We start from the raw sequence: 57,671 nt of genomic DNA, 5'->3' as shown, positions 1-57,671 counted from the left end.
AGGCGGCGGTGAACCCGGCCAAGAAGTTCACGGCGGGCAAACCGGACTGCTGATTTCGCATTTGGGGGCGCTTTGCGCCCCTTTCGCGGCGCAAGGCCGCTCCTACAGGTATTCGCGTTTCCCTGTAGGAGCGGCCTTGTGCCGCGAAAGGGCCCGTAAAGGCAACAAGGATTGCGTGACCATCGCGGTTTGCCTCAAAGTCCAGCCTTTGCCCCAGCAAGGCCGGACGCCATGCCTCACATCCTCATCGTCGAAGACGAATCCGCCATCGCCGACACCCTGGTCTACGCCCTGCAGGCCGACGGCTACAGCACCGAGTGGGTGACCCTCGGCAGCGCCGCCGTCGAGCAGCAGCGCCTGCGCCCGGCCGACCTGGTGATCCTCGATATCGGCCTGCCCGACATCAGCGGCTTCGAGACCTGCCGCCAGCTGCGCCGCTTCAGCGAGGTGCCGGTGATGTTCCTCAGCGCCCGCGACGCCGAGATCGACCGGGTGCTGGGCCTGGAGATCGGCGCCGACGACTATGTGGTCAAGCCCTTCAGCCCCCGTGAGGTGGCCGCGCGGGTGCGGGCGATCCTCAAACGCATGGCGCCCAGGGTGGAGGTGGCCAGCGAAACCGCGCCGTTCCAGCTCGACACCCTGGCCATGCGCATCAGCTACCGGGGCCAGGCGCTGACGCTGACCCGCCACGAGTTCCGCCTGCTGCAGAGCCTGCTTGCGCAACCTCGCCGGGTATTCAGCCGCGAACAGCTGCTCGACGGCCTTGGCGTGGCCTCGGACGTCGGCTACGAACGCACCATCGACAGTCATATCAAGAGCCTGCGGGCCAAGCTGCGCCAGGTCGCGCCCGACGCCGAGGCGATCCAGACCCACCGCGGCCTGGGCTACAGCTACAGCCCGGAACACGCCTGATGCGCTTGGGGATCCGGATCTTCCTGGTGTACTTCCTGTTCGTCGGCCTGGCGGGCTACTTCCTGCTCAACACGGTGCGCGAGCAGATCCGTCCGGTGGTGCGGCAATCCTCGGAAGAAACCCTGGTGGACACCGCCAACCTGCTGGCCGAGATCCTTCACGACGATGTGAAGAACGGCACCCTGACCCAGAGCCGCCTGTCGCAGGTGCTTGCTTCGTATGGCGAGCGGCGTCCGAGCGCGCAGATCTGGGGGCTGGCGAAGAACCAGGTCAGCCACCGTATCTACGTGACCGACGCCAAGGGCATCGTCCTGCTCGACTCCAGCGGCCAGGACCTGGGCAAGGACTACTCGCGTTGGAACGATGTCTACCTGACCCTGCGTGGCCAGTACGGCGCCCGCTCGACCCGCAGCGACCCGGACGACGAAAGCACTTCGGTGATGCATGTGGCGGCGCCGATCCTCGACGGCGGCCGAATCATCGGCGTGGTTACCGTAGCCAAGCCCAACAGCTCGTTGCAGCCGTACATCGACCGCTCCGAGCGGCGGCTGCTGTTCCTCGGCCTGGGGCTGATCGTGCTGGGGCTGTTGGTGGGCGCGGCGCTGTCGTGGTGGCTGACCCGCTCGCTGCGCAGGCTTACCCATTACGCCCAGGCGGTCAGCGAGGGCGAGCGCGCCGCGTTGCCGCACTACAAGGGCGGCGAATTGCTGCAACTGGCCACGGCGGTGGAGCGCATGCGCACCCAGCTGGAGGGCAAGGCCTATGTCGAGCGCTACGTGCACACGCTCACCCATGAGCTCAAGAGCCCGCTGGCGGCGATCCGCGGCGCCTCGGAGCTGCTGCAGGGCGACATGCCGCAGGAGCAGCGGGCGCGCTTTGCCGGCAATATCGAGCGCGAGAGCGAGCGCCTGCAGCAGATGATCGAGCGACTGCTCAACCTGGCGCGGGTCGAGCAGATGCAGGCACTGGAAGATGAACAGCAGGTGGCGGTGGCGGCGCTGATCGACGAGCTGCTGCTAGCCCATGGCGCACGGATCGACAGCGCCGGCTTGCAGGTGCGCCAGCGCATTCCGGCGGGCGTCTGGCTGCTGTGCGATCCGTTCCTGATGCGCCAGGCGTTGGCCAACCTGCTGGACAACGCGCTGGACTTCACCCCCGAGCGAGGCGCGCTGGCCTTCGAACTGGAGCGTGACGGCGAGCGGGTGGCCCTGAGCCTGTTCAATCAGGGGCAGGCAATCCCCGAGTACGCTCTGGGGCGGGTCAGCGAGCGGTTCTATTCGCTGCCAAGGCCTGGGACCGGGCGCAAGAGCACCGGGCTGGGGCTGAACTTCGTGGCCGAGGTGATGCAGCTGCATGGCGGGGCGCTGGCGGTAGACAACGTCGAGGGTGGGGTGCGGGTACGACTCTGGCTGCCGGCCCGACGTTATAGCTGACCCTGTGGGAGCGGGCTTGCCCCGCGAAGTGGCCAGCCCAGGCAACATCACTGCCTGATCGGGCCTCATCGCGGGGCAAGCCCGCTCCCACGCAGTGTTGCTGTCCAAGCCATCTCCACACAATCTCCACATTCCCTCCCCAAGGGCTCCACGCGGCGGGCAGACACTGCCCCCATCGCAAACGGAGCCCAACCCCATGAACAAGTCCCTAGGTTTCAAGCTCGGCCTGATCGCCGTGCTGATCCTGCTGCTGCTGATTCCCCTGCTGATGATCGGCGGCCTGATCGACGAACGTCAGCAACTGCGCAACAACGTGCTCGGCGAGATCGCCGCGAGCTCCAGCTTCGACCAGCTGGTCAGCGGCCCGGTGCTGGTGGTGCCCTATCGCAAGTACGAGCGGCGCTGGATCGACAAGGACGGCACGAGCGTCCAGGAGACCACCACGATGCACGGCAATCTTTACTTCCTGCCGGAAACCTTCGCGATGGATGTGGGCGTCGATACCGAGCTGCGCGCCCGCGGCATCTACCAGGCGCGCCTGTTCCATGCCAAGGGTCAGGTCAGCGGTCGCTTCAAGCTGCCTGAGCGCTGGGGGATCGAGAAGGACTACGACGACTACCGCTTCGACAAGCCGTTCCTGATGGTCGGCATCAGCGACATTCGCGGCATCGAGAACAGCCTGGAGCTGACCCTGGATGACCAGCGCCTGCCGTTCGAGGCCGGCAGTGGTGTCGACTGGCTGCCCGGTGGCGTGCATGTGGCCCTGCCGCAGTTGAGCGACCAGAAGGCCCGCGAGTTCGACTACGCCTTCGACCTGGCCCTGCTGGGCACCGGCCAGCTGGCGGTGCTGCCGGTCGGCCGCAGCAGCACGGTGGACATGCGCGCCAACTGGCCGCACCCGAGCTTCGTCGGCAGCTACCTGCCGAGCCGCCGCGCCATCGATGAAAAGGGCTTCAGCGCCCACTGGCAGACCTCGTTCTTCGCCACCAACCTGGAAGAGTCCATGCGCCTTTGCGCGACCGTCGGCAAGTGCGGCGATTTCAACGAGCGTTCATTTGGCGTCAGCTTCGTCGACCCGGTGGACCAGTACCTCAAGAGCGAACGGGCGATCAAGTATGCCCTGCTGTTTATCGCCCTGACCTTTGCCGGATTCTTCCTGTTCGAGGTGCTCAAGAACCTCAGCGTGCACCCGGTGCAGTACATCCTGGTGGGCGTGGCCCTGGCGTTCTTCTACCTGCTGTTGCTGTCGCTGTCCGAGCACCTGGGGTTTGGCCTGGCCTATGGGCTGTCGGCGTCGGGCTGTGTGTTGCTGATCGGCTTCTACCTGGTTCATGTGCTGCGCAGCCTGGGGCGTGGGGTTGGCTTTGCGGCGGGGCTGGCGGCGTTGTACGCGATGCTCTATGGGCTGCTCAGCGCCGAGGACTATGCGCTGCTGATGGGCTCGCTGCTGTGCTTTGGCCTGCTGGGCGTGTTCATGGTGCTGACCCGGCGGCTGGACTGGTCGCGGGTGGGGAGGGGGGTATGAGGGAGGATAGAGAGATCGGGCGCTGGTTGGCGCAGAGAATCGGATTGTTGTTTCCTGTGATACCGCGGTAAGTTCTGGGGCTGCTGTGCAGCCCTTTCGCGGCACAAGACCGCTCCTACAGGGTTGAGTGGACTCCTGTAGGAGCGGCCTTGTGCCGCGAAACGAGGGCGCCAGCCCTCGCCAGCGTAGTCTCAGGCTATCGGAGCTGTAGCCACCATCGACGGCCGCTGGCTCACCTCGGCATACCACGCCGCCAGCCCCGGATACAGCCCACGCCAATCGAACTCAGGCTGGCGCAGGTCCAGATACCCCAACGCACAAGCCACGCCAATCGCCGCCAGGTCGAACCCCGAGGCCAGCTCCGCCAGGTGCTCCTGTTCAAGATTGGCCAGGCTGCGGCGGATCTTCTCGCCCTGCGCCTGCACCCAACCGTCCCACTGCTTGTCCGCCGGGCGCAGGAAGGTTTCGTAGCGGGTAGCCACCGCCGCGTCCATGATCGCATCGGCCTGGGAGGCCAGGGTCAGGCGCCGCCAGCGTGCCGAGCCCTCGCGGGGGATCAGCGGCAGGCCGACGTGCTGGCTGTCGAGGTACTCACAGATCACCCGGCTGTCGTGCAGCACGCTGCCGTCGTCCAGGCGCAGGGCCGGGATCTTGCCGATCGGGTTGCCCTGGTTGAGCTGCGCGTCGCTGTTCACCGGGCTGATGTTCACGCCCTGCACGGTGACCCGGTCCAGCTGGCCGGTCTCGTGCAGCACGATCATCACCTTGCGCACGAACGGCGACAGCGGCGAATGGAACAGGATCATGGCTCAGTTGCCCTGCAGGCTGGGTGGCAGGCACACGCCGGTGCCGCCGATACCGCAGTAGCCTTCCGGGTTCTTGGCCAGGTACTGCTGGTGGTAGGCCTCGGCGAAGTACACGGTCGGCGCCTGGGCGATCTCGGTGGTGATCTCGCCGAAGCCGGCCTTGCCCAGCTCGGCCTGGAAGGCGGCCTTGCTCGCGTTGGCTTCATCCAGTTGCTGCGGCGAGGTGCAGTAGATCGCCGAGCGGTACTGGGTGCCGACATCATTGCCCTGGCGCATGCCCTGGGTCGGGTTGTGCAGCTCCCAGAACATCGTCAGCAGCTCGCGGTAGCTGACCCGGTTCTTGTCGAACACCACCAGCACCACCTCGGTGTGGCCGGTCAGGCCCGAGCAGACTTCCTCGTAGGTGGGGTTGGGGGTGAAACCGCCGGCGTAGCCGACCACGGTGCTGACCACGCCTTCGCGCTGCCAGAACCGGCGCTCGGCGCCCCAGAAGCAGCCCAGGCCGAAGATGGCGAAATCGATGTCGCCTTCGAAGAACGGGCCGAGCAGCGGGGTGCCTTCGAACACGTAGTGGAACTCGGGCAGGGTCATCGGGGTTTCGCGGCCAGGCAGGGCCTGTTCCGCGGTGGGCAGGACGTTTTTGTTCACCAGGATTTCCGAACGCAGGGTCATGGCCGTTCCTCTATTTGATATTCAACAACCTGGGGCCGCTTTGCGGCCCTTTCGCGGCACAAGGCCGCTCCTACAGGGGGACGCATGATCCCTGTAGGAGCGGCCTTGTGCCGCGAAAGGGCTGCAAAGCAGCCCCGGCAGGCTAGTGATGTCTATAGTGCCCGAGCTTTACGCCGCTGTCAGTCCACCGGACCACGAGGATAGCGGCGCAGTTTCTCGTTCAGCTCGCGCCCCGGAATCGGCCGGTCGAACAGGTAGCCCTGGCCGACGTCGCAGCGGTGTCGGCGCAGGAACGCCAGCTGCTCGGGGGTCTCGATCCCTTCGGCGACCACCTTGAGTTTGAGGTTGTGGGCCATGGCCACCACCGCCGAGGTGATCTCCATGTCGTCCTGGTTGTCGGGGATCTCGTTGATGAAGCTGCGGTCGATCTTGATGATGTCGATCGGGAACTTCTTCAGGTAGCTCAGCGACGAGTAGCCGGTGCCAAAGTCGTCCATGGCCAGGGTCAGGCCCAGGGCCTTGAGCTCGTCGAGCTGACGGTGGGTGTCCTCGGTGGCTTCCAGCAGCAGGCCTTCGGTCAGTTCCAGCTCCAGCAGGTGCGGCGGCAGGGCTTCCTCCTTGAGGATGCTGCCGATCGAGCTGACCAGCTCGGGGTCGGAGAACTGCTTGGGCGACAGGTTGATGGCCACGTGCAGGTTGCCGAAGCCGGCCTCGCGCAGTTGCTGGCTCATGCGGCAGGACTGGCGCACCACCCACTTGCCGATGGGGATGATCAGGCCGGTTTCCTCGGCCACGCTGATGAACTGGTCGGGGCGGATCATGCCGCGCTCGGGGTGGTTCCAGCGCAGCAGCGCCTCCAGGCCAAGCAGGCGGCCGCTGCGCAGGCACAGCTTGGGCTGGTAGAACACTTCCAGTTCGTTCTGGGTCAGGGCGCGGCGCAGGTTGTTCTCGACGAACAGCTTGTAGCTGGCCTCGGCGTTGAGTACCTCGGTGAACACCTGGACCTGGTGCTTGCCGTTGGCCTTGGCCTTGTGCAGGGCCAGGCCCGCGTTCTTCATCAGCGTGGCCGGGTCGCTGCCGTGCAGCGGCGCGCAGGCCAGGCCCACGGAGGCGGTGACATTGATCAGCTGGTTGTCGACGAACATCGGTTTGTCGAGGGTGCGCAGCAGCTGGTGGGCGACGCCTTGGCCATCTTCCAGGTTGGTGTCGTCGAGCAGCACGGCGAACTCGTTGCTGGCGAAGCGCGCCAGGCTGCCGCCATTGGCCAGGCTGTTGCGCAGGCGCCGGGCCAGGCTGATCAGCAGCTTGTCGCCGGTCTGGTGGCCGAGGCTGTCGTTGATCCGCTTGAAGTTGTCGATGTCCACCAGCAGCAGGCAGATGGGGCTGGCGCTGTCGCGGGCGAAGCGCTCGTCGAGGTTGCGGATGAACGCCGGGCGGTTGCCCAGGTTGGTCAGGTTGTCGGTGTAGGCCAGGCGCTCGATGCGCTGCTGGGCCAGCTTGGTCTGGGTGACATCCTCGTAGATGCCGATGTAGTGGGTCAGCTCGCGGTTGTCGCCGTACACCTTGGAGATCGACAGCTGGCCCCAGTACGGCTCGAGGTTCTTGCGCCGGCTCTTGAACTCGCCCTGCCAGCTGTTGCCCATGGCCAGGCTCGACGGCGAGTCGAACAGCAGCTCGCTCAGGTTTTCCAGCGCCGGCAGTTCGGCCAGGTGATGGCCCTGGACCTCTTCGGTGCTGTACTGGGTGATCGCGGTGAAGCTGGGGTTGACGTATTCCACCACGCCGTCGCGGTTGACCAGCAGGAAGGCGCTGGCGCTCTGTTCCACGGCGCGCTGGAACAGGTGCAGGGCGCTGGCGGCGGTGCGCCGGTTGTGGTTGTTGATGACCTGGGCGAACTGGTCGGCCAGCTCGCCGGCGAAGGCGATCTCGTCCGACTGCCAGGCCCGTGGCTGGCCGGTCTGCTCCAGGCACAGCACGCCGACCACCTGGCCGTCGATGCGGATACTGGCATCGAGCATGGCGTTGTCGTCGGTGCTGTACAGCGATTCGGCCATCTCGCGGGTGCGCGGGTCGTGGCTGGCGTTGTGGGCGTCGATGGCGCGGCTGGCGTGCAGGGCTTCCAGGTAGTCCGGGAAGCGGCTGGCGTCGATCGCCTCGGGCATGCGGTGCTGTTGGTCGCGGCTGTACCAGGCGCTGATCGGCTCCAGGCGCTGGTCGTTCAGGTACCAGATGCTGGCGCAGTCGACCTTGTAGATCTCGCAGGCGCTGCGGGTGATCAGCTCGGCGGCTTCGAGCAGCGAGTTGCCGATGCTGTAGCGCTGGCGCGCCAGGCGCAGGATCAGGTCCTGCTGGGCGCGCACCCTGTCCAGGTGCTCGAGCTGCTCCTGCTGGGCGCGCTGGTTCAGTTGCAGGGCCAGTTGCAGGCGGTTGTTGCGCGACTCCAGGTCGTTGGCGTCGAGGTCCGGGGTGTCCTGGCGGTGGTCGTCGAACACCGTCAGGTAGCCGCGCAGCAATTGACGGTTGTGCTGCTTGTAGCTTTCCCCGACCTCCAGCAGGCGCAGTGGCGCCGGGCAGGCGTGCAGGGTGTAGCGCACCCGGTAGTAGCCGCGCTGGGCCAGCTGCAGCTGGATCTCGTCGTGCAGCTTGTAGCGTGCTTCCGGCTCCATGAGGCTGGCGTAGGGCGAGCCGATCAGGGCGCAGAGCTCGGCGGCGGGCAGGCCGAACTGGCGGTCGCAGGCCGGGTCGAGGTAGAGCATGGCCCAGCTGGCTTCGTTCAGCCGCTCGAAACGCAGCATGCCGAGCCGCGAGGGCACGGGAAGCTGCGTCACGACCTCGGCCGCCACACGGCTGGCGGCATCGGGTTGGCTTTTCATCGAAGACTCGCTTGAACTGGGGCGCGGCCTGGAGCACGGCGCATCGGGCAAGGTTGCATCATGTCCCGTGGGCTGGCAAGCGGCCATGGGGGATGCTGTGAACAGGTTGTCGGCTGTTCTTGCAGAATCTGTAGGACCGGCGGGCGGCAGACGATCGCATCCCCCTGTAGGAGCGGCCTTGCGCCGCGAAAAGGAGGCAAAGCCCTCCCAGCAATCCCAGGCAAAAAAAAGCCCCGCCAATTGGCGGGGTTGAGGTACGAGCGTGGCAGCTCGAAAACGGGGCTGCCCCTCTAGGGAGGGGCAGCGTGCTGCGTTACAGCAGCATGGTGCGGATATCGCCCAGCACGTCGCCCAGGCGCTTGGTGAAGCGCGCGGCGGCGGCGCCGTTGATCACACGGTGATCGTAGGACAGCGACAGTGGCAGCATCAGCTTCGGCTGGAAGGCCTTGCCGTCCCAGACCGGCTGCATGGTCGCCTTGGACACACCGAGGATCGCCACCTCAGGCGCGTTGACGATCGGCGTGAAGCCGGTGCCGCCAATGTGGCCGAGGCTGGAGATGGTGAAGCAGGCGCCCTGCATCTCGTCGGCCGAAAGCTTCTTGGTGCGGGCTTTCTCGGCCAGCGCGGCAGCTTCGGCAGCCAGTTGCAGCAGGCTCTTCTGGTCGACGTTCTTGATCACCGGGACCAGCAGACCGTCCGGGGTGTCCACGGCGAAGCCGATGTGCACGTACTTCTTGCGGATGATCGCCTTGCCGCTTGGCGCCAGCGAGCTGTTGAAGTCCGGCAGTTCCTTGAGCAGGAAGGCGCAGGCCTTGAGCAGCAGTGGCAGCACGGTCAGCTTGACGCCAGCTTTCTCGGCCACGGCCTTCTGCGCGACGCGGAAGGCTTCCAGCTCGGTGATGTCGGCGGAGTCGAACTGGGTCACGTGCGGCACGTTCAGCCAGCTGCGGTGCAGGTTGGCGGCACCGACCTGCATCAGGCGGGTCAGGGCCACTTCTTCCACTTCACCGAACTTGCTGAAGTCCACGGCAGGGATCGGCGGGATGCCGGCACCACCGGTAGCACCGGCGGCTGGAGCTTCCTTGGCCTTCTGCATCATGGCCTTGACGTAGACCTGCACGTCTTCCTTCAGAATACGGCCGTGCGGACCGGTGGCGGCAACAGCGCCCAGGTCGACGCCGAATTCACGGGCCAGTTGGCGAACGGCAGGGCCGGCATGGACCTTGGCGTTGCTGCCGGCGGCCGGCGCGGTGGCGACCGGCGCTGGAGCAGGTGCAGCAGCTGGAGCGGCGGCAGGTGCAGCGGCTGGGGCAGCAGCGGCAGCCGGAGCAGCAGCGGCCGGAGCCGGCGCTGCTGCTGGGGCGGCGCCTGCGGCCTTGATCTTGAAGATCAGATCGCCGGTGCCGACTTCGTCTTCCAGCTTGCACAGCACGGCTTCGATCACGCCGGCGCTAGGCGACGGGATTTCCATGGAGGCCTTGTCGGACTCCAGGGTGATCAGCGACTGGTCGGCTTCGACGGTGTCGCCGACCTTGACCAGCACTTCGATGATCTTGGCCTTGCCCGACGAGCCGATGTCCGGCACGTGGATGTCCTGCACGCTGGCGGCAGCCGGGGCTGCGGCAGGCGCAGGTGCGGCTTCAGCGGCCGGCGCTGGAGCGGCAGCAGCTGGTGTCGGAGCGGCGGCGGCCGGAGCCTCAGGCGCCGCAGCGGCGCCCTCGACTTCCAGGACCAGCAGCTCGTCGCCTTCTTTCAGGCGGTCGCCCAGCTTGACCTTCAGTTCCTTGACCACACCGGCCTTCGGCGCGGGGATCTCCATGGAGGCCTTGTCGGACTCCAGGGTCAGCAGGCTCTGGTCAGCCTCGATACGGTCACCGACCTTGACGAACAGCTCGATGATTTCACCTTCACCGCTGCCGATGTCAGGTACGCGAATGAGTTCGCTCACTTAAAAATACTCCTCAGCAGTCCAGTGGGTTGCGCTTGTCCGGATCGATGCCGAACTTGACGATGGCGTCAGCCACAACCTTGGGTTCGATCTCGCCACGGTCAGCCAGGGCTTCCAGGGCAGCCAGCACCACGAAGTGGCGGTCGACTTCGAAGAAGTGACGCAGCTTCTTGCGGCTGTCGCTGCGACCGTAACCGTCGGTACCCAGGACCTTGAACTCTTTGCTCGGCACCCACTGGCGAATCTGCTCGGCGAACAGCTTCATGTAGTCGGTGGAGGCGATGACCGGGCCCTTGCGACCGGCCAGGCACTCTTCGACGTAGGTCTTCTGAGGCTTCTGGCCAGGCTTGAGGCGGTTGGCGCGTTCCACGGCCAGGCCGTCGCGACGCAGTTCGTTGAAGCTGGTGACGCTCCACACGTCGGCGCCGACGTTGAACTCTTCACGCAGGATCTTCGCGGCCTCGCGGACTTCGCGCAGGATGGTGCCGGAGCCCATCAGCTGTACGTGGTGCGCGGCTTCGCGGGTGTCTTCTTCCAGCAGGTACATGCCCTTGATGATGCCTTCCTCGACACCGGCCGGCATGGCAGGCTGCTGGTAGGATTCGTTCATCACGGTGATGTAGTAGAAGATGTCCTGTTGCTCTTCGGTCATCTTCTTCATGCCGTCCTGGATGATCACCGCCAGCTCGTAGCCGTAGGTCGGATCGTAGGTGCGGCAGTTCGGGATGGTGCCCGCCATCATGTGGCTGTGACCGTCTTCGTGCTGCAGGCCTTCACCGTTGAGGGTGGTACGGCCGGCGGTACCGCCGATCAGGAAGCCACGGGTGCGGCTGTCGCCGGCGGCCCAAGCCAGGTCGCCAATGCGCTGGAAGCCGAACATCGAGTAGAAGATGTAGAACGGCAGCATCGGCTGGTTGTGGCAGCTGTACGAGGTACCGGCAGCGATGAACGACGACATGGCGCCGGCTTCGTTGATGCCTTCCTCGAGGATCTGGCCCTTCTTGTCCTCGCGGTAGAACATCACCTGGTCTTTATCGACTGGCTCGTAGAGCTGGCCGACCGACGAGTAGATGCCCAGCTGGCGGAACATGCCTTCCATACCGAAGGTACGGGCTTCGTCCGGGATGATCGGGACGATGCGCTGGCCGATGTCCTTGTCCTTGACCAGCTGCGCCAGGATGCGCACGAAGGCCATGGTGGTGGAGATTTCGCGGTCGCCCGAGCCGTCCAGGATCGCTTTCAGCGTTTCCAGTGGCGGGGTTGGCACGCTGAAGCTCTTGGCGCGGCGCTGTGGCACGAAACCGCCCAGGGCGGCACGGCGTTCGGCCAGGTACTTGGCTTCGGCGGAACCTTCTTCCGGCTTGAAGAACGGCAGGTTCTCCAGATCCGCATCCTTGACCGGGATGTCGAAGCGGTCACGGAAGTGACGCAGGCTGTCGACGTCGACCTTCTTGGTGTTGTGCGCGGTGTTCTTGGCTTCGCCGGCACCGGTACCGTAACCCTTGATGGTCTTGGCAAGGATGACGGTCGGCTGCTCTTTGTGGTTCACGGCCTGGTGGTACGCCGCGTAGACCTTGTACGGGTCGTGGCCGCCACGGTTGAGCTTCCAGATCTCGTCGTCGGACAGGTCTTCGACCATGGCCTTGAGCTCTGGGGTGTTGAAGAAGTTTTCACGAACGTACGCGCCATCTTTGGCTTTGTAGTTCTGGTACTCGCCGTCGATGACCTCGTCCATGCGGCGCTGCAGGGCACCGTTGGTGTCCTTGGCCAGCAGTGGGTCCCAGAAACGGCCCCAGACGACTTTGTTGACGTTCCAGCCACCGCCTCGGAACACGCCTTCGAGTTCCTGGATGATCTTGCCGTTGCCGCGAACCGGGCCGTCGAGGCGCTGCAGGTTGCAGTTGATGACGAAGATCAGGTTGTCCAGCTTCTCGCGGCCGGCCAGGGCGATCGCGCCCAGGGATTCCGGCTCGTCGCACTCGCCGTCGCCCATGAAGCACCAGACCTTCTGCTTGCCGGCCGGGATGAAGCCACGGGCTTCCAGGTACTTCATGAAGCGTGCCTGGTAGATCGCCTGGATCGGGCCCAGGCCCATCGATACGGTCGGGAACTGCCAGAAGTCAGGCATCAGCCACGGGTGCGGGTACGAAGACAGGCCTTTGCCGTCCACTTCCTGACGGAAGTTGTTCATCTGCTCTTCGTTGATGCGGCCTTCCATGAAGGCGCGGGCGTAGACGCCTGGCGAAGCGTGGCCCTGGAAGAAGATCAGGTCGCCGCCGTGTTCGTCGGTCGGGGCCTGGAAGAAGTAGTTGAAGCCGATGTCGTACAGGGTGGCGCTGGAGGCGAAGCTGGAGATGTGTCCGCCCAGGTCCGAGTCTTTCAGGTTGGTGCGCATGACCATGGCCAGGGCGTTCCAACGCACCATCGAGCGGATGCGGCGTTCCATGAACAGGTCGCCAGGCATGCGTGCTTCGTGGGTGACAGGGATGGTGTTGCGGTACGGCGTGGTGATGGCATACGGCAGCTGGGAGCCACTACGGGTGGCCAGCTCGCCCATACGGGTCATCAGGTAATGAGCGCGGTCTTCGCCTTCTTTGTCGAGGACCGACTCCAGGGCATCCAGCCATTCCTGGGTTTCGATTGGATCGAGGTCTTGCATGGCTTGCTCCAGGGCGGAAAGGCCACCAGAATCGATGGCCTGAGTTTGCGACTGGCCTTATGGGCAGACGTCGTGAATTCTTGGATTACCGGACAGTCATCCGGCGCGGTGTAGTTTTACTACAAATGCTTTCTCATTTCATGCTTTGGCAGGTCATGAGTAGTAGTAAAACTACACAAATGCGACGTTTGGTCGCATCCCGGGTTGTGGGGAAAAACGTTCATGTTGGTTGGCGGTGTGTCGATGGCAGGTGAATCTTGATGGGTTTTGCCAAATTTTTGATTATTTCAGCTATTTCCAACTTTTGTACGACAGTCCAACCGTGGTCCAACCCCCGTTTGACCTCTGCAACCGCTCTCTTTCACGCCGATCAAGGATAGACCATGCGCCTGCCTTTGCCGCTCGATCTGCCTGCCGCCCTCCAACCGCTGGTCGCTCGCAACCAGCAATTCCTGCGCGATGCCCTGGCAAGTCATCCTGGCCTGGCCCTGGACAGCCTGAGCGCCGAGCACCGCCGTCAGTTCGACCAGGTCGCCGCCGCCAGCGACTTCGTCCTGGCCCAGGCCCAGCGTGATCCGACGATGCTGTTCGAACTGCTGGCCAGCGGCGCGATGGACCAGGCGTTCGCGCCTGGCCAATTGCGCGCGCAGATCAACGCCGTGGCCCAGGCTGCCCAGAACGAGGACGAACTGGCGCGCAACCTGCGCCGCGAGCGCAACCGCCAGCAACTGCGCATCATCTGGCGCGACATTACCCGCCAGGCCGCGTTGCCCGAAACCTGCCGCGACCTGTCCGACCTGGCCGACGCCAGCATCGACGAAGCTTATCAATGGCTGTACCCGCGCCACTGCCAGCAGTTCGGCACGCCCATCGGCAACCGCAGCGGCCAGCCCCAGCACCTGGTGGTGCTGGGCATGGGCAAGCTGGGCGCGGTGGAGCTGAACCTGTCATCCGACATCGACCTGATCTTCGCCTTCCCCGAGGGCGGCGAAACCGAAGGGGTCAAGCGCTCGCTGGACAACCAGGAGTTCTTCACCCGCCTGGGCCAGCGCCTGATCAAGGCGCTCGACCCGGTCACCGTCGACGGCTTCGTGTTCCGCGTCGACATGCGCCTGCGCCCCTATGGCTCGGCCGGCGCGCTGGTGCTCAGCTTCAATGCCCTGGAGCAGTACTACCAGGACCAGGGGCGCGACTGGGAGCGCTATGCCATGATCAAGGCGCGGGTGGTCGCCGGTGATCAGGTGGCCGGCGCGCAGTTGCAGGAGATGCTGCGGCCGTTCGTCTACCGGCGCTACCTGGACTTCTCCGCCATCGAAGCGCTGCGCACCATGAAGCAGCTGATCCAGCAGGAAGTGCGGCGCAAGGGCATGGCCGACAACATCAAGCTCGGTGCCGGCGGCATTCGCGAGGTGGAATTCATCGCCCAGGCGTTCCAGCTGATTCACGGCGGGCGCGACCTGAGCCTGCAGCAGCGGCCGTTGCTCAAGGTGCTGACCACCCTGGAAGGGCAGGGCTACCTGCCGCCGGCCGTGGTCGCCGAGCTGCGCGACGGCTATGAGTTCCTGCGCTACACCGAGCACGCGATCCAGGCCATCGCCGACCGCCAGACCCAGATGCTGCCGGACGATCCGACCGACCGCGAGCGTATCGCCTACATGCTCGGCTTTGCCGACTGGGACAGCTTCCACGGCCAATTGATGCACTGGCGTGGGCGCATCGACTGGCATTTCCGCCAGGTCATCGCCGACCCGGATGAGGACGAAACCGAAGGCGAACTGGTGGTCGGCGGCGAGTGGTCGCCGCTGTGGGAGCAGGCCCAGGATGAAGACGCGGCCTCCCGCCAGCTCGAGGAGGCCGGCTTCCGCCAGCCGGCCGAGGCCCTGCGCCGCCTGACCGCGCTGCGGGCCAGCCCGACCCTGCGCTCGATGCAGCGTATCGGTCGCGAGCGCCTGGACGCCTTCATTCCGCGGCTGCTGGCCCAGGCGGTCGAGCACGACAACCCCGACCTGGTGCTGGAGCGGGTGCTGCCATTGGTCGAGGCCGTGGCGCGGCGCTCGGCCTACCTGGTGCTGCTCACCGAGAACCCTGGCGCCCTGCGCCGCCTGCTGACCCTGTGCGCCGCCAGCCCGTGGATCGCCGAGCAGATGGCCCGCTACCCGCTGCTGCTCGACGAATTGCTCAACGAAGGCCGGTTGTTCAGCCCGCCGCTGGCGCCAGAGCTGGCCGCCGAGCTGCGCGAGCGCCTGACGCGCATTCCCGAGGACGACCTGGAGCAGCAGATGGAGGCCCTGCGCCACTTCAAGCTGGCCCACAACCTGCGCGTGGCCGCCTCGGAGATCAGCGGCAACCTGCCGTTGATGAAGGTCAGCGACTACCTGACCTGGCTGGCCGAGGCGATTCTCGACCAGGTGCTGGCCCTGGCCTGGCGCCAGACCGTGGCGCGCCACGGCCAGCCCAAGCGCAGCGACGGCAGCCTGTGCGACCCGGGCTTCATCATTGTCGGCTACGGCAAGGTCGGCGGCCTGGAGTTGGGCCATGGTTCGGACCTGGACCTGGTGTTCATCCACGATGGCGATCCGAACGCTGAAACCGACGGCGCCAAACCCATCGACAGCGCGCAGTTCTACACCCGCCTGGGCCAGCGCATCATCCACCTGCTGACCACCCAGACCAACTCCGGCCAGCTTTACGACGTGGACATGCGCCTGCGCCCCTCCGGCGCCTCGGGGCTGCTGGTCAGCTCGCTGGGCGCCTTCGAGCGCTACCAGCAGAACGAGGCCTGGACCTGGGAGCACCAGGCCCTGGTGCGGGCCCGCGTATTGGTGGGTTGCAAGCAGGTGGCCACGGCCTTCGAGGCGGTGCGGGCGCAGGTCCTCGGCCAGCCTCGCGACCTCGACAAGCTGCGCGTAGAAGTAAGCGAAATGCGCGCCAAGATGCGCGACAACCTGGGCACCAAGGCCACTGCCGCCGGCACTGCGGGCAACGCCTTCGAGGCCGGCCAGTCGTTCGATATCAAGCAGGATGCCGGCGGTATCGTGGATATCGAATTTATGGTGCAATACGCCGCTTTGGCCTGGTCCCACGACCATCCGGCCATACTGCGCTGGACCGACAACATCCGCATCCTCGAAGAGCTGGAACAGGCCGGGCTGATGTCCGCCGCCGACGCCGTGCTGCTGCGCGAGGTGTACAAGGCGTTCCGTTCGGCGTCGCACCGTCAGGCCCTGCAGAAGCAGGCCGGGGTGATCGATGCGGCGCAGTTTGTCGATGAGCGTCGTGAGGTAAGGCGGATCTGGGGTGGACTGGGTCTGACTTGAAATTGTTGGGGCCGCTGTGCGGCCCTTTCGCGGCACAAGGCCGCTCCTACAAGGGATTGCGTTCCCTGTAGGAGCGGCCTTGTGCCGCGAAAGGGCTGCAAAGCAGCCCCAAAGGTTCATGCCTCACCACCGGTGGTACACTGTCCGCCACATAGCCTGAATATAAAGAGGGGAGGCCAGGTTGTAGCGCAGCCTGCAGCCTCCCCGAATGTTTCTGGATAAAGCATGAGAATACTGATCATTGGCCCCAGCTGGGTCGGCGACATGGTGATGGCGCAGACCCTGTTCCAGTGCCTCAAACAGCAGCACCCCGACTGCGTGATCGACGTCCTGGCCCCCGAGTGGAGCCGGCCGATCCTCGAGCGCATGCCCGAGGTGCGCCAGGCCCTGAGCTTCCCGCTCGGCCACGGCGCGCTGGAGCTGGCCACGCGCCGGCGCATCGGCAAGTCGCTGGCCGGCCAGTACGACCAGGCGATCCTGCTGCCCAACTCGCTCAAGTCGGCGCTGGTGCCGTATTTCGCCGGTATCCCCAAGCGCACCGGCTGGCGCGGCGAGATGCGCTACCTGCTGCTCAACGACGTGCGCAAGCTGGACAAGGCCCGCTATCCGCTGATGATCGAGCGCTTCATGGCCCTGGCCTACGCACCGGATGCCGAGCTGCCCAAGCCTTACCCGCGTCCGAGCCTGCAAATCGAAGCCGCCAGCCGCGAAGCGGCCCTGGCCAAGTTCGGCCTGGCGCTGGACCGCCCGGTGCTGGCGCTGTGCCCTGGCGCCGAGTTCGGTGAGGCCAAGCGCTGGCCGGCCGAGCACTACGCCGAGGTGGCCGACGCGATGATCCGCCAGGGCTGGCAGGTGTGGCTGTTCGGTTCGAAGAACGACCACCCGGTGGGCGAGCAGATCCGCGACCGGTTGATCCCCGGGCTGCGCGAGGAGTCCTGCAACCTGGCGGGCGAAACCTCGCTGGCCGAGGCCATCGACCTGATGTCCTGCGCCGATGCGGTGGTGTCCAACGACTCTGGCCTGATGCATGTGGCCGCCGCCCTCAACCGCCCGCTGGTGGCGGTGTACGGCTCGACCTCGCCGGGCTTCACCCCGCCGCTGGCCGACCAGGTGGAAGTGGTGCGCACCGGTATCGAGTGCAGCCCCTGCTTCGAGCGCACCTGCCGCTTCGGCCACTACAACTGCCTGCGCCTGCTGGAGCCGGCCAAGGTCATTGCCGCGCTGCAGGGCCTGGGCGGGCCTAACCTGATCGATACCGTGGCCGAGGTCGACTGAGTGCGGGTACTGATCATCAAGACCTCGTCGCTGGGCGATGTCATCCACACCCTGCCGGCGCTCACCGACGCCGCCCACGCCATCCCCGGCATCCGTTTCGACTGGGTGGTGGAAGAAGGCTTCGCCGAGATTCCCAGCTGGCATCCGGCGGTCGACCGGGTGATCCCGGTGGCGATCCGCCGCTGGCGCAAGAATATCTGGCAGACGCTCAAGAGCGGTGAGTGGAAAGCCTTCAAGCAACGCCTGCGCGAGCACAAGTACGACCTGGTAATCGACGCCCAGGGCCTGGTCAAGTCGGCCTGGCTGACGCGTTACGTGAAAGCGCCGGTGGCCGGCCTGGACCGTTACTCGGCCCGTGAGGGCTGGGCCAGCCGCTTCTACAACCGGCGCATGTCGGTCGCCGTCGGCCAGCATGCCGTGGAACGGGTGCGCCAGCTGTTCGCCCTGGCCCTGGCCTACGACCTGCCGGAAGGGCTGGGCGACTACGGCCTGGACCTCAACCGTTTGCAACTGCCGCCTGCCGCGCCCTACGTGGTGTTCCTGCACGGTACCACCTGGGCCACCAAGCACTGGCCGGAGGCCTACTGGCGCGAGCTGGCCGAGCGCATGGGCCGACGCAAGCTGCAGGTGATGCTGCCCTGGGGCAACCCGGCGGAAAAGGCCCGTGCCGAGCGCATCGCCCAGGGCTTGAACAACTGCCAGGTGCTCCCCAAGTTGAATCTTGTCGGCGTTGCCCGCGTGCTGGCGGCGGCCAAGGCCTGCGTGGCCGTGGACACCGGCCTCGGCCACCTGGCCGCCGCGCTGGATGTGCCGACCATTTCGCTGTTCGGCCCCACCAACCCTGGTCTGACTGGCGCCTACGGACGCGCCCAGATCCACCAGGCGAGCAACTTCCCCTGCGCCCCGTGCCTGCAGAAGAAGTGCACCTACAAACCGAGCGCCGAGGACCTGCGCCGGTTCGATCTCAAACGCGAGTGGCCGCTGTGCTTCACTCGCCTGAATCCCGAGCATGTGGCGGGCCGCTTGAGCGCGCTGCTGCTGGCTGAGGATGTTCGTTGATGCAACTGGCTTTTGTGCTCTACAAGTATTTCCCCTTTGGCGGGCTGCAGCGCGATTTCATGCGCATCGCCCTCGAATGCCAGAAGCGCGGCCATCAGATCCGCGTGTACACGCTGATCTGGGAAGGTGACATTCCGCCGGGCTTCGAGGTGCTGGTGGCGCCGGTCAAGGCGCTGTTCAACCACCGCCGCAACGAGAAGCTCAGCGCCTGGATGGAAGCCGACCTGGCCAAGCGCCCGGTCGATCGCCTGATCGGTTTCAACAAGATGCCCGGCCTGGATGTCTACTACGCCGCCGACGGCTGTTTCGAGGACAAGGCCCAGACCCTGCGCGGCGGCCTGTACCGTCGTTGGGGCCGCTACCGCCATTTCGCCGAGTACGAGCGCGCGGTGTTCGCCAGGGATGCGCGTACCGAGATCCTGATGATCTCCGAGGTGCAACAGCCGCTGTTCATCAAGCACTACGGCACCCCCGAGGCGCGTTTCCACCTGCTGCCGCCGGGCATTTCCCAGGACCGCCGCCGCCCGGCCGACGCCGCGGCCATCCGCGCCGATTTCCGCCAGGAATTCGGCCTGGCCGACGATGAGCTGTTGCTGGTGCAGATCGGCTCGGGCTTCAAGACCAAGGGCGTGGACCGCAGCCTGAAGGCCCTGGCGGCGTTGCCGTCGGCCCTGCGCAAGCGTACCAGGCTGATGGTCATCGGCCAGGACGATCCCAAGCTGTTCCAGGTGCAGAGCACGGCGCTCGGCCTGGGCGAGCAGGTGCAGTTCCTCAAGGGCCGTAGCGACATTCCGCGTTTCCTGCTCGGTGCCGACCTGCTGATCCACCCGGCCTACAACGAGAACACCGGCACCGTGCTGCTCGAGGCGCTGGTCGCCGGGTTGCCGGTGCTGGTGTCCAAGGTCTGCGGCTATGCCCACTACATCGCCGAGGCCGATAGCGGCCTGGTGCTGGACGAGCCGTTCGAGCAGGAGCAGCTGAACCGCTACCTGCAACGCATGCTCGAAGACGCCGGGGCCCGCGCGGCCTGGTCGGACAACGGTGTGGCCTTTGCCGAGACCGCCGACCTGTACAGCATGCCGCAGCATGCCGCCGACGTGATCCTCGGTCAGGAGACCGCATGAAGCTGATACTGGCCGAACCGTTCAAGCGCCTGTGGGCCGGGCGCGATCCCTTCGAGGCCGTCGAGGCCCTGCAGGGCGAGGTGTACCGCGAGCTGGAAGGCCGCCGCACCCTGCGCACCGAGGTCGATGGCGCGGGCTTCTTCGTCAAGATCCACCGCGGCATCGGCTGGGGCGAGATCTTCAAGAACCTGTTCAGCGCCAAGCTGCCGGTGCTCGGCGCCGGCCAGGAATGGCGGGCCATCCAGCGCCTGCATGAAGCCGGTGTGCCGACCATGACCGCAGTGGCCTACGGCGAGCATGGCAGCAACCCGGCCACCCAGCACTCGTTCATCGTTACCGAGGAGCTGGCGCCCACCGTCAGCCTGGAAGACTTCAGCATCGACTGGGTCAAGCAGCCGCCAGCGCCGCGCCTGAAGCGCGCGCTGATCGCCGAAGTGGCGAAGATGACCGGCGGCATGCACCGCGCAGGGGTCAACCACCGCGACTGTTACATCTGCCACTTCCTGCTGCACACCGACCGCCCGGTGACGCCGGAAGACTTCAAACTGTCGGTGATCGACCTGCACCGCGCCCAGACCCGGGCGAAGATCACCCGTCGCTGGCGCGACAAGGACCTGGCCGCCCTGTACTTCTCGGCGCTGGACATCGGCCTGACCCGCCGCGACAAGCTGCGCTTCCTGCGCGGCTACTTCCAGCGTCCGTTGCGCCAGGTGCTCAAGGACGAAGCCGCGCTGCTCGCCTGGCTGGAGCGCAAGGCGCAGAAACTCTACGACCGCAAGCAACGTTACGGGGACGCACTCTGATGGCGAGCTGGAACCTGGCGCCCGAGTATGCGCACCTGGCGGCCGATTTCGGCAGTGTCGACGCGGTGTTCGCCCTCCAGGGCGAACGCCTGACCCGCGACCCGTTGAGCGAGGTCATCCGCATCGAGCGTGATGGGGTCAACTACTACGTCAAACGCTACACCGGCGCCGGCAAGCACATGCGCCGCTACCTGGGCCGGCCGCGGGTCAAGGCCGAGTGGCAGAACCTCAAGCAGTTCGCCAAGTGGGGCATCCCCACCGCCGATGTGGTCGCCTGGGGGCTCGAGCGCCAGGGCCTGGCCTTCGGCCGCGGGGCGATGATCACCCGCGAGTTGCCGCGTACCGAAGACCTCTCGGCGCTGGCCGAACGCAATGATCCGCGTCTGCGCGACAGCGCCTGGGTCGATCACGTCAGCCGCCAGCTGGCACGCCACACCCGGGTGATGCACGATCATCATTTCGCCCACAACGACCTGAAATGGCGCAACCTGCTGGTCGACGACCAGGGCACGCTATTCTTCATCGACTGCCCGACCGGCGACTTCTGGCGCGGCTTCATGCTGCGCCACAGGCTGATCAAGGATCTGGCGTGCCTGGACAAGGTGGCCAAGTACCACCTGTCGGCGACCCAGCGCCTGCGCTTCTACCTGCAATACCGCGGACACGCGCGTCTGAACGCCCGTGACAAGAAGCGCATTCGCCAGGTGCTGGGCTTTTTCGAGGGAAGGGAATGACCGATTACCTGGCCAGTGCCGACCAGGCGCTGCTGCAACGGCACGGGCTGAGCGACTTCGAGGCGCTGTGGGCCCTGCAGCTGGACGCCGTGGACGAACCCAATACCGGCCGTGGCGGCTGGAGCAGCGTGTTCCGCCTGGAGCTCGAGGGCAAGGGTTTCTACCTCAAGCGCCAGAGCGACTACTTCACCCGCAGCCTGCAGCGGCCCTTCGGCGAGCCGACCTTCGCCCGCGAGTTTCGCAACATCAGCCGCTACCAGAAGCTCGACATCCCCGCCCTGCAGGCGGTGTTCTATGGCGAGCGCAAGCAAGCTGGCGAGCACCGGGCGATCCTCATGACCCGGGCGCTGGACGAGTGGACCGACCTCGAGCAACTGCTCGGCCGTTGGGCGCAGATGGACGCGCCGCAGCGCCAGGCGATCCTCCAGGCCTGTGGGCGGCTGGCCCGCACCCTGCACGGCGCCGGGCAGATGCACGGCTGCTTCTACCCCAAGCACATCTTCCTGCGTGAGCGCCGCGAGGGCTGGCAGGCCCAGCTGATCGACCTGGAAAAGACCCGTCCGCTGCTGTTCGGCATGCGCGACCGGGTCAAGGACCTGGAGCCGTTGCTGCGCCGCGCCCGGGCCTGGGACGAAGCGGACGTGCGCGTGCTGCTGGCGGCCTACCTGGAGCAGCCGGCGGACAGCGCCCTGGTATCCACCTGGCTGCAACGCCTGACCCAACGCCGTCGTCACAAAGAGGCCCGCTGATGCGCCTGAGCGAATTGAAGGAGGCCGGGCGCAGCCCGAGCCTGCCGCTGACCGTCACCCTCGCCGACGCCGCGGGCAGCGCCGACCTGCAGCTGCTCAACCTGTTGCGCGTGCTGCCGGGCCAGCGTTATGTCGGCGCGGGTATCTGGCGTGGCACCAAGGTGCTGGCCAAGCTGCTGGTCGGCGGCAATGCCGCCCGGCACTTCCAGCGCGAGCGCGATGGTGCCCTGCTGATGGCCGAACAAGGCCTGACCACCCCACGCCTGCTGGCCGATGGCCTGAAGGAAGGCGAGGGCGGCTGGGTATTGTTCGAATACCTCGACCATGCCGAAAGCCTGGGCGACGCCTGGGCCCGGGTGGAGCAATTGCCGATGCTGGCCGACGAGCAGCACCTGGTGCTGGGCGAGGCCCTCACCGCCGTGGCGCAGATGCACGCCAAGGGCCTGTGGCAGGAGGACCTGCACCTGGACAACCTGCTACGCCAGGACGGCCAGCTGTACCTGATCGACGGCGCCGGCATCAAGGCCGAGACCCCCGGTCAGCAGCTGTCGCGCCAGCGCGTGCTGGAAAACCTCGGGGTGTTCTTCGCCCAGTTGCCCAAACGCCTGGAGCCGTTCATCGAGGAAGCGCTGGTGCACTATGTGCTGGCCAACGCCGAGCACGCGCTGCCGCTGGAAGCGCTGCACAAGCAGGTGGACAAGGTGCGCGCCTGGCGCCTGAAGGATTACCTGGAAAAGGCCGGTCGCGAATGCACCCTGTTCAGCGTCGAGCGCAACCTGTCCGGGCTGCGAGCGATTTGCCGTAACGAAGTAGAGGCGATGCGCCCGGTGCTGGAGCAGGCCGATACGCTGATCGACCAGGGGTATCTGTACAAGACCGGTGGCGCGGCCAGCGTGGCGCGTATCGAGGTGGCCGGGCGCAAGTTGGTGCTAAAGCGCTACAACATCAAGAACACCGCCCACTGGTTCAAGCGCTTCTGGCGCCCAAGCCGGGCCTGGCATTCGTGGATCGAAGGCCACCGCCTGGGGTTTCTCGACATCGCCACGCCTCGCCCCCTGGCGGTGCTGGAGCAGCGGGTGATGGGGCTGCGCAGCACGGCCTACCTGGTAACCGAGTACGCCGACGGGCCGGACCTGATCGAATGCTTCGCGCCCTACGTGGAAAGCGGCGAGGCGCCTGACGAGCAGGTCGAGGCCCTGGCGCGGGTGATGCAGCAACTGATCCGCGAGCGTATCAGCCATGGCGACTTCAAGGGCCACAACCTGTTCTGGCAGGACGGCCAATGGTCGCTGATCGACCTCGATGCCATGTGCCAGCACGCCACCCAGCTCAGCTTCGCCCCGGCCTTCGCCCGGGACCGGGCGCGGCTGCTGCGCAACTGGCCGAGGGACAGCGCGCTGCATCAGCGGCTGGACCAGGTGTTGCCGCGGTTGGCTGATTGAGTGATCAGTTGAAGCGATCCCTGTAGGAGCGGCCTTGTGCCGCGAAAGGGCCGCAAAGCGGCCCCGGCGATCTTTGCCACAACGCTGAAATCCCGGGGCTGCTTCGCAGCCCTTTCGCGGCACAAGGCCGCTCCTACAGGTCCCTGCTGAATCAATGAGTCATGTGCAGTTCCATGTGAGCTGCCTACCGCCGCCAGAACCCACTCAGGCCCAGGCCGGCCGAAACGCCCAGCCCCACCCAGGCCAGCACATCCCACATCCCATCCCCGAGCAGTGCGGCAAACAGCCCGGCCGCACTGAGCACGGCGATCAGCGCCGGCCAGGCGAAGATCCTGCGGGTGCTTTGCGACTTGTGGCTCATGCCCGCACCTCCCGTGCCTTGCGTTGCTTACCCCACCACAGGTACAGGCCGCTGCCCAGCACGATGATGGTCAGCACATCGAGCACGGCCCAGAGGATCTGCATCGGCCGGCCGCCGTAGTCGCCGAAGTGCAGGGGCTGCGACAGGCCCATGGCGTCCATGTACCACGGGCGTTCGCCAACGGCGGTCACCTCCAGGGTGCGCGCGTCGATCAGGATCGGCGTGAACAGGTGCGAGGTCAGGTTCGTGGCGCCATTCATGAACACCGCATAGTGGTGCTCGCTGGAGAAGCGTGTGCCGGGGAAGGCGATGAAGTCCGGGCGCATGCCGGGCGCGGCCTGTTCGGCGATCTTCAGCAACTGCGTGGCCGGGGCGCGTTCGGTGAGCGGCGGTGCGTCACGATACGGCGCGACCATCGCCGCCAGGCTGTCGTTGCGCCAGGCGGCGATCACCAGGTCGGACAGGGCGCTGATCACCCCGGTGACGCCGACCACCAGGGCCCAGGTCAGGGTGACCACGCCGATCAGGTTGTGCAGGTCCAGCCAGCGCAGGCGCCGCGACTTGTCGTGGCGGACCGTGGCGAAGTCCAGGCGGCGCATGAACGGCGCGTAGAGCACGGTGCCGGAGACGATGGCGACAATGAACAGCACCCCCATGAACGCCAGCAGCAGCTTGCCGGGCAACCCGGCGAACATGTCCACGTGCAGGCGCAGCATCAGCATCATGAAGCCGCCGTTGGCTGCCGGCATGGCCACGGCCTCGCCGGTGCGCGCGTCGAGCATGAAGGTGTGCGAGTCGTCGGGATGGGTGCCGGCGGTGGCGGCCATGATCGTGACCACGCCGTTGGGCTCGTCCTCTTCGTATCCGAAGTACTGCATCACCTCGCCGGGGCGGTGCTGTTCGGCCTTGAGCACCAGCTGCTGCAGGTCCAGGTGCGGGGTGCCGGCGGGCATCTCGCGCAGCTCTGGCGCGTCGCCGAGCAGGTGTTCCAGCTCGTGGTGGAAGATCAGCGGCAGGCCGGTGAGGGCGAGCAGCAGCAGGAACAGCGTGCAGACCAGGCTGCTCCAGGTGTGGATCGCTGACCAGCGGCGGATGGTTTGGCTTTTCATCACGGCTCCTTACGCAATCGCGGGTCAAGCCCGCTCCCACGATCTGCAGGAGCGGACCTGACCCGCAATGGCCACTCAGAACTTGTAGGTGGCGCTGGCGACGACACTGCGCTGGTCGCCGTAGTAGCAGTAGTAGCCGTCGCAGGTCGAGAGGTAGTCCTTGTTCAGCAGGTTGCTGGCGTTGATCGCCACCGAGGCGCCCTTGAGGCTGTTGTCCAGGCGGCCCAGGTCGTAGTGCACGGCGGCGTCGAACACCGTGTAGGCCTTGCTCTTGCCGAGCCAGGTGTTGGCTTCGTCACCGTAGCGGTTGCCGGTGTAGCGTGCGCCCAGGCCAATGCCGAAGCCGTCAAGCACACCGGTATGCCAGGTGTAGTCGGCCCACAGGGAGGCCTGCTGGTTGGGCATCTGTTGCAGGCGGTTGCCTTTGTACTGCCCTTTCTGGACTTCGGACTTGGCCAGGGTGTAGGCGGCGATCACTTTCAGGTTGTCGGTGACGTCGGAGACAGCCTCAAGCTCCAGGCCATGGACTTTCACTTCTCCGGTCTGGCTGGTGACCGGCGTGCCACCGATGTTGTTGGTGACCTGGACGTTCTTCTGGGTCAGGTCGTACACCGCGGCAGAGAGCAGGGTGTTGGAGCCCGGTGGCTGGTACTTGATGCCCAGCTCCCATTGCTCGCCTTCGGTCGGCTTGAACGTCTTTTCCGGGTCCGCGTCTGCGCTGCTGGCCGGCTGGAAGGATTCGGCATAGGACAGGTAGGGCACCAGGCCGGAGTCGAAGACGTAGCTGATCGCCGCGTTGCCACTGAACTTGCTATCGCGCTGGGTGTTGGTGGCATCACCCTTGTTGAAGAACTTGGTGCCGGTGTGGACCCAGTCCTGTCGCCCGCCCAGGGTCAGGCGCCAGTTGTCGAGTGCCATCTGGTCCTGGACATAGAGGCCGGTCTGCACCGTCTTCTGGTTGTAATCGTAATAGGCCGAGGAACGAGCGGGGCGGGTGATCGGCAGGCCATGGGCCGGGTTGTTGACGTCGATCGGCGGCACGTCGAAACCATAGATCGCCAGGTAGTCGTGATTGGTGCGCTGGTGATCCAGCCCAATCAACACGGTATGGCTGACGGCACCGGTGGCGAAGTCGGCCTGGAAGTTGTTGTCGACCGCGAACTGGCCGATATTTTCCTCGGTGTTGGTGGACATGCGGTTGGCAATGCCGTCATCGGTGACCGGGGGGAAGTCTTTGTTGTAGCTGCTGACCGTAATGGTCTGGAACGAAAGCTCCGACTTGGTGTAACGCAGGTTCTGACGGAACTGCCAGACATCGTTGAAACGATGTTCGAAGGCATAGCCCAGCGCGTAGTAAGTGCGGTCGTAGTAGTCGTAATCCGGGTCACCCAGGTTCTTGTGGCGGGAGACCTTGCCGAATGGCATGTCGATCTTGGTGCCTTGGATCGGGTAGAACTGGCTGGTGGCGCCGGTGTCGTCGCGGGTGAACTGGCTGAGGAAGGTCAGCGAGGTGTCTTCGTCGATGTTCCAGGTCAGGCTCGGGGCGATGTTGTAGCGCTTGTTATCGATATGGTCGATCTGCGTGCCGCTGTCGCGTACCACGCCGCTGACGCCATAGAGGAACTGGCCCTGCTCATCGAGCTTGCCGGTGCTGGCGAAGTTGATCTGGCGGTGGTTGTCGCTGCCGTACTGCAGTTGGATCTCGTGGCTGCTCTCGGCCTGGGGGCGGCGGCTGACCATGTCCAGCAGACCGCCGGGCGGGGTCTGGCCATACACCGACGAGGCTGGGCCACGTAGCAGCGCAAGGCGGTCGAGGTTCCAGGTTTCGGCTTTCGGGTTGGCATACACGCCGCGGGGCAGGGGCAGGCCGTCGAGGAACTGGGTTGGCTCGAAGCCGCGCACGCGCATCCAGTCATAGCGGGTGTCGCTGCCGAAACTGGCCGAGACGATGCCCGGCATGTACTTCACCGCGTCGTCCAGGCTTTGCACGCCGCGGTCGCTCATCTGCTGGCGGGTGGCGACGGAAATGGAGCGTGGGACCTCGACCAGCGCGGTGTCGGTCTTGGTGCCGGCGGCGGTGCGCTTGGCGGTGTAGCCTTCGACCGGGCCCCAGGCACTTTCGTAGCTGCTGTTGGCATTGATGTTGGTTTCCGGCAGCGCCAGGGTGCCTTCGCTCACCGCCACCAGACTGTAGCTGCCGGCGCTGCTCTGCTGCAGCTGCAGGCCGGTGCCGCGCAGGGCGGCCTGCAGGGCGCCGACCGCATCGTACTGACCACTGACCGGCGTCGAGTTGCGCCCGCTGACCAGTGCCGGATCCAGCGCCAGGGCGATCCCGGCCTGGCTGGCGATCTGGTTCAGGGTGCTGGCCAGCGGCGCGCTGGGCAGGTTGTAGGCACGCGGGGCCGCCTGTTCGGCGGCGAACAGGGTGGTGCTGACCAACGGGGCGGCCAGGCCGATGGCCAGGGCCATCAGGCTGGGGCGAAGCAAAGCATCAACGGCACGGGACATGCAGCGGCTCCTCGACGAAATAGTGCTGACTGCTTCCTTGCCGAGCGAGATTGGGAAAGTGACAGGGTCTTTTGAAAAAATATCTGACAGGGTTGGCACGAGCGGCGCTCAGCGCTATATCGCCTTGGCTTCTTCGCGGGTAAACCCGCTCCCACAGGTTTGATGCATTCCCTGTGGGAGCAACTGTCTTGCTCAATTTTTAGAATCTGGCGCGATCCCTGTGGGAGCGGGTTTACCCGCGAAGGGCGGCACGCAGCGCTTATCTGGCGGAGACGGTCACCCACCACGGCGTATGCCGCTCGATCTTCACCGGCAGCGCCGGCTGCAGCGAGGCCAGGGCCAGGTCGGTGTCGGTCAGCGGGAAGCTGCCGCTCACGCGCAGGTCGGCGACCTCGTCGCTGACCCCCAGGTGGCCGCTGCGGTACTGGCCGAGCGCGGCCACCAGGTCGGCCAGGCGCACGTTGTCCACCACCAGCATGCCGCGGGTCCAGGCATCGCTGCCGACCGCCACGGAGCCGACCCGGCCTAGGCCGTCGGCGTTCATCAGTACCTGCTGGCCTTCGCGCAGCACCTGTTCGTCGCCACTGTTCTGCGGCTTGGCGGCCACCGAGGCCTGCAGCACCTCCAGGCGCGTGCCGGACTCCTCGCGCTTGACCAGGAAGCGCGTGCCCAGCGGGCGCAGGCGGCCATCCTCGGTGCGCACCAGCAGCGGACGGCTGTCCTTGTGGCCGGTTTCCACCGAGATTTCGCCACGATGCAGCACGATCAGCCGCTGCTCGCCGCGGAAATCGATGTCCACCGCGCTCTGGCTGTTCAGGCTCAGCAAGGTGCCGTCCTCCAGGCGCAGGGTGCGCAGCTCGCCGGTGCCGGTGCGCTGATCGGCCAGCCAGTAGGTCGGCGACAGGGTCGGCGCTGCGGCCCAGGTGAGCAGCCCGCCGAGCAGCAGCATGCTGGCCAGGCCACCAAGGCGCTGGCGCAGCCCGGCCCGTGATTGCAGCAGGGTGTGGCGCACCGGGCCGGCGGCGGCGTTGACGCGCCGGTCGAGCATGCCCAGTTGCAACCAGGCGCGGGCGTGCTCCTCGTGGGCGGCGTGCCAACGCATGAATTCGTTGCGTTCGTCCGGGGTACCGCTACCTTCGTCCAGGCACAGCTTCCAGGCGATGGCCGCTTCCAGCACCTGGCTGGAAACCGGGGCCTGGTTCATGTCGGCTCTCCATAGAGGGCGACATAGCACTGGCGCAGGCCCTGGGCGAGGTACTGGCGCACGCGGGACACCGACACCCCGAGGCGTTCGGCGATCTCGGCGTGGCCCAGACCGTCCAGGCGGTTGTACAGGAAGGCCGCGCGGGCCTTGCTCGACAGCTTGCCCAGCAGGCGGTCGATGGCCTTGAGGTCCTCGAGGATCAGGTGCTGCTGCTCGGGCGACGGGTGTTCGGCCTCGGGCAGCAGGGCCAGCTCGGCGAGGTAGGCCTGCTCGAGGGCGGCGCGGCGGAAGTGGTCGAACAGCAGGCCCTTGGCCACGGCGACCAGGAAGGCGCGGGGTTCGCGGGGGGCGTCCAGGCGCTCGCGACCGAGCAGGCGCACGAAGGTGTCCTGGCTCAGGTCTTCGGCGCGCTGACGGCAGGCGGTGCTGCGCTGCAACCAGGCCAGCAGCCAGGTGCGATGGTCGCGATACAGCGCTCCGACCAGCTCGGCATGTGGACTGTGCGCAGGCGTCAAGAAGCGATCCCCGGGAAAGAATGCGTTAACTAACGATAATTATTCGCGATTGTGGCAGAGGCGGGGGTGGTGGCGCAATTGACGCTTATCGGATTGCCAGCATGATGATCCGGTTCACACCTCTCACTGTAGGAGCGGCCTTGTGCCGCGAAAGGGCCGCAAAGCGGCCCCGGCGGTTCTAGCGCTCACCGGGAGAGGGGCTGCTGTGCAGCCCATTCGCGGCACGAGGCCGCTCCTACAGGGGGCGATGTATGGGTCAGAGGCCATGACTCTGGACTTTACGCCGTCGCCACTGGCGTACCCGCTGCTCCAGCTGCAACGGGCTGTCCAGTTGCTGGCGCCGGGCCTGGCTGAACAGGATCAACGCCAGCTCCGCAGTCACCTGGGCATCGGCGCTGGCATGGTGGCGGGCCTGGACTTCGAGGCCGAAGCGGGCGATCCAGTCGTCCAGACCGGCTTCACGCAGCACGGTGTCGGGGTTGAGCATCGGCGCCAGCTCCGCCACGTCGAGGAACGGATGCTGCAGGCGCAGGCCCAGGCTGTCCTTCAGCGCCCGGGCCAGCATGCGCTGGTCGAACGGGGCGTGGAACGCCAGCACCGGGCTGTCGCCGATGAAGTCCATCAGATCGAGCAGCGCCTCGGCCGGGTCGCAGCCGGCAGCCAGGGCGCTGGGGCCCAGGCCATGGATCAGCACACTGGCGTTGGTCTTCTGCGCGGGCCGGTGCAGGGTGCGCTCGAACGGACGACCCAGGGCGATGGCGCCATCCTCGATGGCCACCGCGCCGATCGACAGCACCTGGTCGCGGTTGAGGTTCAGGCCGCTGGTCTCCAGGTCCAGCACCACCCAGCGCTGTTCACGCAACGAGCGCACGCCCAGTGGCGCCGGCCCTGGCAGCATGGCCAGGCGCCGACGCAGCGGGGCGGCGAGTTCGGGGGCGGCGGGGCGCCACCAGGCGAACAGGTTCACAGCTGGTACCGCAGGGCCAGGCTGCTTTGCAGGCGTTGGGCCTGGCGCAGGGACTCGCGCAGGATGCGCCGGTCCAGGTGGTTGAGGCTGTCCGGGTCGAGCCGGTTGGAGTAGGGCTGGTTCTCGCGGGTCTGGCGCTGGTGCTGCTGCATGCGGGTCTGCTGGATGAAGTGGTAGGCCTCTTCATAGGCGGCGCCGTCGAGCGGGTCGATGATGCCCTTGGCGATCAGCTGGCGCAGGCGCTCCAGGGTGTTGCAGGCGCTGACGCCATGGGCCAGGGCCAGCAGCCTGGCGCCATCGACGAACGGGGTCAGGCCCTGCACCTTGAGGTCGAGGGTGGCGGCCTTGTCGTCCCCCTGGCGGGTCAGCACGAACTCGCGCAGGCGCCCGACCGGTGGTCGTTGGCGCAGGGCATTGTCGGCCATCATGCGCTGGAAGAGGCGGTTGTCGGCGACCTGCTCCAGCAGGCCCTGGCGCAGTTGTTCGCAGCCTTGCTCGTCGCCCCAGACCACGCGCAGGTCGAAGTAGATGCTCGAGCCCAGCAGGTTCTCGGGGCTCGCCTCGCGCACGAAGCCGGCGAAGCGTCGCGCCCATTCGCTGCGTGACAGGCACAGCTCGGGGTTGCCGGCCATCACATTGCCCTTGCACAGGGTGAAGCCGCACTGGGCCAGGTTGTGATTGACCTGCTGGGCCAGCGGCAGCAGCCGGGCGCGTATGGCCTCGGCCTCGACGGCGTCGCGGGCCTCGAAGAGGATGCCGTTGTCCTGGTCGGTGTGCAGCGTCTGCTCGCGGCGGCCTTCACTGCCGAAGCACAGCCAGCTGAACGGCACGCCCGGGTCGCCGCGTTCGGCGATGGCCAGCTCGATCACCCGGCACACGGTATGGTCGTTGAGCAGGGTGATGATCTGGGTGATCTGGGTCGAGGACGCGCCGTGGGCGAGCATGCGCTCGACCAGCTGGCCGATCTCGCCGCGCAACGACACCAGGCTGTCCAGGCGTGGCGCATGGCGGATGGTGCGGGCCAGGTGCACCAGGTCGACACGCTGCAGGGAGAACAGGTCGCGTTCGGAGATCACCCCGCACAGGCGCTGGTTGTCCACCAGGCAGACGTGGGCGATGTGCCGCTCGGTCATGGCCATGGCGGCATCGAAGGCGCTGGCCTGGGGGCTCAGGTGGAACGGCCGGGCGGTCATGTAGCGTTCGATCGGCGCGGTCAGTTCGGCACTGGCGTCGGCCACCACCTGGCGCAGGTCGCGCAGGGTGAAGATGCCGAGGGGATGGCGCTGGCCGTCGACGATGACGATGCTGCCGACCTGCTGCTCGTGCATCAGCCCCACCGCCTCGCGCAGCGGCGTGTCCGGCGCGCACACCACCGGATGGCGCAGCGCCAGTTCGCCCAGCGGGGTGTTCAGCGAGTACTGGGTACCCAGGGTCTCCACGGCGCGTCGGCGCACCTGCTGGTTGACCTGGTCGAGCAGGCTGCTGACGCCACGCAGGGCGAAGTCGCGGAACACCTCGGACATGGAGAACACACGGATGAACGCGGCCTTGTCCAGTTGCAGGCAGAAGGTGTCCTCGCCGGCCAGGTGCTCGGTGCGGGTGGCCCGCTCGCCGAGCAACGCGGCCAGCGGGAAGCATTCGCCGCTGGCGATCTCGAAGGTGGTCTCGGTGCCCGGCTTGGTGACATGGTGGCGCTCGCCGACCACGCGGCCCTGCTTGACGATATAGAAGTGCTCGACCGGACCGTCGGCAGGCTTGATGATGCTTTCGCCGGCCGCGTGGAAACGCAGCTGGCACTGCTCCACCAGGTAGGCCAGGTGGTTGTGTTCCATCTGGTTGAACGGCGGGAAACGCTGCAGGAACTGCAGGGTACCCTGGATGTTTTGCAGCACTGCTGTTCTGCCCGCCTGGCTGTAGGCGTCCTTTTTGCTCATGGAACCGACCGCGATAAGTATGTCTGCAAATGTAGCGCAGACCTTGTTGTTCTAAGGCTCCATGGTCGGACGACGGCTCTGCGGTGCCCATTGGACGTAAGTCTATAAGGCGCGATGGGTGTTTCGCTGCTTGTGTCCGGTGTCAAATAGCCGACGAAAGGCAGTTTGCATGCAGGGGCTTTGCGGTCTGAACTTGAATAACGGGGTTTTTTTGACGAGACGACCATGGCAGAGCATGACGACATCCTGAGCGACGCCGAACGTGAGGCGTTGGCCGTGGTGAGCGCACCCGTCGCGCCCAGGCCCGTGGTACTGGTGGTGGACGACAACCCGGTGAGCAGACAAGCATTGTGCCTGTATCTGCAGAGTCATCAGATTGACTGCATGGAGGCAGACGGAACTGAGGAGGCGCTGTTCAAACTGCATTATCAGTCGCGTATCGCACTGATGATTACCGACTTGCGCATGAAACCTCTGGATGGCCAGAAACTTATCGAGGAAGTGCACAAGACGGAACGGGCTGCTCTTCCGATCATCGTCGTCTCTGGCGACACCGATGTGAAGGAAGCGGTGGACGTGATGCATCTGGGGGTGGTGGATTTCCTGCTCAAGCCGGTGGACCTGGACAGGTTGCTGGAGTTGGTGAGGAAGGAGTTGCGAATAGGGCAGGGCTGAAAACGATCGCGGGGCCAGCCCGCTCCCACGCCAGTGTGCATGTGGCGTGGGAGCGGGCTGGCCCCGCGATGCGTTGCTGGCTGATTACAGCCCGTTGCGCGCCTTGAACTCGCGGCGGCGACGGTGCAGCACCGGCTCGGTGTAGCCGTTCGGCTGCTTGGCACCCTCTACAACCAGCTCGATTGCCGCCTGGAACGCGATGTTGTCATCGAAGTTCGGCGCCATCGGGCGGTACAGGGCGTCACCGGCGTTCTGCTTGTCGACCACCGCGGCCATGCGCTTGAGGCTTTCCAGCACCTGCTCCTGGGTGACCACGCCGTGGCGCAGCCAGTTGGCCAGCAACTGGGCCGAGATGCGCAGGGTGGCGCGGTCTTCCATCAGGCCGACATCGTTGATGTCCGGCACCTTCGAGCAACCCACGCCCTGGTCGATCCAGCGCACCACGTAGCCGAGAATGCCCTGGGCATTGTTGTCCAGCTCGTTGCGGATCTCGTCGGCCGACCAGTTGGTGTCGGCGGCCAGCGGGATGGTCAGGATATCATCGACCGAGGCCGGGGTACGCGAAGCCAGCTCGCGCTGACGGGCCTGCACGTCAACCTTGTGGTAGTGCAGGGCGTGCAGGGTGGCGGCGGTCGGCGACGGCACCCAGGCGGTGTTGGCGCCGGCCAGCGGGTGGGCGATCTTCTGCTCGAGCATGGCGGCCATCAGGTCGGGCATGGCCCACATGCCCTTGCCGATCTGCGCGCGGCCTTGCAGGCCGGTGGCCAGGCCCACGTCGACGTTGTTGTTCTCGTAGGCGCCGATCCACTTCTCGTTCTTCATGGCGCCCTTGCGCACCACGGCGCCGGCTTCCATCGAGGTGTGGATTTCGTCACCGGTGCGGTCAAGGAAGCCGGTGTTGATGAACACCACGCGTTCGGCGGCGGCCTTGATGCAGGACTTGAGGTTGACCGTGGTGCGGCGCTCCTCGTCCATGATGCCGACCTTGACGGTGTTGCGCTTCATGCCCAGCAGGTCTTCGACGCGGCTGAAGATCTCGGCGGCGAAGGCCACTTCCTCCGGGCCGTGCATCTTCGGCTTGACGATGTACACGCTGCCGCTGCGGGTGTTCTTGCGGCTGGTGTTGCCGTTGAGGTTGTGCAGGGCGATCAGGTTGGTGAACAGGCCGTCCTGGATACCCTCGGGGATCTCGTTGCCCTGGGCGTCGAGAATTGCCGGGTTGGTCATCAGGTGACCGACGTTGCGCACGAACAGCAGCGAGCGACCGTGCAGGGTGACGCTGCCACCGTTCGGTGCGGCGTACTCGCGGTCCGGGTTCATGGTGCGGGTGAAGGTCTTGCCGCCCTTGCTGACGCTCTCGGCCAGGTCGCCTTTCATCAGGCCCAGCCAGTTGCGGTAGACGATCACCTTGTCGTCGGCGTCGACGGCGGCGACCGAGTCTTCGCAGTCCATGATGGTGGTCAGTGCCGACTCCATCAGGATGTCCTTCACGCCGGCGGCGTCGGTGCTGCCGACCGGGGTGCTGGCATCGACCTGGATCTCGAAGTGCAGGCCGTTGTGCTTGAGCAGCACGGCGGTCGGCGCCTTCGCGTCGCCATGGAAACCGATCAGCTGGGCGTCGTCGCGCAGGCCGCTGTTGCTGCCGCCCTTGAGGGCGACTACCAGCTTGCCGTCTTCGATGCGGTAGCCGGTGGAGTCGACGTGGGAGCCGGCGGCCAGTGGCGCGGCTTCGTCGAGGAAGGCGCGGCCGAAGGCGATGACCTTGTCGCCGCGCAGCTTGTTGTAACCCTGGCCTTTCTCGGCGCCGCCCTCATCGCTGATGACATCGGTGCCGTAGAGGGCGTCGTACAGCGAACCCCAGCGGGCGTTGGCGGCGTTCAGGGCGAAGCGGGCGTTCATCACCGGCACCACCAGCTGCGGGCCGGCCATGTGGGCGATTTCTTCGTCGACGTTCTGCGTGGTGGCCTGGAAGTCGTCGACTTGTGGCAGCAGGTAGCCGATTTCCTCGAGGAATGCCTTGTAGGTCACCGCGTCATGGGCCTGGCCCTGGCGTGCCTGGTGCCAGGCGTCGATCTTGGCTTGCAGCTCGTCGCGCTTGGCGAGCAGGGCTTTGTTCTTTGGAGCGAGGTCTTTAATGATCTCTGCCGCCCCGGCCCAGAACTTGTCGGCTTCGATGCCGGTTCCAGGGATCGCTTCGTCGTTGACGAAGTCGTACAGGGCCTTGGCGACCTGAAGGCCACCGACTTGAACGTATCCAGTCATTGCTTGCCTCACCTCTGCTCAGCTATTTCGCTTTCGCTCTTCTGTATTAAGCCTGTAGCGCTTCTCTAAACACGGCACCAGTGCGTGCCCGCGTGCTCCGGGGCGGCTGGGTGCGGCTCGCCAGACGGGCCGGCGGGCGGTTGGCGTATTTTCACAGGCGCCTTGGCAGACATCGAAACGACGTTTTGTAGTCCGCGTCGGCGCATACTACATGAAGCAGCAGGCAGGTGAACATCAGACTAAAAGCGTCGCTCTGCGACCGGTTGGTCGCATGGGGTCACGCTGGGAGACGCCATGTTCGCAAAAAACAGGTGGATTGTTCCAGATAAATCTTGAAACAGTACACGATTACTTGCCGTGACTGTCCTGCGGCAGGTTGCCGCGCCTTGCCTATACTGATTCGATCCCCGTATTCCGGTCGCCTGGGGCGGCCTTCGCAGACGAATGAAGGAGTGGCCCGTGGACCATCTCGTACTCACCGTGATCGCCCCGGACAAGGCCGGGCAGGTCGAGCGTATCGCCCAGTGCATCGCCGATCACAATGGCAACTGGCTGGAAAGCCGCATGTCGCGCATGGCCGGGCAGTTCGCCGGGATCCTGCGGGTGGCGGTGCCGGCGGAGACCTACGCCGAACTGGTCGAGTCGCTGCAGAAACTGGGCGACCACGGCATCCGTGTGCTCATTGCCGAAAGCGGTATCGAGCCCTCCTGCACCTGGAAACCGATCGCCATGGAACTGGTGGGTAACGACCGGCCGGGCATCGTCCGTGATATCACCCGCTTGCTGGCCGAGCAAGGGGTGAACGTGGAGCGCTTGAGTACCGAGGTGCGGCCGGCGCCGATGAGCAGTGAGCCGTTGTTCCATGCCGATGCGTTGCTGGCGTTGCCGTTGACCTTGTCGCTGGACGATCTGCAGGCGCGGCTGGAGAGCCTGGCGGATGATCTGATGGTGGAGTTGCGGCTGCGGCCGGAAGATTGATTCGAGATCGTCGGGGCTGCTTTGCAGCCCTTTTCGCGGCACAAGGCCGCTCCTACAGAGGACTGCATGCCCTTGTAGGAGCGGCCTTGTGCCGCGAACGGGGTGCGCAGCGCCCCCGGCGGTTATCCCTATTTATCGGGGATGCCCCTGTGGATAACCTGGGGGCGCTCCCCGCCAGCCCAGTAGTCACGAGGCCTGGCGAAACTTGAGCAAAAAACGTCCACTAATCAGTAGCTTGTGCACAAACGCCGGGGACGAGGGTGTGGATAACCTTTGGAGCGCTTGCTGCAGGCCACGTCCCCCGTGGCTTGCAGCAATATGATTATTTTTTGATCAGGCGCGCTTGCGCAAACTCAGCCAGGCATCGACGCTGTAGACAGCCAGCCCCGCCCAGATAAAGGCGAACGCCACCAAGGTGCTCGACGACAGGTGTTCGTCGAACAGCAGCACTGCCTGCAGCAGCACCAGGGTCGGTGCCAGGTACTGCAGGAAGCCCAGCGTGGTATAGGGCAGGTGGCGTGCAGCGGCGTTGAAGCACACCAGCGGTACCAGTGTCACCGGGCCGGCGGCGATCAGCCACAGCGCTTCGCTGCTGCTGAAGAACTCAGGGCTGGCGCTGCTGGCCGTCGGGTGCAGCAACAACCAGCCGATGGCAATGGGCACCAGCATCCAGGTCTCGACCACCAGCCCCGGCAGCGCCGCCACCGGTGCCTGCTTGCGGATCAAGCCATAGAAGCCGAACGACAGCGCCAGGGCCAGCGACACCCAGGGCAGGCTGCCGACCTGCCACACCTGCTGCGCCACGCCCAGGGCCGCCAGGACCACCGCCAGCCATTGCAGGCGGCGCAGGCGCTCGCCGAGCAGCAGCATGCCCAGCAGCACGTTGATCAGCGGGTTGATGTAGTAGCCCAGGCTGGCCTCGAGCATGCGCCCGTTGTTCACCGCCCACACGTAGGTCAGCCAGTTGCCGGCGATCAGCGCACCGCTGAGCGCGAGGATCGCCAGGCGCCGCGGGTTGTCGCGCAGTTCGCGCCACCAGCCGGGGTGTTTCCACACCAGCAGCAGGAGCGAGCCGAACAGGGCCGACCAGAGCACGCGGTGGACGATGATTTCCACCGCCGGAACGCTCTGGATCGCTTTGAAGTACAGGGGGAACAGGCCCCAGATGATGTAGGCGCCGAGGCCCAGGAGGTACCCGCGGCGCGGGTTGGCGGCGTGCATGCAGAATCCTTGCTTAGGTAGCTAAATAAAGCGACGCCTATTGTAGACAGACCTCGGCCTGGACCTAGAACAATTTCAACGGTTGTTCATCGAGCGCGGCGATCTGCTCGCGCAGGGCCAGGATCTGATCGCCCCAGTAGCGCGGCTGGCCGAACCAGGGGAAGCTCGGCGGGAACGCCGGATCGTCCCATCGCCGCGCCAGCCAGGCGCTGTAGTGCAACTGGCGCAGGGCGCGCAGCGGCTCGATCAGGGCCAGCTCACGCGGGTCGAAGTCGTGGAATTCGTTGTAGCCGTCAATCAGTTCGGCCAGCTGGCCGAGACGCTCTTCGCGGCTGCCGGCGAGCATCATCCACAGGTCCTGGACGGCCGGGCCCATGCGGCAGTCGTCGAGGTCGACCACGTGGTAGACGTCGTCACGGTGCATCAGGTTGCCGGGGTGCAGGTCACCGTGCAGGCGGATCGGCTGGTACGAGGTGCGAGCATAGATGTCCTCGACCCGCTTGAGCAGGTCGCGGGCCACCGATTCGTAGGCCGGCAGCAACTCGCGGGGCACGAAGTCGCCGTCAAGCAGGGTCTTGAGCGAGGCATGGCCAAAGTTGTCCACAGCCAGGGCTTCACGGTGCTCGAAGGGTTTGGTCGCGCCTACCGCGTGCAGGCGCCCGAGCAACTGCCCTAGGCGATAGAGCTGGTCGAGGTTGCCCGGCTCCGGGGCATGGCCGCCACGGCGGGGGAACAGGGTGAAGCGAAAGCCCTGGTGCTCGAACAGGGAGCGCCCCTCGTGCAGCAGCGGAGCTACCACGGGCACTTCGCACTCGGCCAGCTCGCGGGTGAAGGCGTGTTCCTCGAGGATCGCCGCGTCGCTCCAGCGCCCAGGGCGATAGAACTTGGCGATCAGCGGCTGCGCGTCCTCGATGCCCACCTGGTAGACGCGGTTCTCGTAGCTGTTGAGCGCCAGCACCCGTGCATCGCTTAGAAAGCCGAGGCTTTCCACGGCGTCCAGCACGAGGTCGGGGGTGAGGGTGTCGAAGGGGTGGGACATGAGAGGCTCCGGTCGCTGGGACTGCGGCCTGCATGTTACCCCAATCCCAAGGCTGACCCGCTCCTGAGTCGGTACGAGCACAGGAGATCACCCAGTCCTTTAGGCTGCGCTGTTGCACAGTGAGCCAAGTTGCATGAATCAACAGCGTGGGAGCGGGCTTGCCCCGCGATCCGGGCGCGCAGCGCACGGCCAGGCTAGACCGGCACCCCCAGCAACACGAACGACGGATGAAACTGCACCCGCAGGGCGCTCCCCGGCTGGACCTGCCGTTGCGCCAGCCAAGCCGCCTCGGTGATGGCGCACAAGGTCTGGCCATTGCCCAGCGCCAGGCGCACCTCGCCCGGCCCGCCCTCTTCAATCAGCACCTCCTCGACCTTCGCCTTCAGGCAGTTGCTCCCAGGCTCCGGCGTCTCATCCGCGTCCAGCAACCGTACCCAGCCGGCCTTGAGCAGCGCCACCACCGTCCCCCCCAGCGCCAGCTCCAGCCGCTCGGTACTGCCCCGGGTGATCAAGGCCTCGATCTCCAGCCCGCCGCCCAGGTCCAGGCTGATGCGGTCATGCCGGCCTTCGCGGCGCAGCCCGCTGATCCGCCCCTGCAGCTGGTTGCGCGCACTGGTGCGGAGCATCAGGCGTCCGAGCAGATCGAGGTCGCTGCTGTCCTCGGCGGATTCGAGAATCTCCGCCTGCAGCGCCTGCAGGCGCTGGTACAGGCGCAGCACCCGCTCGCCTTCGGCGGACAGCCGCGCGCCACCGCCGCCGCGACCGCCGGTGCTGCGTTCCACCAGGGGCTGCGCCGCCAGGTTGTTGAGTTCGTCGATGGCGTCCCAGGCGGCCTTGTAGCTGATGCCGGCGGCCTTGGCGGCGCGGGTGATCGAGCCCTGTTCGGCGACATGCTGCAACAGGGCGATGCGCTGTGGACGGCGGGCGATGTGCTGGGTGAGCAGGGCAGGCAGGGACATGGGCGGGCATCGGGTGTGGTGTAGGTCCCGCGACGTTGCCGCCGTCACCGGGGCAAGTCAAGCCTGGCCCGGCCTGGGCGTGCGCGCCAGGCAGTAGATGTCGACCCGCCGGGCGCCGGCCTGGCGCAGCAGCCGGGCGATGGCCTGGGCGGTCGCCCCGGTGGTCAGCACGTCATCGACCAGTGCCAGGTGCAGGCCGTCGAGCTCGCTGCCGGGGGCAAGGGCGAAGGCCTGGCGCAGGTTGCGTTGCCGGGCCCGGGCGCCGAGGGCCTGCTGCGCCGGGGTATCGCGCACACGCAGGAGCAGGCGCTCGTCACAGGGCAGGCGCAGTTGCCCGGCGAGCCAGCGGGCGAGCATCGCCGCCTGGTTGAAGCCGCGCTGGCGCAGTCGACGCCTGGCCAGCGGCACGGGCAACAGGCGGTCCGGCCGTGGCAGGTCTTCGTCGTAGCGATGCATCAGGCTGTGGCCGAGCAACTGCGCCAGCAACCGCCCCAGCGGCCACTGACTGTTGTGCTTGAAACGGCTGACCAGGGTGTCGATGGGAAAACCGTAATGCCACGGCGCGATCACTTGGCTGAATGCGGGAGGGCGGCGGCTGCAACCGCCGCAGAGAAGGCCGTCGATGGCCAGGGGCAGCGCGCAACGGCGGCACTGCTCGTCCAGCCAGGGCAGCGCCTGCTCGCAAGCGATGCACAAGGGATAGGGCTGCTCGGCAGGCTCGTCGCAGAGCAAACAGAATTGGTCGATATTTGTACAGATGTAAACCAGCTTGTTCTTGATTGGTTGACAGTGCATGAGGCCTTCCGTAACTATGCGTGCTATCCGTGATGCGCTGGAGGGTTTTCCTGTCCCGGCGTCAGTCAGACCATAGATAAGGAAACGCCGATGAGCGCCAGCGCAATTGCAACCACACGTCACGACTGGTCCCTGGCCGAGGTCAAGGCCCTGTTCCAGCAGCCGTTCAACGACTTGCTGTTCCAGGCCCAGACCGTGCACCGCGCGCACTTCGACCCCAATCGCGTGCAGGTTTCCACGCTGCTGTCGATCAAGACCGGCGCCTGCCCGGAAGATTGCAAATATTGTCCGCAGTCCGGTCACTACAACACCGGGCTGGAAAAGCAGAAGCTGATGGAAGTGCAGAAAGTGCTGGAGGAGGCCGCCCGGGCCAAGGCCATCGGTTCAACCCGCTTCTGCATGGGCGCGGCGTGGAAGCACCCGTCGGCCAAGGACATGCCCTACGTGCTGGAGATGGTCAAAGGGGTCAAGGCCATGGGCCTGGAAACCTGCATGACCCTCGGCAAACTCGACCAGGAGCAGACCCAGGCCCTGGCCCAGGCGGGCCTTGACTACTACAACCACAACCTCGACACCTCGCCGGAGTTCTACACCAGCATCATCACCACCCGCACCTACAGCGAGCGTCTGCAGACCCTGGCCTACGTGCGCGATGCCGGCATGAAGATCTGCTCCGGCGGTATCCTCGGCATGGGCGAGTCGCTGGACGACCGCGCAGGCCTGCTGATCCAGCTGGCCAACCTGCCCGAGCACCCGGAGTCGGTGCCGATCAACATGCTGGTCAAGGTCGCCGGCACGCCGCTGGCCGATGAAGAGGACGTCGACCCGTTCGACTTCATCCGCATGCTGGCCGTGGCCCGGATCCTCATGCCCAAGTCCCATGTGCGCCTGTCGGCCGGTCGCGAGCAGATGAACGAGCAGATGCAGGCCCTGGCGTTCATGGCCGGCGCCAACTCGATCTTCTACGGCGAGAAACTGCTGACCACCGGCAACCCGCAGGCCGACAAGGACATGCAGCTGTTCGCCCGCCTCGGTATCCAGCCGGAGGCCCGTGAGGAGCACGCCGACGAAGTGCACCAGGCCGCCATCGAGCAGGCGCTGGTCGAGCAGCGCAGCAGCGAGTTGTTCTACGACGCAGCCTCGGCCTGAGCATGGCCTTCGATCTCGCCGCGCGCCTGGCCGAACGGCGTGCCGCCGACCTGTACCGCCAGCGACCACTGCTTGAAAGCCCGCAGGGGCCGCAGGTGGTGGTCGATGGCCAGCCGCTGCTGGCCTTCTGCAGCAACGACTACCTGGGCCTGGCCAATCATCCCGAAGTGATCAAGGCCTGGCGTGACGGCGCCGAGCGCTGGGGTGTCGGTGGCGGTGCCTCGCACCTGGTGATCGGCCACAGCACCCCGCACCATGAGGTGGAGGAGGCGCTGGCCGAGCTGACGGGCCGGCCGCGCGCGTTGCTGTTCTCCACCGGCTACATGGCCAACCTCGGTGCGATCACCGCGCTGGTCGGGCAGGGCGACACGGTGTTGCAGGACCGCCTCAACCACGCCTCCCTGCTCGACGGCGGCCTGCTCAGCGGCGCCCGCTTCAGCCGCTACCTGCACAACGATCCGGCCAGCCTGGCCAGCCGCCTGGGCAAGGCCACCGGCAATACTCTGGTGGTCACCGACGGCGTGTTCAGCATGGACGGCGACTGCGCCGACCTGCCGGCCCTGGCCAGGGAGGCCCGCGCACGCGGTGCCTGGTTGATGGTCGACGATGCCCATGGCCTGGGGACCTTGGGCGCCAATGGCGGTGGCCTGGTCGAGCATTGCGGCCTGGGTGTCGAGGATGTGCCGGTGCTGATCGGCACGCTGGGCAAGGCCTGCGGTACCTCCGGCGCCTTCGTCGCCGGTAGCGAGGAACTGATCGAGGCACTGGTGCAGTTCGCCCGGCCCTATATCTACACCACCAGCCAGCCACCGGCGCTGGCCTGCGCCACGCTCAAGGCCCTGGACTTGCTGCGCCGCGAACACTGGCGGCGCGAGCACCTGGCCGCGCTGATCCGGCAGTTCCGCACGGGCGCTGAGCAGATCGGCCTGACCCTGATGGACAGCCATACGGCGATCCAGCCGATCCTGATCGGCGATGCGGCCCGGACGCTGGCGTTGTCCCGCCTGTTGCGTGAGCGCGGGTTGCTGGTCACGGCGATTCGCCCACCCACCGTGCCCGCCGGCAGCGCTCGCTTGCGGGTGACCCTGAGCGCCGCCCACAGTGAGGCGCAGGTCCAGCTATTGTTGAATGCATTGGCCGAGTGTTATCCACAGCTGGAGTCCGCCGATGCGTAACCGACTGATCCTCCTGCCCGGCTGGGGCCTGGGCACCGCTTCACTGGAGCCGCTGGCCGCCAGCCTGCGCGCCCAGGATCCACGCCTGCAGGTCGAGCTGATGCCGCTACCTGAATTGGCCGACAGCGATGTCCAGGCCTGGGTCGAGCATCTGGACCGCAAGCTGCCGACCGACGTGTGGCTGGGCGGCTGGTCGCTGGGCGGCATGCTCGCCAGCGCTCTGGCGCACAAGCGCGGCGACCACTGTTGCGGCTTGCTCACCCTGGCCAGCAATCCCTGCTTCGTGGCCCGGCCGGACTGGCCGCACGGCATGCCCGCCGATACCTTCGGCACCTTCCTGGACGGCTGCCGCAGCCACACCCATGTCACCCTCAAGCGCTTCCGCACCCTGTGCAGCGAGGGCGCGCAGCAACCCCGCACCTTGCTGCGGCAGCTGGGGGTGGGCGTGCCCGACACCGATCCGCTGTACCTGGCCATCGGGCTGGAAGTACTGGCCAGCCTCGATACCCGCACTGCCCTGGAGCAATACGGCGGCCCGCAGCTGCACCTGTTCGCCGGCAGTGACGCGCTGGTGCCGGTGGAAGCGGCCCAGGCCCTGAGCGACCTGCTGCCCGACGTGGAAGTCGGTCTGGTCGAAGACAGTTCCCACGCCTTCCTGCTGGAGTATCCCCAGGAGCTGGCGGCGGGCATCAAGAGTTTCCTGCATGAGAGTGGCGATGACTGACCTTTCCCAGCCCACCCTGCCCGGCGCGTTGCCGGACAAGCGCCAGGTGGCGGCTTCGTTTTCCCGCGCTGCGGCCAGCTACGACAGCGTCGCGGCCTTGCAGCGCGCCGTGGGCATCGCGCTGCTGGAAAAGCTGCCCAGCGGCCTCGCGCCTGAGCGCTGGCTGGACATGGGCAGCGGTACCGGCCACTTCAGCCGGGTGCTGGCCGAGCGCTTCGCGGATGCGGGCGGCGTTGCGGTGGATATCGCCGAAGGGATGCTGCGCCATGCCCGCGAGCAGGGCGGCGCCCGGCATCATGTGGCGGGCGACGCCGAGCGCCTGCCGTTGCGCGATGACAGTATTGATCTGTTGTTCAGCAGCCTGGCGGTGCAGTGGTGCGGCCAGTTCGCCAGCGTGTTGGGCGAGGCGCGGCGGGTGCTGCGCCCCGGCGGCGTGCTGGCCTTCAGCAGCCTGTGCGTGGGCACTCTCGATGAATTGCGCGCCAGCTGGCAGGCCGTGGATGGCATGGTGCACGTCAATCGCTTCCGGCGTTTCGAGGATTACCAGCGCCTGTGCGGTGACAGCGGGCTGGAATTGATCGATCTGGAGCGGCGTCCTCACGTGCTGCATTATCCCGACGTGCGCAGCCTGACCCATGAGCTCAAGGCGCTGGGCGCGCACAACCTCAATCCGGGGCGCCCGTCGGGGCTCACCGGGCGGGCACGGATGCAGGGCCTGTTGCAGGCCTACGAACAGTACCGCCAGGCGCAAGGCCTGCCGGCCACCTACCAGGTGGTCTATGGCGTCCTGCGCAAGCCGTTGGGCGGGGAGCAGTGACATGAGCCAGGCCTATTTCATTGCCGGCACCGACACCGATGTCGGCAAGACCACCATCGCCGCGGGTTTGCTGCATGCGGCGCGGCAACTGGGGTTGAGCACCCTGGCGGCCAAGCCGGTGGCGTCCGGGTGCGTGGTGACGGCCAAGGGGCTGCGCAACAGCGACGCCCTGGCGCTGATCGACGAAAGCTCGGTCAAGTTGTCCTATGAAGCAGTCAACCCCTTCGCCTTCGAGCCGGCTATCGCCCCGCATGTGGCGGCCCGCGAGGCCGGGGTGGCGTTGAGCGTGCCGGCGCTGCGCGATGCCATGCAGCAGGTGCTGGCGCAAAATGCCGACTTCACCTTGATCGAAGGCGCCGGTGGCTGGCGCGTGCCGTTGTCCGACCATGCCAACCTGTCGGACCTGGCCATTGCCTTGAAGCTGCCGGTGATCCTGGTGGTGGGCGTACGGCTTGGGTGCATCAACCACGCCTTGCTCAGTGCCGAAGCCATCGCCCGGGACGGCCTGCAACTGGCGGGATGGGTGGCGAACATCGTCGATCCGCGTACATCGCGCCTGGAAGAAAACCTGTCCAGCCTGGCCGAGCGCCTGCCCGCGCCCTGCCTGGGGCGGGTGCCTTGGTTGAAGCAGGCTGGCGCGGAGGCAGTGGCTGCGCATTTGCAACTGGACCTGCTGGATTAGGCCTTTGCCTATTGGCTGGCACTAGGCTATTAGGGATTTAAACGGGCCTTTTTCCCTGTCTGCTGCTTTAATAAGGCCTGTTCATCATCCAGCGTCATGGAGTCCTGACATGGAAATCAATGCGAGCTCCGCCTTCTACGCGGGCCTGGGTGCCATCCAGAATGGCCAGAACCGTGTCGACCAGGCCGCCCAGCAGATTGCCAGCGGCGCTGTCGAGCGAGGCACCAGCGGGCAATCCACTGAATACCAGGCCGAGCGCCTGCGCGGTGTAGACCGCAGCCAGCAGTTGGACCTGGCCACCAGCACCGTGCAACTGGCCCTGGGCAAGCACGAAGTCGAACTCGGCGTCAAAGTCGCCAAGGCTTCCGATGAAATGCTCGGTCGGTTCATCGACACCTACGTCTGACCCGCTGAATCCCATTCGCTTACTTCGCGGGGCAAGCCCGCTTCCATTCGTGGGAGCGGGCTTGCCCCGCGATGCGTTTAAGGGTGCTTGGCGTAAATGTCATATTCGGCGGCATAAACGCCATCGTTCACCCACCTTGACAGCGAGGCCACCTAAACGTAAGTTTCAAACAACTGTTTGACCGAAAGCCGCCAAGAGCTGGTCGGTATCCGCGGTCTCCCCACCGAACTCATCACAGAGGTTCATCGCAATGCCTGATTACAAAGCCCCCTTGCGTGATATCCGCTTCGTCCGCGACGAGCTGCTCGGCTATGAGGCGCACTATCAGAGCCTGCCGGGCTGCCAGGACGCCACGCCCGACATGGTCAACGCGATCCTGGAAGAAGGCGCGAAATTCTGTGAGCAGGTCCTGGCCCCGCTGAACCGTGTCGGCGACCTCGAAGGCTGCACCTGGAGCGAGTCGGGCGTGAAGACACCGACCGGCTTCAAGGAAGCCTATGAGCAGTTCGTCGAGGGTGGCTGGCCGAGCCTGGCCCATGACATCGAGCACGGCGGCCAGGGCCTGCCCGAGTCGCTGGGCCTCACGCTCAGCGAAATGGTTGGCGAATCGAACTGGTCGTGGGGCATGTACCCAGGCCTGTCCCACGGCGCGATGAACACCATCTCCGAGCACGGCACTCCCGAGCAGCAAGAGACTTATCTCACCAAGCTGGTATCCGGCGAGTGGACCGGCACCATGTGCCTGACCGAGCCGCACTGCGGCACCGACCTGGGGATGCTGCGCACCAAGGCCGAACCTCAGGCCGACGGCAGCTACAAGGTTTCCGGCACCAAGATCTTCATCTCGGCCGGTGAACACGACATGGCCGACAACATCGTCCACATCGTCCTGGCCCGCCTGCCCGATGCCCCTGCCGGCACCAAGGGCATCTCGCTGTTCATCGTGCCGAAGTTCCTGCCCAACGCCGAAGGCGGCGCGGGCGAGCGCAACGGCGTGAGCTGCGGCTCCCTCGAGCACAAGATGGGCATCCACGGCAACGCCACCTGCGTGATGAACTTCGACGGCGCCACCGGTTACCTGATCGGCCCGGCCAACAAGGGCCTGAACTGCATGTTCACCTTCATGAACACTGCTCGCCTGGGCACCGCGCTGCAAGGCCTGGCCCACGCCGAAGTGGCGTTCCAGGGTGGCCTGAAGTACGCCCGTGACCGCCTGCAGATGCGCTCGCTGACCGGCCCGAAAGCACCAGAAAAAGCCGCTGACCCGATCATCGTCCACCCGGATGTGCGTCGCATGCTGCTGACCATGAAGGCCTTCGCCGAAGGCAACCGTGCGATGGTGTACTTCACCGCCAAGCAGGTGGACATCGTCAAGTACAGCCAGGACGAGGAAGAGCGCAAGAAGGCCGACGCCCTGCTGGCCTTCCTGACCCCGATCGCCAAGGCGTTCATGACCGAAGTCGGCTTCGAGGCCGCCAACCACGGTGTGCAGATCTACGGCGGCCACGGCTTCATCGCCGAGTGGGGCATGGAGCAGAACGTGCGCGACAGCCGTATCTCCATGCTGTACGAAGGCACCACCGGTATCCAGGCCCTCGACCTGCTCGGCCGTAAAGTGCTGATGACCCAAGGCGAGGCGCTCAAGGGCTTCACCAAGATCGTCCACAAGTTCTGCCAAGGGCAGGAAGGCAACGCCGCCACCAAGGAGTTCGTCGAGCCACTGGCCGCGATCAACAAGGAGTGGGGCGAGCTGACCATGAAGATCGGCATGGCCGCGATGAAGGACCGCGAGGAAGTGGGTGCCGCTTCGGTGGACTACCTGATGTACTCCGGCTACGCGTGCCTGGCCTACTTCTGGGCCGACATCGCCCGCCTGGCCGCCGAGAAACTGGCAGCCGGCACCAGCGAAGAGGCGTTCTACACCGCCAAGCTGCAGACCGCGCGCTTCTACTTCCAGCGCATCCTGCCGCGTACCCGCAGCCACGTCGCGGCGATCCTGTCCGGCGCCGACAACCTGATGGCGATGAAGGAAGAAGACTTCGGTCTGTCCATCTAAACCGGTTGGTTGTACCAAAAACCGCCTGCCCTCACCGGCAGGCGGTTTTTTTTCGCCCGGGTTTTTACACGAACCCCCTGTAGGAGCGGCCTTGTGCCGCGAAAGGGCCGCAAAGCGGCCCCGGCGATCTTTGTTTCAACGCTGAATCCTGGGGCCGCTGCGCAGCCCTTTCGCGGCTCAAGGCCGCTCCTACAGGGATCGCGCGAAATCAGGAATGTCGCATCCAGTAACGAGAAAGTCTCAAGCTTGGCCCCTGATCTGCCGTTAAAGCGGGCATCTGTATTCATCTATTCATGTGCACTGCCGATGAAGTAGGGGCACAATGCCATTATTGATCTGCCGGGTCGGAGATTACCCTTGTTTCGTCTATCCGCTGTACGCGCGAGCCACTTCCTGCCTTCGCTGATTCTGTTGCTGGCAGGGCTTGCGGCAGCCTATGTGAGGGACCTCAGCGTCTTCTTCACATCGCTGTTCAACGTTCTACCCACCTTGGTGCTGTTGCTGGGGGGCGCCTACTGCGCCGTGTACCGCCGCCAGCGCGAGCTGTTCCTGATGGTCACGGTGTACGTCGCCTATTTCCTGCTCGATACCCAGACCGATTACTACCGCGACAACGGCCGGGTCCGCGAGGATGCGGCGGTGATCTTCCACCTGGTGTGCCTGCTGCTGCCGGCGCTGTTCGGCCTGTACGGGGCGTGGCAGGAACGCACCCACCTGGCCCAGGACCTGCTGGCACGCTTCGCCGTGCTGTTCGCCGTGAGCAGCGTGGCGGTGGCGCTGGAGCAGAGTTTTCCCGAGGCGCTGCTGGGCTGGCTGGCCGAGATCCGCTGGCCCGCGCTGCATGGTCAGTGGATGAGCCTGATCCAGCTGGCCTACCCCTTGTTCCTGGCGGTGTTCATCCTGCTGGTGGTGCAGTACCTGCGTGAGCCAAGGCCCTTGCATGCCGCGCAGATCATCGGCCTGATCGGCATCTTCTGGATGCTGCCCAAGACCTTCATCCTGCCGTTCACCCTGAACATCATGTGCAGCCAGGTGATGCTGATGATCGCCGCCGCGGTGTCCCACGAGGCCTACCAGATGGCCTTCCGCGACGAACTCACCGGCCTGCCCGGGCGGCGCGCCCTGAACGAGCGCATGCAGCGCCTGGGGCGCAACTATGTGATCGCCATGACCGACGTCGACCACTTCAAGAAATTCAACGACACCCACGGCCACGATGTCGGCGACCAGGTACTGCGCCTGGTCGCCAGCCGCCTGTCCAAGGTGACTGGCGGCGGGCGCGCCTACCGTTACGGTGGCGAGGAATTCGCCCTGGTGTTCGCCGCCAAGACCGCCGAAGAGTGCCTGCCGCACCTGGAGGCGGTGCGCGAGATGATCGCCAACTACGCCATCCAGTTGCGTGACCAGAACAGCCGTCCGCAGGATGATTCCGCGGGTCGCCAGCGCCGTGTCGGAGGGGCCAATACCACGGTGTCGGTAACCATCAGCATCGGCGTGGCCGAGCGCCAGGCCGAGCACCGCAACCCCGACGAAGTGCTCAAGTCCGCCGACCAGGCGCTGTACAGCGCCAAGGGCGCGGGGCGCAACTGTGTCATGACCTTCGGCCAGCAGTCACGGCGCGGCGCCGTGCGCATGGCGTGAATTTTCGTGTGACTATGTAAGACTATTCGGTCGCATGATGACCCTATGTCTCGTAAAAGTTGTTCGGTTACACTGCGGTCATCCCAGTGCCGCGGCCCCGACGGGCCGCCCCGACCCCGATAGCGAGAGGTTGTCATGGCTGAATATAAAGCGCCCCTGCGCGATATGCGCTTCGTCCTCAATGAAGTCTTCGACGTGGCCACGCTCTGGTCGCAACTGCCCGCCCTGGCCGAGGCCGTCGATGCGGACACGGCCATGGCCGTGCTGGAGGAGGCCGGCAAGGTCACCGGCAAGACCATCGCGCCGCTGAGCCGCGCCGCCGACGAAGAGGGTTGCCACTGGGACAACGGTTCGGTGCGTACCCCGGCGGGCTTCATCGAGGCCTACCAGACCTACGCCGAAGGGGGCTGGGTCGGCGTTGGCGGTGATCCGCTCTTCGGTGGCATGGGCATGCCCAAGGCCGTCTCGGCCCAGGTCGAGGAGATGGTCAACGCCTCGAGCCTGGCCTTCGGCCTGTACCCGATGCTGACCGCCGGCGCCTGCCTGTCGATCAACGCCCACGCCAGTGAAGCGCTCAAGGAACAGTACCTGCCGAACATGTACGCCGGTGTCTGGGCCGGTTCCATGTGCCTCACCGAGCCCCACGCCGGTACCGACCTGGGCATCATCCGCACCAAGGCCGAACCCCAGGCCGACGGCAGCTACAAGGTCAGCGGCACCAAGATCTTCATCACCGGCGGCGAGCACGACCTCACCGAGAACATCATCCACCTGGTGCTGGCCAAGCTGCCGGACGCCCCGGCAGGCCCGAAAGGTATCTCGCTGTTCCTGGTGCCCAAGTTCCTGGTCAACCAGGACGGCAGCCTCGGCGCGCGCAACCCGGCCACTTGCGGCTCGATCGAGCACAAGATGGGCATCCAGGGCTCGGCCACCTGCGTGATGAACTTCGACGAAGCGGTCGGCTACATCGTCGGCGAGCCGAACAAGGGCCTGGCGGCCATGTTCACCATGATGAACTACGAGCGCCTGGGTGTCGGCATCCAGGGCCTGGCTTCGGCCGAGCGTTCCTACCAGAACGCCGTGGAGTACGCCCGCGACCGTCTGCAGAGCCGTGCCCCGACCGGCCCGCAGGCCAAGGACAAGGTGGCCGACCCGATCATCGTCCACCCGGACGTGCGCCGCATGCTGCTGACCATGAAGGCGCTGACCGAAGGCGGTCGCGCGTTCTCCACCTATGTGGCGATGCAGCTCGACAGCGCCAAGTACAGCGAAGACGCCGCGACCCGCAAGCGCAGCGAGGAGCTGGTGGCGCTGCTGACCCCGGTGGCCAAGGCCTTCCTCACCGACCTGGGCCTGGAGTGCACCGTGCATGGCCAGCAGGTCTTCGGTGGCCATGGCTACATCCGCGAATGGGGCCAGGAGCAGCTGGTGCGCGATGTGCGTATCACCCAGATCTACGAAGGCACCAACGGTATCCAGGCGCTGGACCTGGTAGGCCGCAAGGTGGTGGCCAGCGGCGGCGCCTACTACACGCTGTTCGCCGACGAGATCCGCCAGTTCATCGCCACTGCCGGCGGCGAGCTGGGTGAATTCACCAAGCCGCTGGCGGCATCCCTTGACCAGCTCGATGAGCTGACCGCCTGGGTGCTGGACCAGGCCAAGGGCAACCCCAACGAAATCGGCGCGGCCTCGGTCGAGTACCTGCATGCGTTCGGCTATGTCGCTTACGCCTATATGTGGGCACTGATGGCGCGGGCGGCCAAGGCCGGTGAAGGGGATGCCGACTTCTACGGCGCCAAGCTGGGCACGGCACGGTTCTACTTCGCACGTTTGCTGCCACGGGTTCACTCGCTGGTGGCATCGGTGAAGGCGGGGAGCGAGTCGCTGTACCTGCTGGACGCTGCGCAGTTCTGACCATTTTGGGGCTGCGTTGCAGCCCATCCGGCCGGTCCGACGCCTCGGCGAGGCCGCTCCTACAAGGGGGATGCAATCCGTCTGTAGGGGCGGCCTTTTGTTTTGTCAGGGCGGCGTGTTTGTGAATGGGCTGCTTTTGTAAGCTTTGGCTTACACGACGTGGTGACGTTTCGCCTCTTTCCTAAGATTGGATCCACGGTTACTCTTTCTTACATGGACGTAGCGCAGGACGCGCAATGGACAGAGCAGGACGCCTTACACGGAAGTAGCGCAGGAAGCGCGAAAAGCTAGAACAGGGACACGAAGGATTTCCTGCCAGGACGGCGGGATGATAGGGATGTCGAAGGGAAACAGTCTGGAAAACCCCGCTTAGGCGGGGTTTTCTTTGTGCGCGTGTTTTTCAGCCGAGCACGTCCAGAGGCGAGACGCCCAGCTGGCGCGGGTCGGCTTCTTCCTCCAGCAGGGTCCGCAGCAGCTCCACCGAAGCCTGCTGGCGCTGGGCATCGCGGAACACCAGGCCAACCTTCAGCGGCACCCGCGGCTCGCTCAGGGGCTTCCACAGCAGTTCCTGATCGTCCTGTGCGGCATCCTTGGCCCTGCCCGGCAGGATGGTTGCCAGCGCCGTGTGCGCCAGGCTGTCGAGGATCCCCGCCATGTTGTTCATCTCGGCCTGTACCTGGGGCCTGCGACCCTGGCTGGCCAGTTGCGCCTTCCAGATCTGGCGGATCTGGAACTCCTCGCCGAGCATCAGCATCGGCAGCTCCGCCGCCTGGCGGATCGAGACCTTCTTGAAGTCTTTGAGCGGGTGGGTCCTGGGGATCACCAGCTGCAGTTCATCCTCGTACAGCAGCAAACCATGCAGCCCGGGCTGGCGCGGCGGCAGGTAGCTGATGCCGATGTCCAGGCCGCCATTGAGCAGGCGCCGCTCGATCTCCGACCCCGACAGTTCATAGATCTGCACCACCAGATGCGGCTGGGCCTTGCGCACCCGTTCCAGCAACTGCGGTACCAGGCTTGGCCGCACGGTCTGCAGCACGCCGATGGCCAGGGTGCGCAGCGACTGGCCCTTGAAGTTGCCCATGGCTTCATGGGCCCGTTGCAGGCCGTCGAGCAGGGGCACGGCATGGTTGTACAGGGTGTGGGCGGCCAGCGTGGGCAGCAGGCGCTTGTTGCTGCGTTCGAACAGGCTCAGGTCAAGGCTGTGTTCCAGTTGGCGGATCTGCTGCGACAGTGCCGGCTGTGACAGTGACAGACGCTCGGCGGCACGGCCCACATGGCCCTCTTCGTAGACCGCGACGAAGTAACGCAGTTGGCGAAAATCCATAAGTGATACTTATCGAAAAAGCTGGAAAAACGAAATGGCCGGGAACCGACCGCAAGCCTAGTCTATCGCCGTATTCCAAAGGGTTACAGCGGCTATTCAGGCGATTGTTACCCCGGATGAAAAACACTTTTGATAGGCAAGGCAAAATATCCGATTCCGGCGCCAGACCGGAACCTTGACCGCCCACCCGTGATTGGCCGGAGCCCTGATGAACCTGTTCAACCTGCGCCGTTCGGCGCCCGCCGTCGCCGAGCCCAAGCGTGCTCCGGTGATCGAGCCGGCCGGCGCGCAGCTCTCCCGCGAGCGGCTGATGCCCAGCACCGAGCGCGCGCCGCAGGTGTTCGTGCGTGGTCAGGGTTCCTGGCTGTGGGACAGCGAGGGGCACGCCTACCTGGACTTCACCCAGGGCTGCGCGGTCAACAGCCTGGGCCACAGCCCGAGCGTGCTGGTCAAGGCGCTGGGCAACCAGGCCCAGGCGCTGATCAATCCCGGCGCCGGCTATCACAGCCGCGGCCTGCTGAGCCTGGTCGAGCTATTGTGCCAGCGCACCGGCAGTGACCAGGCCTACCTGCTCAACAGCGGTGCAGAAGCCTGCGAGGGCGCGATCAAGCTGGCGCGCAAGTGGGGCCAGCTGCACCGCAACGGCGCCTATCACATCATCACCGCCAGCCAGGGCTGCCATGGTCGCACCCTGGGGGCCTTGTCGGCCTCCGACCCGCTGCCGTGCAACCGCTGCGAGCCCGGCCTGCCGGGCTTCAGCAAGGTGCCGTTCAACGACCTGGCGGCGCTGCACGCGGCGGTCGACTCGCGCACCGTGGCGATCATGCTCGAGCCGATCCAGGGAGAAGCCGGCGTGATTCCGGCCACCCGTGATTACCTCCAGGGTGTCGAGCGCCTGTGCCGTGAGCTGGGCATCCTGCTGATCCTCGATGAAGTACAGACAGGTGTAGGCCGCTGCGGCGCCCTATTGGCAGAAGAGTCCTACGGCGTACGGGCCGACATCATCACCCTCGGCAAGGGCCTGGGCGGCGGCGTGCCCCTGGCGGCGCTACTGGCCCGTGGCCGCGCCTGCTGCGCCGAACCGGGCGAGCTGGAAGGCAGCCACCATGGCAACGCGCTGATGAGCGCCGCCGGGCTGGCCGTGTTGCAGACCGTGCTGGAGGCGGGCTTCTTCGAGCAGGTGCTGGACAGTGGCCGGCACCTGCGCGATGGCCTGAGCCGCCTGGCGGGTCGCTACGGCCAGGGCGAGGTGCGTGGCGAGGGGCTGCTGTGGGGCCTGCAACTGCGTGAAGACAGCGCGGCGCAACTGGTCGAGGCCGCGCTGCAGGAGGGCTTGCTGCTCAATGCGCCGCAGGCCGACGTGGTGCGGTTCTCGCCGGCGCTGACCGTGAGCAAGGGCAATATCGACGAGATGCTGCTGCGCCTGGCCCGGGCGTTCGCCCGCCTGCATGCCCAGCAGCATAACCGCCGCGAAGTGCCGGCCTGACCGGTTGCTCCGGCATACAGAATTTCCACGAACCGTCTGGCGTTCCTGCGCATCGCCCCTGGTCTGAAATACATGGCCCGGGGCGTTTTTTTTGCCCGGTGGAACCTCTGCCAGGCACGGCTAGTCTGTGTTGATACACCCTCAAGGAGCGCAGCACATGGACTTCATCCGCATCATCATCGCCATCATCCTGCCGCCGCTGGGCGTGTTCCTCCAGGTGGGGTTCGGTGGCGCGTTCTGGTTGAATATCCTGCTGACCTTGCTGGGCTATATCCCCGGGATCGTGCACGCGGTGTACATCATCGCCAAGCGCTAGGGGACACGCGGCCCCTGTAGGAGCGGCCTTGTGCCGCGAAAGGGCTGCAAAGCAGCCCCAGGTTCTCAGCGGTAAAGCAGATATCGCCGGGGCCGCTTCGCGGCCCTTTCGCGGCACAAGGCCGCTCCTACAGGGATGGCGTTGCCTGGCTTAGCAACCTGCAATAGAACTTCCACTCTTCCTCGAGCGCATGCGCCAGGTTCGCCGCCTGGCGAAAGCCATGCCGCTCGCCCGCGTAGAAATGCCCCTCGGCCTCGATACCCTTGGCCTTGAGCGCTTCAAGCATGCTGCGGGTCTGCTCCGGCACCACCACCGCGTCCAGCTCACCCTGGAAGAAAATCACCGGCACCTTGATCTGCCCGGCGTGCAGCAGGGGCGTGCGCTGGCGATAACGCTCGGCATCGCGCCGGGGGTCGCCGATCAGCCAGTCCAGGTAGTCGCCTTCGAACTTGTGGGTGGCCCGGCCCAGCGCCTCGGGGTCGCTGACACCGTACAGGCTGGCGCCGCCGCGGAAGACGTCCCGGAAGGCCAGGGCGCAAAGGGTGGTGTAGCCGCCGGCGCTGCCGCCACGAATGAAGGCCTGATCAGGGTCGATCAGGCCCAGGCCGGCAAGATGGGCGACCGCCGCGCAGGCATCTTCCACATCACTCGCTCCCCAGTTCAGGTGCAGTGCCTGGCGGTAGGCGCGACCATAGCCGCTGCTGCCCCGGTAGTTGAGGTCGGCGACGGCAAAGCCGCGCTGGGTCCAGTACTGGATGCGCGGGTCGAGCACCGGGTAGCAGGCCGAAGTCGGGCCGCCGTGAATGAACACCACCAGCGGCGATGGCCCATCCGAGCCTTGCATGGCCGGGTAGAAGAATCCGTTGGCCTCGCCTTCGCCACTGGCGTAACGGATCGGCTGTGGGAGGCTGATGTCCTCGGCGGGCAGCACCTCGGCGCCACCTGCCAGCACCTGGACTTCGTGGCTGCGCCGGTCGATGGCGATCACGGCCGCTGGGCTGATCGGCGAGGCGGATACGGCGTAGAGCTGTCCGTCATCCAGCGCCAGGCTACGGAAACGCGTGTACGCACTGGCATAACGCTCCACTTCGCCATCGGCGCGGCGCAGCCCCAGTTGCCCGAAACCGTCCTCGAACCAGCTGGCCAGATAGCTGGCGGGGCCAAGGGCCAGCCAGGTGCTGGCGCCCAGTTGCCAGGGGGCGGCGGCATGGTCGGCGAGCGCGGCGGGCAGGCGTTGCCAGTGGCCGTCGCGTTCGCCCCAGGGCTGCCAGAAACCGTCGCGGTCGGACAGGCAATACAAGCGGCCTTGTTCGTCGAAGCGTGGCTGTTGCAGCGATTCGTCCTGCCCGGCGATACAGCGTGCCGGGCCCCAGGCGCCAGACGGTTCGCGTTCCCGGCACATCAGGCGGGTGACGGTCCAGGGTTGGGCCGGGCGGTCCCACTCGATCCAGGCCAGGCGTTCCCCATCGTGGCTCAGCGTGGGCGAGGCGTAGAAGTCGGCCCCTTCGGCCAGGATTTGTCGATGCTCCGGCGAGAGGCTCACCAGGCGATGCACGACCTGTTCGCCATGCTGCTCTTCGACGGCGAGCACCTGGCCGGCCTGCCACTGCACATCGCCATAGCGGCAGTCGTCGGCGTGGGTAAGCGGGCGCGGTGGGCTGCCATCCAGGGCCTGCAGGTAGACCTGTTGGTCCTTTTCGTTGACGAATACCAGCCCGTCGTCGCCCAGGCAGAAGCTGCCGCCACCGTACTCATAGACCCGGCTGCGCACACTGAATCCGTCCGGGGTCAGGCAGCGGGCCTGCTGATCGCGCCAGTGCCAGACCCGGCAGGCGCCATCGGCGGGGCGGAACTCATTCCAGAACACACCTTGCGCGCCGACCTTGAGCTCGGCGAAGTCGGTGCCGGCGGCCACCGCCTGGGCGGCGCTGAACTCAGCCACGGGCGATGACATGGGAATTGCGCTCGTTGCGGAAGGTCATTTGTTCGATCTCCAGCGTTGCGTGTTCGGCCTCCTCGCGGGCCTTGAGGATGATGCCATGGTCCGGCGACTTGGCGCACACCGGGTCCGCCTTGCTGGCGTCGCCGGTGAGCATGAAGGCCTGGCAACGGCAGCCGCCGAAGTCCTTTTCCTTCTCGTCGCATGAGCGGCACGGTTCGGGCATCCAGTCATAGCCACGGAAGCGGTTGAAACCGAACGAGTCGTACCAGATATGCCGCAGGTCGTGGTCGCGCACATTGGGGAACTGCACCGGCAGCTGGCGCGCGCCATGGCAGGGCAACGCGGTGCCATCCGGCGTGATGGTCAGGAACAGGCTGCCCCAGCCGTTCATGCAGGCCTTGGGGCGCTCTTCGTAGTAGTCCGGGGTGACGAAGATCAGCTTGCACGGCTTGCCTTCGGCCTTGAGCTTGTCCCGGTACTCGTTGGTGATGCGCTCGGCCCGCTCCAGCTGGGCGCGGGTCGGCAGCAGGCCCAGGCGGTTGAGGTGCGCCCAGCCGTAGAACTGGCAGGTGGCCAGCTCTACGAAGTCGGCTTCAAGGGCCAGGCACAGCTCGATGATGCGGTCGATCTTGTCGATATTGTGCCGATGGGTGACGAAATTGAGCACCATCGGGTAGCCATGGGCCTTCACCGCCCGGGCCATCTCCAGCTTCTGCGCGAAGGCTTTCTTCGAGCCGGCCAGCAGGTTGTTCACCTGCTCGTCGCTGGCCTGGAAGCTGATCTGGATATGGTCCAGCCCGGCCTGCTTGAACGCGGCGATCTTCTGCTCGGTCAGGCCGATGCCGGAGGTGATCAGGTTGGTGTAGTAGCCCAGGCGCCGGGCTTCGCCGATCAGATCGGCGAGGTCCTGGCGCACCAGCGGCTCGCCGCCGGAAAAGCCGATCTGCGCGGCGCCCATCTCGCGGGCTTCGGCCATCACCTTGAACCACTGCTCGGTGCTCAGCTCCTTGCCCTGCTCGGCGAAGTCCAGCGGGTTGGAGCAGTACGGGCACTGCAGCGGGCAGCGGTAGGTGAGTTCGGCCAGCAGCCACAGCGGCAGGCCTACCGGTACCTCAGGCGAGGGTGATCCAGTGTTCGGCACGGGCCACCTCCATGAATTGCTCGATGTCGTCGGCGACTTCGGGCACACCGGGGAACTGCTGCTCGAGTTCGGCGATGATCAAAGCGACACTGCGCTGGCCATCGATGAGCCCGCCGATCAGCCCGGCGCTGTCGTTGAGCTTGATCATCCCTTCGGGGTACAGCAGCACATGGCCCTTCTGCGCCGGCTCGTACTGGAAACGGTAGCCGGGGCGCCAGGCGGGCACCTGTTGACGGTCGAAACTCATAGGGTGATCCCCTTGTGCCAGACCCGCTCGCGGGTGACGCTGTGATAGGGCGGGCGGTTCAGTTCATAGGCCATGCTCATGGCGTCGAGCATGCTCCACAGGATATCCAGCTTGAACTGCAGGATCTGCAGCATGCGTTCCTGCCCCTCGCGGGTGGTGTAGTGCTGCAGGGTGATCGCCAGGCCGTGCTCCACATCGCGCCGGGCCTGGCCCAGGCGGGTGCGGAAGTATTCGTAGCCGGCCGGGTCGATCCACGGATAGTGCTGCGGCCAGCTGTCCAGGCGCGACTGGTGGATCTGCGGGGCGAACAGTTCGGTCAGCGAGCTGCTGGCGGCTTCCTGCCAGCTGGCGCGGCGGGCGAAGTTGACGTAGGCGTCGACCGCGAAGCGCACGCCGGGCAGCACCAGTTCCTGGCTGCGCAACTGGTCGGGGTCCAGGCCCACGGCCTGGCCGAGGCGCAACCAGGCCTCGATGCCGCCGTCCTCGCCGGGCGCGCCATCGTGGTCGAGCAGGCGCTGGATCCACTCGCGGCGCACTTCGCGGTCCGGGCAGTTGGCCAGGATCGCGGCATCCTTCATCGGGATGTTGACCTGGTAGTAAAAGCGGTTGGCCACCCAGCCCTGGATCTGCTCGCGGCTGGCGCGGCCTTCATACATCGCCACATGGTAGGGGTGATGGATGTGGTAGTAGGCGCCCTTGGCGCGCAGGGCCTGCTCGAACTCGGCAGGGGACAGGGGCATTGCATCGCTCATGGAGGGCTCCTGTGATGGTTCGTTGTACGTGGGAGCGGGCT

47 protein-coding genes (1 of these 47 cut by a window edge) are annotated in these 57,671 nt (G+C 65.9%); 25 read left to right on the top strand and 22 right to left on the bottom strand.

Annotated elements, in window-relative coordinates; genetic code table 11:
- From PRtIB026_RS01335 to creD, 4 genes are all read left to right on the top strand, one after another.
- Positions 1–53, top strand: the 3' end of a protein-coding gene (locus PRtIB026_RS01335; protein WP_203649768.1) for an ATP-dependent zinc protease. Its footprint begins 448 nt before the window's first position; the window shows 53 of its 501 coding nt (coding positions 449–501); the start codon falls outside the window, past its left edge; its stop codon occupies positions 51–53.
- 178 nt (positions 54–231) lie between these two features.
- Positions 232–912 (top strand): two-component system response regulator CreB, encoded by a 681-nt coding sequence (gene creB / locus PRtIB026_RS01330; protein WP_267813410.1) that lies wholly within the window; start codon positions 232–234, stop codon positions 910–912.
- Positions 912–2,345: a two-component system sensor histidine kinase CreC gene (creC, locus tag PRtIB026_RS01325; protein WP_203649771.1), complete on the top strand. Its 1,434-nt coding sequence runs from the start codon at positions 912–914 to the stop codon at positions 2,343–2,345. Before creB ends, creC begins: the two co-directional genes overlap by 1 nt.
- A 196-nt stretch (positions 2,346–2,541) precedes the next feature.
- A complete protein-coding gene (creD, locus tag PRtIB026_RS01320) occupies positions 2,542–3,870 on the top strand; it encodes a cell envelope integrity protein CreD (RefSeq protein WP_203649773.1) in 1,329 nt (442 codons plus the stop codon).
- A 191-nt stretch (positions 3,871–4,061) separates the two neighbouring features.
- Here the strand turns inward: creD and PRtIB026_RS01315 are convergent, their stop codons facing one another.
- From PRtIB026_RS01315 to aceE, 5 genes are all read right to left on the bottom strand, one after another.
- Entirely contained in the window at positions 4,062–4,676 is a 615-nt protein-coding gene (locus PRtIB026_RS01315) for a glutathione S-transferase (protein WP_203649775.1), read from the bottom strand.
- A gap of 3 nt (positions 4,677–4,679) precedes the next feature.
- Positions 4,680–5,348, bottom strand: a complete 669-nt coding sequence (msrA, locus tag PRtIB026_RS01310) for a peptide-methionine (S)-S-oxide reductase MsrA (protein ID WP_203649778.1) — start codon at positions 5,346–5,348, stop codon at positions 4,680–4,682.
- Positions 5,349–5,527: 179 nt separating this feature from the next.
- The gene (locus PRtIB026_RS01305) at positions 5,528–8,221 is read right to left on the bottom strand and encodes a putative bifunctional diguanylate cyclase/phosphodiesterase (protein ID WP_203649780.1); all 2,694 of its coding nucleotides are present in this window, start codon (positions 8,219–8,221) and stop codon (positions 5,528–5,530) included.
- A gap of 313 nt (positions 8,222–8,534) precedes the next feature.
- On the bottom strand, positions 8,535–10,169 hold the full coding sequence (gene aceF / locus PRtIB026_RS01300) for a dihydrolipoyllysine-residue acetyltransferase (protein WP_203649782.1): 1,635 nt from the start codon (positions 10,167–10,169) through the stop codon (positions 8,535–8,537).
- A 13-nt stretch (positions 10,170–10,182) separates the two neighbouring features.
- Positions 10,183–12,828 (bottom strand): pyruvate dehydrogenase (acetyl-transferring), homodimeric type, encoded by a 2,646-nt coding sequence (aceE, locus tag PRtIB026_RS01295; protein WP_203649784.1) that lies wholly within the window; start codon positions 12,826–12,828, stop codon positions 10,183–10,185.
- A 383-nt stretch (positions 12,829–13,211) separates the two neighbouring features.
- Here aceE and glnE point away from each other — a divergent pair, with 383 nt between their 5' ends.
- The 8 genes from glnE (at position 13,212) to PRtIB026_RS01255 (ending at position 23,331) form a co-directional block, all read left to right on the top strand.
- Entirely contained in the window at positions 13,212–16,145 is a 2,934-nt protein-coding gene (gene glnE / locus PRtIB026_RS01290; protein ID WP_203649787.1) for a bifunctional [glutamate--ammonia ligase]-adenylyl-L-tyrosine phosphorylase/[glutamate--ammonia-ligase] adenylyltransferase, read from the top strand.
- 225 nt (positions 16,146–16,370) lie between these two features.
- A complete protein-coding gene (waaF, locus tag PRtIB026_RS01285; protein ID WP_028689091.1) occupies positions 16,371–17,420 on the top strand; it encodes a lipopolysaccharide heptosyltransferase II in 1,050 nt (349 codons plus the stop codon).
- Positions 17,421–18,479, top strand: coding sequence for a lipopolysaccharide heptosyltransferase I (gene waaC, locus PRtIB026_RS01280; protein WP_203649789.1), 1,059 nt, complete (start codon positions 17,421–17,423; stop codon positions 18,477–18,479).
- Positions 18,479–19,603: a glycosyltransferase family 4 protein gene (locus PRtIB026_RS01275; RefSeq protein ID WP_203649791.1), complete on the top strand. Its 1,125-nt coding sequence runs from the start codon at positions 18,479–18,481 to the stop codon at positions 19,601–19,603. The genes waaC and PRtIB026_RS01275 overlap by 1 nt, the downstream gene beginning before the upstream one ends.
- Positions 19,600–20,406 carry a lipopolysaccharide core heptose(I) kinase RfaP gene (gene rfaP, locus PRtIB026_RS01270; protein WP_203649794.1) on the top strand — a complete coding sequence of 269 codons (807 nt, stop codon included), beginning with the start codon at positions 19,600–19,602 and terminating at the stop codon, positions 20,404–20,406. Before PRtIB026_RS01275 ends, rfaP begins: the two co-directional genes overlap by 4 nt.
- Positions 20,406–21,140, top strand: a complete 735-nt coding sequence (locus PRtIB026_RS01265) for a lipopolysaccharide kinase InaA family protein (protein ID WP_203649796.1) — start codon at positions 20,406–20,408, stop codon at positions 21,138–21,140. Before rfaP ends, PRtIB026_RS01265 begins: the two co-directional genes overlap by 1 nt.
- Positions 21,137–21,889: a lipopolysaccharide kinase InaA family protein gene (locus PRtIB026_RS01260; protein WP_203649805.1), complete on the top strand. Its 753-nt coding sequence runs from the start codon at positions 21,137–21,139 to the stop codon at positions 21,887–21,889. The genes PRtIB026_RS01265 and PRtIB026_RS01260 overlap by 4 nt, the downstream gene beginning before the upstream one ends.
- On the top strand, positions 21,889–23,331 hold the full coding sequence (locus PRtIB026_RS01255; RefSeq protein WP_203649807.1) for a lipopolysaccharide kinase InaA family protein: 1,443 nt from the start codon (positions 21,889–21,891) through the stop codon (positions 23,329–23,331). Before PRtIB026_RS01260 ends, PRtIB026_RS01255 begins: the two co-directional genes overlap by 1 nt.
- 184 nt (positions 23,332–23,515) lie before the next feature.
- On the opposite strand, the gene PRtIB026_RS01250 is transcribed toward PRtIB026_RS01255, so the two are convergent.
- The 7 genes from PRtIB026_RS01250 to PRtIB026_RS01220 all read right to left on the bottom strand — a co-directional run bounded on the left by PRtIB026_RS01250 (position 23,516) and on the right by PRtIB026_RS01220 (position 31,929).
- Entirely contained in the window at positions 23,516–23,692 is a 177-nt protein-coding gene (locus PRtIB026_RS01250; protein WP_203649809.1) for a hypothetical protein, read from the bottom strand.
- Positions 23,689–24,801: a PepSY-associated TM helix domain-containing protein gene (locus PRtIB026_RS01245; RefSeq protein ID WP_203649812.1), complete on the bottom strand. Its 1,113-nt coding sequence runs from the start codon at positions 24,799–24,801 to the stop codon at positions 23,689–23,691. Before PRtIB026_RS01245 ends, PRtIB026_RS01250 begins: the two co-directional genes overlap by 4 nt.
- Positions 24,802–24,876: 75 nt before the next feature.
- The gene (locus tag PRtIB026_RS01240) at positions 24,877–27,309 is read right to left on the bottom strand and encodes a TonB-dependent siderophore receptor (protein WP_203649814.1); all 2,433 of its coding nucleotides are present in this window, start codon (positions 27,307–27,309) and stop codon (positions 24,877–24,879) included.
- Positions 27,310–27,568: 259 nt separating this feature from the next.
- Positions 27,569–28,513, bottom strand: coding sequence for a FecR domain-containing protein (locus tag PRtIB026_RS01235; RefSeq protein ID WP_203649817.1), 945 nt, complete (start codon positions 28,511–28,513; stop codon positions 27,569–27,571).
- A complete protein-coding gene (locus PRtIB026_RS01230) occupies positions 28,510–29,028 on the bottom strand; it encodes an RNA polymerase sigma factor (protein ID WP_186712646.1) in 519 nt (172 codons plus the stop codon). Before PRtIB026_RS01230 ends, PRtIB026_RS01235 begins: the two co-directional genes overlap by 4 nt.
- Positions 29,029–29,284: 256 nt before the next feature.
- Complete coding sequence (locus tag PRtIB026_RS01225; RefSeq protein WP_203649818.1) at positions 29,285–29,995, bottom strand: PolC-type DNA polymerase III; 711 nt, start codon at positions 29,993–29,995, stop codon at positions 29,285–29,287.
- Positions 29,992–31,929, bottom strand: a complete 1,938-nt coding sequence (locus PRtIB026_RS01220; RefSeq protein WP_203649829.1) for a putative nucleotidyltransferase substrate binding domain-containing protein — start codon at positions 31,927–31,929, stop codon at positions 29,992–29,994. The genes PRtIB026_RS01225 and PRtIB026_RS01220 overlap by 4 nt, the downstream gene beginning before the upstream one ends.
- A gap of 225 nt (positions 31,930–32,154) precedes the next feature.
- Between PRtIB026_RS01220 and PRtIB026_RS01215 the strand changes: the two genes are divergently transcribed.
- A complete protein-coding gene (locus tag PRtIB026_RS01215; RefSeq protein WP_062575435.1) occupies positions 32,155–32,604 on the top strand; it encodes a response regulator in 450 nt (149 codons plus the stop codon).
- 84 nt (positions 32,605–32,688) lie between these two features.
- Here PRtIB026_RS01215 and PRtIB026_RS01210 read toward each other — a convergent pair whose 3' ends face one another.
- Positions 32,689–34,866 carry a malate synthase G gene (locus PRtIB026_RS01210; RefSeq protein WP_203649831.1) on the bottom strand — a complete coding sequence of 726 codons (2,178 nt, stop codon included), beginning with the start codon at positions 34,864–34,866 and terminating at the stop codon, positions 32,689–32,691.
- Positions 34,867–35,325: 459 nt separating this feature from the next.
- On the opposite strand from PRtIB026_RS01210, the gene PRtIB026_RS01205 reads away from it, so the two are divergent.
- Positions 35,326–35,844, top strand: coding sequence for a glycine cleavage system protein R (locus PRtIB026_RS01205; protein ID WP_203649833.1), 519 nt, complete (start codon positions 35,326–35,328; stop codon positions 35,842–35,844).
- Between the two features lie 333 nt (positions 35,845–36,177).
- Here PRtIB026_RS01205 and rarD read toward each other — a convergent pair whose 3' ends face one another.
- The 4 genes from rarD to PRtIB026_RS01185 form a co-directional block, all read right to left on the bottom strand.
- Complete coding sequence (rarD, locus tag PRtIB026_RS01200) at positions 36,178–37,065, bottom strand: EamA family transporter RarD (protein WP_203649835.1); 888 nt, start codon at positions 37,063–37,065, stop codon at positions 36,178–36,180.
- 64 nt (positions 37,066–37,129) lie between these two features.
- Entirely contained in the window at positions 37,130–38,104 is a 975-nt protein-coding gene (locus tag PRtIB026_RS01195; RefSeq protein WP_203649843.1) for a serine/threonine protein kinase, read from the bottom strand.
- A gap of 194 nt (positions 38,105–38,298) precedes the next feature.
- Entirely contained in the window at positions 38,299–39,063 is a 765-nt protein-coding gene (locus tag PRtIB026_RS01190; RefSeq protein WP_267813399.1) for a TOBE domain-containing protein, read from the bottom strand.
- 57 nt (positions 39,064–39,120) lie between these two features.
- Entirely contained in the window at positions 39,121–39,858 is a 738-nt protein-coding gene (locus PRtIB026_RS01185; protein ID WP_203649845.1) for a ComF family protein, read from the bottom strand.
- A 90-nt stretch (positions 39,859–39,948) separates the two neighbouring features.
- On the opposite strand from PRtIB026_RS01185, the gene bioB reads away from it, so the two are divergent.
- The 9 genes from bioB (at position 39,949) to PRtIB026_RS01140 (ending at position 50,422) form a co-directional block, all read left to right on the top strand.
- Positions 39,949–41,007, top strand: coding sequence for a biotin synthase BioB (gene bioB, locus PRtIB026_RS01180; protein WP_110734496.1), 1,059 nt, complete (start codon positions 39,949–39,951; stop codon positions 41,005–41,007).
- 2 nt (positions 41,008–41,009) lie between these two features.
- The gene (gene bioF, locus PRtIB026_RS01175) at positions 41,010–42,182 is read left to right on the top strand and encodes an 8-amino-7-oxononanoate synthase (RefSeq protein WP_203649847.1); all 1,173 of its coding nucleotides are present in this window, start codon (positions 41,010–41,012) and stop codon (positions 42,180–42,182) included.
- A complete protein-coding gene (locus PRtIB026_RS01170; protein WP_203649850.1) occupies positions 42,175–42,906 on the top strand; it encodes an alpha/beta fold hydrolase in 732 nt (243 codons plus the stop codon). The genes bioF and PRtIB026_RS01170 overlap by 8 nt, the downstream gene beginning before the upstream one ends.
- Complete coding sequence (bioC, locus tag PRtIB026_RS01165; RefSeq protein WP_203649852.1) at positions 42,899–43,723, top strand: malonyl-ACP O-methyltransferase BioC; 825 nt, start codon at positions 42,899–42,901, stop codon at positions 43,721–43,723. Before PRtIB026_RS01170 ends, bioC begins: the two co-directional genes overlap by 8 nt.
- A gap of 1 nt (position 43,724) precedes the next feature.
- Positions 43,725–44,405 carry a dethiobiotin synthase gene (bioD, locus tag PRtIB026_RS01160; RefSeq protein WP_203649854.1) on the top strand — a complete coding sequence of 227 codons (681 nt, stop codon included), beginning with the start codon at positions 43,725–43,727 and terminating at the stop codon, positions 44,403–44,405.
- A 109-nt stretch (positions 44,406–44,514) separates the two neighbouring features.
- Entirely contained in the window at positions 44,515–44,811 is a 297-nt protein-coding gene (locus tag PRtIB026_RS01155) for a pyrroloquinoline quinone biosynthesis protein PqqE (protein ID WP_203649856.1), read from the top strand.
- Positions 44,812–45,061: 250 nt separating this feature from the next.
- Complete coding sequence (locus PRtIB026_RS01150) at positions 45,062–46,867, top strand: phenylacyl-CoA dehydrogenase (protein ID WP_110734511.1); 1,806 nt, start codon at positions 45,062–45,064, stop codon at positions 46,865–46,867.
- 357 nt (positions 46,868–47,224) lie between these two features.
- Entirely contained in the window at positions 47,225–48,508 is a 1,284-nt protein-coding gene (locus PRtIB026_RS01145) for a sensor domain-containing diguanylate cyclase (RefSeq protein WP_203649858.1), read from the top strand.
- Between the two features lie 135 nt (positions 48,509–48,643).
- A complete protein-coding gene (locus PRtIB026_RS01140) occupies positions 48,644–50,422 on the top strand; it encodes an acyl-CoA dehydrogenase C-terminal domain-containing protein (RefSeq protein WP_203649860.1) in 1,779 nt (592 codons plus the stop codon).
- Between the two features lie 400 nt (positions 50,423–50,822).
- On the opposite strand, the gene PRtIB026_RS01135 is transcribed toward PRtIB026_RS01140, so the two are convergent.
- Positions 50,823–51,746 (bottom strand): LysR family transcriptional regulator, encoded by a 924-nt coding sequence (locus tag PRtIB026_RS01135; RefSeq protein WP_186712661.1) that lies wholly within the window; start codon positions 51,744–51,746, stop codon positions 50,823–50,825.
- 208 nt (positions 51,747–51,954) lie between these two features.
- Here PRtIB026_RS01135 and PRtIB026_RS01130 point away from each other — a divergent pair, with 208 nt between their 5' ends.
- Positions 51,955–53,232 (top strand): aspartate aminotransferase family protein, encoded by a 1,278-nt coding sequence (locus PRtIB026_RS01130; protein ID WP_203649862.1) that lies wholly within the window; start codon positions 51,955–51,957, stop codon positions 53,230–53,232.
- 157 nt (positions 53,233–53,389) lie between these two features.
- Complete coding sequence (locus PRtIB026_RS01125; protein ID WP_009681539.1) at positions 53,390–53,548, top strand: YqaE/Pmp3 family membrane protein; 159 nt, start codon at positions 53,390–53,392, stop codon at positions 53,546–53,548.
- A gap of 127 nt (positions 53,549–53,675) precedes the next feature.
- Here the strand turns inward: PRtIB026_RS01125 and PRtIB026_RS01120 are convergent, their stop codons facing one another.
- From PRtIB026_RS01120 to pqqC, 4 genes are read right to left on the bottom strand one after another with little or no spacing between them, the layout of a single operon-like run.
- Positions 53,676–55,502, bottom strand: coding sequence for an alpha/beta hydrolase family protein (locus PRtIB026_RS01120; protein WP_203649864.1), 1,827 nt, complete (start codon positions 55,500–55,502; stop codon positions 53,676–53,678).
- Entirely contained in the window at positions 55,483–56,631 is a 1,149-nt protein-coding gene (gene pqqE, locus PRtIB026_RS01115) for a pyrroloquinoline quinone biosynthesis protein PqqE (RefSeq protein WP_203649866.1), read from the bottom strand. The genes PRtIB026_RS01120 and pqqE overlap by 20 nt, the downstream gene beginning before the upstream one ends.
- A complete protein-coding gene (pqqD, locus tag PRtIB026_RS01110) occupies positions 56,603–56,878 on the bottom strand; it encodes a pyrroloquinoline quinone biosynthesis peptide chaperone PqqD (protein WP_203649868.1) in 276 nt (91 codons plus the stop codon). Before pqqD ends, pqqE begins: the two co-directional genes overlap by 29 nt.
- Positions 56,875–57,630 carry a pyrroloquinoline-quinone synthase PqqC gene (pqqC, locus tag PRtIB026_RS01105; RefSeq protein WP_203649870.1) on the bottom strand — a complete coding sequence of 252 codons (756 nt, stop codon included), beginning with the start codon at positions 57,628–57,630 and terminating at the stop codon, positions 56,875–56,877. The genes pqqD and pqqC overlap by 4 nt, the downstream gene beginning before the upstream one ends.
- Positions 57,631–57,671: the final 41 nt, after the last annotated feature.

This window comes from Pseudomonas sp. RtIB026 (assembly GCF_016861355.2).
GTDB lineage: Bacteria > Pseudomonadota > Gammaproteobacteria > Pseudomonadales > Pseudomonadaceae > Aquipseudomonas > Aquipseudomonas peradeniyensis.
This window is presented reverse-complemented; position numbering and strand designations above follow the sequence as displayed.

Excerpts from the sequence above, each read along its gene's own strand:
- creB (WP_267813410.1), top strand. The coding sequence starts at position 232 with ATGCCTCACATCCTCATCGTCGAAGACGAATCCGCCATCGCCGACACC.
- creC (WP_203649771.1), top strand. The coding sequence starts at position 912 with ATGCGCTTGGGGATCCGGATCTTCCTGGTGTACTTCCTGTTCGTCGGC.
- creD (WP_203649773.1), top strand. The coding sequence starts at position 2,542 with ATGAACAAGTCCCTAGGTTTCAAGCTCGGCCTGATCGCCGTGCTGATC.
- PRtIB026_RS01315 (WP_203649775.1), bottom strand. The coding sequence starts at position 4,676 with ATGATCCTGTTCCATTCGCCGCTGTCGCCGTTCGTGCGCAAGGTGATG.
- msrA (WP_203649778.1), bottom strand. The coding sequence starts at position 5,348 with ATGACCCTGCGTTCGGAAATCCTGGTGAACAAAAACGTCCTGCCCACC.
- PRtIB026_RS01305 (WP_203649780.1), bottom strand. The coding sequence starts at position 8,221 with ATGAAAAGCCAACCCGATGCCGCCAGCCGTGTGGCGGCCGAGGTCGTG.
- aceE (WP_203649784.1), bottom strand. The coding sequence starts at position 12,828 with ATGCAAGACCTCGATCCAATCGAAACCCAGGAATGGCTGGATGCCCTG.
- glnE (WP_203649787.1), top strand. The coding sequence starts at position 13,212 with ATGCGCCTGCCTTTGCCGCTCGATCTGCCTGCCGCCCTCCAACCGCTG.
- waaF (WP_028689091.1), top strand. The coding sequence starts at position 16,371 with ATGAGAATACTGATCATTGGCCCCAGCTGGGTCGGCGACATGGTGATG.
- PRtIB026_RS01275 (WP_203649791.1), top strand. The coding sequence starts at position 18,479 with ATGCAACTGGCTTTTGTGCTCTACAAGTATTTCCCCTTTGGCGGGCTG.
- rfaP (WP_203649794.1), top strand. The coding sequence starts at position 19,600 with ATGAAGCTGATACTGGCCGAACCGTTCAAGCGCCTGTGGGCCGGGCGC.
- PRtIB026_RS01265 (WP_203649796.1), top strand. The coding sequence starts at position 20,406 with ATGGCGAGCTGGAACCTGGCGCCCGAGTATGCGCACCTGGCGGCCGAT.
- PRtIB026_RS01260 (WP_203649805.1), top strand. The coding sequence starts at position 21,137 with ATGACCGATTACCTGGCCAGTGCCGACCAGGCGCTGCTGCAACGGCAC.
- PRtIB026_RS01255 (WP_203649807.1), top strand. The coding sequence starts at position 21,889 with ATGCGCCTGAGCGAATTGAAGGAGGCCGGGCGCAGCCCGAGCCTGCCG.
- PRtIB026_RS01250 (WP_203649809.1), bottom strand. The coding sequence starts at position 23,692 with ATGAGCCACAAGTCGCAAAGCACCCGCAGGATCTTCGCCTGGCCGGCG.
- PRtIB026_RS01245 (WP_203649812.1), bottom strand. The coding sequence starts at position 24,801 with ATGAAAAGCCAAACCATCCGCCGCTGGTCAGCGATCCACACCTGGAGC.
- PRtIB026_RS01240 (WP_203649814.1), bottom strand. The coding sequence starts at position 27,309 with ATGTCCCGTGCCGTTGATGCTTTGCTTCGCCCCAGCCTGATGGCCCTG.
- PRtIB026_RS01235 (WP_203649817.1), bottom strand. The coding sequence starts at position 28,513 with ATGAACCAGGCCCCGGTTTCCAGCCAGGTGCTGGAAGCGGCCATCGCC.
- PRtIB026_RS01220 (WP_203649829.1), bottom strand. The coding sequence starts at position 31,929 with ATGAGCAAAAAGGACGCCTACAGCCAGGCGGGCAGAACAGCAGTGCTG.
- PRtIB026_RS01215 (WP_062575435.1), top strand. The coding sequence starts at position 32,155 with ATGGCAGAGCATGACGACATCCTGAGCGACGCCGAACGTGAGGCGTTG.
- PRtIB026_RS01210 (WP_203649831.1), bottom strand. The coding sequence starts at position 34,866 with ATGACTGGATACGTTCAAGTCGGTGGCCTTCAGGTCGCCAAGGCCCTG.
- rarD (WP_203649835.1), bottom strand. The coding sequence starts at position 37,065 with ATGCACGCCGCCAACCCGCGCCGCGGGTACCTCCTGGGCCTCGGCGCC.
- PRtIB026_RS01195 (WP_203649843.1), bottom strand. The coding sequence starts at position 38,104 with ATGTCCCACCCCTTCGACACCCTCACCCCCGACCTCGTGCTGGACGCC.
- PRtIB026_RS01190 (WP_267813399.1), bottom strand. The coding sequence starts at position 39,063 with ATGTCCCTGCCTGCCCTGCTCACCCAGCACATCGCCCGCCGTCCACAG.
- PRtIB026_RS01185 (WP_203649845.1), bottom strand. The coding sequence starts at position 39,858 with ATGCACTGTCAACCAATCAAGAACAAGCTGGTTTACATCTGTACAAAT.
- bioB (WP_110734496.1), top strand. The coding sequence starts at position 39,949 with ATGAGCGCCAGCGCAATTGCAACCACACGTCACGACTGGTCCCTGGCC.
- bioF (WP_203649847.1), top strand. The coding sequence starts at position 41,010 with ATGGCCTTCGATCTCGCCGCGCGCCTGGCCGAACGGCGTGCCGCCGAC.
- PRtIB026_RS01170 (WP_203649850.1), top strand. The coding sequence starts at position 42,175 with ATGCGTAACCGACTGATCCTCCTGCCCGGCTGGGGCCTGGGCACCGCT.
- bioC (WP_203649852.1), top strand. The coding sequence starts at position 42,899 with ATGACTGACCTTTCCCAGCCCACCCTGCCCGGCGCGTTGCCGGACAAG.
- bioD (WP_203649854.1), top strand. The coding sequence starts at position 43,725 with ATGAGCCAGGCCTATTTCATTGCCGGCACCGACACCGATGTCGGCAAG.
- PRtIB026_RS01155 (WP_203649856.1), top strand. The coding sequence starts at position 44,515 with ATGGAAATCAATGCGAGCTCCGCCTTCTACGCGGGCCTGGGTGCCATC.
- PRtIB026_RS01150 (WP_110734511.1), top strand. The coding sequence starts at position 45,062 with ATGCCTGATTACAAAGCCCCCTTGCGTGATATCCGCTTCGTCCGCGAC.
- PRtIB026_RS01140 (WP_203649860.1), top strand. The coding sequence starts at position 48,644 with ATGGCTGAATATAAAGCGCCCCTGCGCGATATGCGCTTCGTCCTCAAT.
- PRtIB026_RS01135 (WP_186712661.1), bottom strand. The coding sequence starts at position 51,746 with ATGGATTTTCGCCAACTGCGTTACTTCGTCGCGGTCTACGAAGAGGGC.
- PRtIB026_RS01130 (WP_203649862.1), top strand. The coding sequence starts at position 51,955 with ATGAACCTGTTCAACCTGCGCCGTTCGGCGCCCGCCGTCGCCGAGCCC.
- PRtIB026_RS01125 (WP_009681539.1), top strand. The coding sequence starts at position 53,390 with ATGGACTTCATCCGCATCATCATCGCCATCATCCTGCCGCCGCTGGGC.
- PRtIB026_RS01120 (WP_203649864.1), bottom strand. The coding sequence starts at position 55,502 with ATGTCATCGCCCGTGGCTGAGTTCAGCGCCGCCCAGGCGGTGGCCGCC.
- pqqD (WP_203649868.1), bottom strand. The coding sequence starts at position 56,878 with ATGAGTTTCGACCGTCAACAGGTGCCCGCCTGGCGCCCCGGCTACCGT.
- pqqC (WP_203649870.1), bottom strand. The coding sequence starts at position 57,630 with ATGAGCGATGCAATGCCCCTGTCCCCTGCCGAGTTCGAGCAGGCCCTG.